General features: G+C 63.2%; 40 protein-coding genes and 1 pseudogene. 15 read left to right on the forward strand and 26 right to left on the reverse strand.

Annotated elements, in window-relative coordinates:
• The 6 genes from GSQ88_RS18780 to GSQ88_RS18805 form a co-directional block, all read left to right on the forward strand.
• Positions 1-1,351 (forward strand): class I adenylate-forming enzyme family protein (locus tag GSQ88_RS18780; RefSeq protein ID WP_246784865.1); only part of this gene is annotated, 1,351 nt, incomplete at its 5' end.
• Between the two features lie 67 nt (positions 1,352-1,418).
• Entirely contained in the window at positions 1,419-1,877 is a 459-nt protein-coding gene (locus tag GSQ88_RS18785) for a hypothetical protein (RefSeq protein WP_246784866.1), read from the forward strand.
• A gap of 304 nt (positions 1,878-2,181) precedes the next feature.
• Positions 2,182-2,835: a tetratricopeptide repeat protein gene (locus GSQ88_RS18790; protein ID WP_159009219.1), complete on the forward strand. Its 654-nt coding sequence runs from the start codon at positions 2,182-2,184 to the stop codon at positions 2,833-2,835.
• 32 nt (positions 2,836-2,867) lie between these two features.
• On the forward strand, positions 2,868-3,455 hold the full coding sequence (locus tag GSQ88_RS18795; protein WP_159009496.1) for a hypothetical protein: 588 nt from the start codon (positions 2,868-2,870) through the stop codon (positions 3,453-3,455).
• A 276-nt stretch (positions 3,456-3,731) separates the two neighbouring features.
• Complete coding sequence (gene der / locus GSQ88_RS18800) at positions 3,732-5,117, forward strand: ribosome biogenesis GTPase Der (protein ID WP_159009220.1); 1,386 nt, start codon at positions 3,732-3,734, stop codon at positions 5,115-5,117.
• The gene (locus tag GSQ88_RS18805) at positions 5,114-6,364 is read left to right on the forward strand and encodes a TCR/Tet family MFS transporter (RefSeq protein ID WP_246784867.1); all 1,251 of its coding nucleotides are present in this window, start codon (positions 5,114-5,116) and stop codon (positions 6,362-6,364) included. The genes der and GSQ88_RS18805 overlap by 4 nt, the downstream gene beginning before the upstream one ends.
• A 7-nt stretch (positions 6,365-6,371) precedes the next feature.
• Here the strand turns inward: GSQ88_RS18805 and GSQ88_RS35750 are convergent, their stop codons facing one another.
• The 9 genes from GSQ88_RS35750 to GSQ88_RS18850 form a co-directional block, all read right to left on the reverse strand.
• On the reverse strand, positions 6,372-7,346 hold the full coding sequence (locus GSQ88_RS35750) for an AraC family transcriptional regulator (protein WP_159009221.1): 975 nt from the start codon (positions 7,344-7,346) through the stop codon (positions 6,372-6,374).
• A 148-nt stretch (positions 7,347-7,494) separates the two neighbouring features.
• Entirely contained in the window at positions 7,495-8,343 is an 849-nt protein-coding gene (locus GSQ88_RS18815; RefSeq protein ID WP_159009222.1) for an outer membrane protein, read from the reverse strand.
• A 182-nt stretch (positions 8,344-8,525) separates the two neighbouring features.
• Positions 8,526-9,266: an SDR family NAD(P)-dependent oxidoreductase gene (locus tag GSQ88_RS18820; RefSeq protein ID WP_159009223.1), complete on the reverse strand. Its 741-nt coding sequence runs from the start codon at positions 9,264-9,266 to the stop codon at positions 8,526-8,528.
• Between the two features lie 117 nt (positions 9,267-9,383).
• Entirely contained in the window at positions 9,384-10,922 is a 1,539-nt protein-coding gene (purF, locus tag GSQ88_RS18825; RefSeq protein ID WP_159009224.1) for an amidophosphoribosyltransferase, read from the reverse strand.
• Between the two features lie 17 nt (positions 10,923-10,939).
• A complete protein-coding gene (locus tag GSQ88_RS18830; RefSeq protein WP_159009225.1) occupies positions 10,940-11,572 on the reverse strand; it encodes a CvpA family protein in 633 nt (210 codons plus the stop codon).
• Between the two features lie 158 nt (positions 11,573-11,730).
• A complete protein-coding gene (radA, locus tag GSQ88_RS18835; RefSeq protein WP_159009226.1) occupies positions 11,731-13,203 on the reverse strand; it encodes a DNA repair protein RadA in 1,473 nt (490 codons plus the stop codon).
• Between the two features lie 470 nt (positions 13,204-13,673).
• Positions 13,674-13,859, reverse strand: a complete 186-nt coding sequence (locus GSQ88_RS18840) for a hypothetical protein (protein WP_159009227.1) — start codon at positions 13,857-13,859, stop codon at positions 13,674-13,676.
• Positions 13,860-13,981: 122 nt separating this feature from the next.
• Positions 13,982-14,710, reverse strand: coding sequence for a sulfite exporter TauE/SafE family protein (locus GSQ88_RS18845; protein ID WP_159009228.1), 729 nt, complete (start codon positions 14,708-14,710; stop codon positions 13,982-13,984).
• A 161-nt stretch (positions 14,711-14,871) separates the two neighbouring features.
• Positions 14,872-15,405: a Rossmann-fold NAD(P)-binding domain-containing protein gene (locus GSQ88_RS18850; RefSeq protein WP_246784868.1), complete on the reverse strand. Its 534-nt coding sequence runs from the start codon at positions 15,403-15,405 to the stop codon at positions 14,872-14,874.
• Between the two features lie 292 nt (positions 15,406-15,697).
• Between GSQ88_RS18850 and GSQ88_RS18855 the strand changes: the two genes are divergently transcribed.
• Complete coding sequence (locus GSQ88_RS18855; protein ID WP_159009230.1) at positions 15,698-16,066, forward strand: GFA family protein; 369 nt, start codon at positions 15,698-15,700, stop codon at positions 16,064-16,066.
• A 48-nt stretch (positions 16,067-16,114) separates the two neighbouring features.
• Here the strand turns inward: GSQ88_RS18855 and GSQ88_RS18860 are convergent, their stop codons facing one another.
• From GSQ88_RS18860 to GSQ88_RS18875, 5 genes are all read right to left on the reverse strand, one after another.
• The gene (locus GSQ88_RS18860) at positions 16,115-16,885 is read right to left on the reverse strand and encodes an exodeoxyribonuclease III (RefSeq protein WP_159009231.1); all 771 of its coding nucleotides are present in this window, start codon (positions 16,883-16,885) and stop codon (positions 16,115-16,117) included.
• A gap of 34 nt (positions 16,886-16,919) precedes the next feature.
• Positions 16,920-18,209, reverse strand: a complete 1,290-nt coding sequence (gene alr / locus GSQ88_RS18865; protein WP_174248070.1) for an alanine racemase — start codon at positions 18,207-18,209, stop codon at positions 16,920-16,922.
• A gap of 205 nt (positions 18,210-18,414) precedes the next feature.
• On the reverse strand, positions 18,415-19,914 hold the full coding sequence (locus tag GSQ88_RS18870; RefSeq protein ID WP_159009233.1) for a replicative DNA helicase: 1,500 nt from the start codon (positions 19,912-19,914) through the stop codon (positions 18,415-18,417).
• A 290-nt stretch (positions 19,915-20,204) separates the two neighbouring features.
• On the reverse strand, positions 20,205-20,330 hold the full coding sequence (locus tag GSQ88_RS35995) for a hypothetical protein (RefSeq protein ID WP_283810694.1): 126 nt from the start codon (positions 20,328-20,330) through the stop codon (positions 20,205-20,207).
• Between the two features lie 431 nt (positions 20,331-20,761).
• On the reverse strand, positions 20,762-22,012 hold the full coding sequence (locus tag GSQ88_RS18875; protein ID WP_159009234.1) for a cyclopropane fatty acid synthase: 1,251 nt from the start codon (positions 22,010-22,012) through the stop codon (positions 20,762-20,764).
• Positions 22,013-22,272: 260 nt separating this feature from the next.
• Here GSQ88_RS18875 and GSQ88_RS18880 point away from each other — a divergent pair, with 260 nt between their 5' ends.
• A complete protein-coding gene (locus tag GSQ88_RS18880) occupies positions 22,273-23,343 on the forward strand; it encodes a hypothetical protein (protein WP_159009235.1) in 1,071 nt (356 codons plus the stop codon).
• A gap of 165 nt (positions 23,344-23,508) precedes the next feature.
• Here the strand turns inward: GSQ88_RS18880 and rplI are convergent, their stop codons facing one another.
• The 4 genes from rplI to rpsF all read right to left on the reverse strand — a co-directional run bounded on the left by rplI (position 23,509) and on the right by rpsF (position 26,034).
• A complete protein-coding gene (rplI, locus tag GSQ88_RS18885) occupies positions 23,509-24,105 on the reverse strand; it encodes a 50S ribosomal protein L9 (protein WP_159009236.1) in 597 nt (198 codons plus the stop codon).
• A gap of 60 nt (positions 24,106-24,165) precedes the next feature.
• Positions 24,166-25,137 (reverse strand): DUF2232 domain-containing protein, encoded by a 972-nt coding sequence (locus GSQ88_RS18890; RefSeq protein ID WP_159009237.1) that lies wholly within the window; start codon positions 25,135-25,137, stop codon positions 24,166-24,168.
• Positions 25,138-25,276: 139 nt separating this feature from the next.
• Positions 25,277-25,516 (reverse strand): 30S ribosomal protein S18, encoded by a 240-nt coding sequence (rpsR, locus tag GSQ88_RS18895; protein WP_002711478.1) that lies wholly within the window; start codon positions 25,514-25,516, stop codon positions 25,277-25,279.
• Positions 25,517-25,521: 5 nt separating this feature from the next.
• Positions 25,522-26,034, reverse strand: coding sequence for a 30S ribosomal protein S6 (rpsF, locus tag GSQ88_RS18900; RefSeq protein WP_159009238.1), 513 nt, complete (start codon positions 26,032-26,034; stop codon positions 25,522-25,524).
• A gap of 377 nt (positions 26,035-26,411) precedes the next feature.
• Between rpsF and fabD the strand changes: the two genes are divergently transcribed.
• From fabD to gmk, 7 genes are all read left to right on the forward strand, one after another.
• Positions 26,412-27,371 carry an ACP S-malonyltransferase gene (gene fabD / locus GSQ88_RS18905; RefSeq protein WP_159009239.1) on the forward strand — a complete coding sequence of 320 codons (960 nt, stop codon included), beginning with the start codon at positions 26,412-26,414 and terminating at the stop codon, positions 27,369-27,371.
• Between the two features lie 121 nt (positions 27,372-27,492).
• Positions 27,493-28,230, forward strand: a complete 738-nt coding sequence (fabG, locus tag GSQ88_RS18910) for a 3-oxoacyl-[acyl-carrier-protein] reductase (protein WP_159009240.1) — start codon at positions 27,493-27,495, stop codon at positions 28,228-28,230.
• Positions 28,231-28,523: 293 nt separating this feature from the next.
• Positions 28,524-28,763, forward strand: a complete 240-nt coding sequence (locus GSQ88_RS18915; protein WP_006610957.1) for an acyl carrier protein — start codon at positions 28,524-28,526, stop codon at positions 28,761-28,763.
• Positions 28,764-28,860: 97 nt separating this feature from the next.
• The gene (gene fabF / locus GSQ88_RS18920; RefSeq protein ID WP_159009241.1) at positions 28,861-30,126 is read left to right on the forward strand and encodes a beta-ketoacyl-ACP synthase II; all 1,266 of its coding nucleotides are present in this window, start codon (positions 28,861-28,863) and stop codon (positions 30,124-30,126) included.
• 135 nt (positions 30,127-30,261) lie between these two features.
• Positions 30,262-31,515 carry an endolytic transglycosylase MltG gene (gene mltG / locus GSQ88_RS18925; protein WP_159009242.1) on the forward strand — a complete coding sequence of 418 codons (1,254 nt, stop codon included), beginning with the start codon at positions 30,262-30,264 and terminating at the stop codon, positions 31,513-31,515.
• 111 nt (positions 31,516-31,626) lie between these two features.
• A complete protein-coding gene (locus GSQ88_RS18930) occupies positions 31,627-32,514 on the forward strand; it encodes a YicC/YloC family endoribonuclease (RefSeq protein WP_159009243.1) in 888 nt (295 codons plus the stop codon).
• A gap of 3 nt (positions 32,515-32,517) precedes the next feature.
• Complete coding sequence (gmk, locus tag GSQ88_RS18935) at positions 32,518-33,177, forward strand: guanylate kinase (RefSeq protein WP_159009244.1); 660 nt, start codon at positions 32,518-32,520, stop codon at positions 33,175-33,177.
• A 125-nt stretch (positions 33,178-33,302) separates the two neighbouring features.
• On the opposite strand, the gene GSQ88_RS18940 is transcribed toward gmk, so the two are convergent.
• The 8 genes and pseudogenes from GSQ88_RS18940 to GSQ88_RS35755 form a co-directional block, all read right to left on the reverse strand.
• Complete coding sequence (locus GSQ88_RS18940) at positions 33,303-34,268, reverse strand: RodZ family helix-turn-helix domain-containing protein (RefSeq protein WP_159009245.1); 966 nt, start codon at positions 34,266-34,268, stop codon at positions 33,303-33,305.
• 293 nt (positions 34,269-34,561) lie between these two features.
• Positions 34,562-35,620: an alcohol dehydrogenase gene (locus GSQ88_RS18945; RefSeq protein ID WP_159009246.1), complete on the reverse strand. Its 1,059-nt coding sequence runs from the start codon at positions 35,618-35,620 to the stop codon at positions 34,562-34,564.
• A gap of 11 nt (positions 35,621-35,631) precedes the next feature.
• Positions 35,632-36,498, reverse strand: coding sequence for a 16S rRNA (adenine(1518)-N(6)/adenine(1519)-N(6))-dimethyltransferase RsmA (rsmA, locus tag GSQ88_RS18950; protein ID WP_159009247.1), 867 nt, complete (start codon positions 36,496-36,498; stop codon positions 35,632-35,634).
• A complete protein-coding gene (gene pdxA, locus GSQ88_RS18955) occupies positions 36,495-37,499 on the reverse strand; it encodes a 4-hydroxythreonine-4-phosphate dehydrogenase PdxA (protein WP_502706744.1) in 1,005 nt (334 codons plus the stop codon). The genes rsmA and pdxA overlap by 4 nt, the downstream gene beginning before the upstream one ends.
• Positions 37,499-38,488, reverse strand: coding sequence for a SurA N-terminal domain-containing protein (locus tag GSQ88_RS18960; protein WP_174248052.1), 990 nt, complete (start codon positions 38,486-38,488; stop codon positions 37,499-37,501). Before GSQ88_RS18960 ends, pdxA begins: the two co-directional genes overlap by 1 nt.
• 87 nt (positions 38,489-38,575) lie before the next feature.
• The gene (locus GSQ88_RS18965; protein WP_174248053.1) at positions 38,576-41,080 is read right to left on the reverse strand and encodes an LPS-assembly protein LptD; all 2,505 of its coding nucleotides are present in this window, start codon (positions 41,078-41,080) and stop codon (positions 38,576-38,578) included.
• Positions 41,080-42,177, reverse strand: a complete 1,098-nt coding sequence (lptG, locus tag GSQ88_RS18970; RefSeq protein ID WP_159009250.1) for an LPS export ABC transporter permease LptG — start codon at positions 42,175-42,177, stop codon at positions 41,080-41,082. The genes GSQ88_RS18965 and lptG overlap by 1 nt, the downstream gene beginning before the upstream one ends.
• A pseudogene (locus tag GSQ88_RS35755) lies at positions 42,174-42,394 on the reverse strand (LPS export ABC transporter permease LptF); the annotation flags it as partial. The pseudogene GSQ88_RS35755 and the gene lptG, both read right to left, overlap by 4 nt.

Here is a 42,394-nt window from a genome sequence, read left to right on the forward strand (position 1 = left end):
CCGTATCGAGTTTGTGCTGACGATGTTCGCAGCAAGCCATGCCGGCCTGATTACGGTTCTGCTCGGCACCCGCCAGCAAAAGCCCGAGATTGCCTATGTGCTGACCGATTGCGGCGCTAGGCTCTTGATCCATGAAGCTGCGTTAGCCGACCGCGTACCCGAGGCTCGCGCCGTGCCGGACTTGCAGCATCGGATCGCCGTCGACGATGACGCGCGCCTGTCGCAATTCTCTAACCTCTGCGACAACGCCGCGCCGCCGCCGCCGGCCGAGGTCGCCGAGGAAGACACGGCGATGATCCTCTATACGTCCGGCACCACCGGACGGCCGAAAGGCGCGATGCTGGCGCATTGCAACGTCATCCATTCGTCGACGATCTTCGTTTCCTGCCTGCAACTGACTACGGCGGATCGCTCCATCGCCGCGGTGCCGCTCGCGCATGTCACGGGCGTCGTTGCCAATGTAATGACCATGGTTCGTTGCGCCGGCACCCTGATCATCATGTCCGAGTTCAAGGCGGCGGCCTATCTGCAGATCGCGATGCGCGAGCGTGTCACCTACACGGTCATGGTGCCCGCGATGTACAATCTCTGCCTGTTGCAGCCGGATTTCGACAGCTGCGATCTGTCGAGCTGGCGCATCGGCGGCTATGGCGGCGCGCCGATGCCGGTGGCGACGATCGAAAGGCTGGGTGCCAAGATCCCGGGCTTGAAGCTGATGAATTGCTACGGCTCGACCGAGACCACATCGCCTTCCACCATCATGCCCGGCGAATTGACCGCAGCCCATATCGACAGCGTCGGGCTGCCGTGTCCCGGCGCCGAGATCATCGTGCTCGATGCCGCGGGGCGCGAACTGCCGCGCGGCGAGATCGGCGAAATCTGGATTCGCAGCGGTTCGGTCATCAAGGGCTACTGGAATAATCCGGCGGCGACGGCGGAAAGTTTTACCGGCGGCTTCTGGCATTCGGGCGATCTCGGTTCGATCGATGCGCAGAATTTTATTCGCGTGTTCGATCGTCAGAAAGACATGATCAACCGGGGCGGGCTGAAGATCTATTCCGCCGAAGTCGAGTCGGTGCTCGCCGGTCACGCCGATGTGGTCGAGAGCGCGATCATCGCAAAGCCGTGCCCGGTGTTGGGCGAGCGCGTCCACGCCGTGATCGTGACGCGCAACAACGACGCCAGCATCGAGGCGCTGCGTGCCTGGTGTGCCGAGCGATTGTCGGACTACAAGGTGCCCGAAACGATCGCGCTGACCATGCAACCGCTGCCGCGCAACGCCAATGGCAAGGTGCTGAAGCGGCAATTACGCGACGCCCAATTACGCGAGGTTATGGCGCGCGCGCCGTAGCCATCGCGCGTCAGCACGCTTCCCGCGGAACGCCATCAACGCGTTGACGCCTCAATCGCACGATCTGATGATCTTAGCTGATTCGCGGCACGAACATTGCTTTGCAGAATGCGCTGGGAAAACTCAGGAGTGCGAAATGAAACGCATCGTCCTTGGCCTAGTGTTGAGTTCCGTGATGGGTGTGGTGAACGCTCGCGATCTCGGACAATGGGAAAATACCGATCCCGCCATCCGCGAGTGGTATCAAGCGTTGATGCAGCCTGATGTTCCGTCCGCCTCATGTTGCGGCGAGGCGGACGCTTATTGGGCAGACGAAGTTCATGTCAAAGGCGGCAAGACCTACGCGACCATCACCGACGACAGGCCGGATGAGCCACGACGGCGGCCGCATATCGATGTCGGAACCGAAATCGAAATCCCTGACAACAAACTCAAATGGGACAAATCGAATCCGACCGGACATGGCATCGTCTTTTTGAGCCGTGCCGGCTACGTCTTTTGCTACGTCCAGCCCGGCGGGGTCTGACACCCGTCAGGCTCCCTGGGCGAGGCTGCGAGACGGGGGCTGCCAGAGTGGACCATCCGGGCGAGGCCGCCAGACATGGTCGTCAGACTTGGCCGTCAGAAGCAACCGGCTCGACGCGGTCGTCCGCCGGCGGCTCGGCCCTCGCATCGCTTTGAATTAACGAAGAAAACATTGGAGTCACAAAGCCGGCGGCTTTGCCTTGCCGCCGCCATATCGCTAGGGTATCGCCGCCGCCACATGGGGGATAAAGAACATGCCGGATCGCGTAATCCGGCGTGATCTATCGGGGATTGGATAGCCTTAAGTGTCTGAATTATTTAATGAAGTCGACGAGGACGTCCGTCGCGACCAGCTCAAAAAGCTGTGGGATAAATATTCGATTTTGATCGTTGCGGCCGCGTTTCTGGTGGTCGCCGGCGTGGCCGGTTGGCGTGCCTACCAGTACTTCGAGACGAAAAAGGCCGCGGAGGCCAGCGTGGCCTTCGACAAGGCCGTGCAACTCTCGGAAGCGAGCAAGCATGCCGAGGCGGAAGCCGCCTTCAACAGCCTCGCGGCGACCGCGCCGTCCGGCTACCGGATGCTGGCGCGACTGCGGGCAGCCGGCGAAGCCGCGAGCCTTGATCCGAAAGCAGCGGTGAAGCTTTATGACGACATCGCGGCCGATCGCGGCATAGGCGTCCTGGAACAGGAACTCGCCAAGGTTCGTGCCGCTCAGTTGCTGGTTGAAACGTCGACCTATCCTGACCTGCTGACCCGCCTTGAACCCTTGACGGCGCCGGGCGCTACTTTTCGCCACACCGCGCGCGAGTTGCTGGCGTTGTCGGCCTGGCGCGCCAACGATGCGACGTCAGCACGAAAATGGCTGGATATGATTGCCAATGATGGCGAGACGCCGCCGGGGCTTCGCTCGCGCGCCGAAGCCCTGCAAGCGTTGCTGCCGCCGGTTGCAAAAAGCTGACGGTTGAAAAAAAGTTGAGTGAGAAATCGACCATGCGCCTGTCGCAACGTCTGATCGCCGCCACTGTTCTGATCGCGCTTTCCAGCGCGCTGGCCGGCTGCGGCGGTGGTGGCATCAGCAGTTGGGATCCCTCCGATATGCTGGATTGGCTCGACACCAAGAAAAAGCTCGAAGGCAATCGCAAGCCGGTTTTCCCCGAAGGCGTTCCCGGCCTCGAGCAGGGCGTGCCAAGGGATTTGTACAGGGGAGGATCTGCGCAAGATCAGCAGAACGCGCAGGCCGCCGCCGCTGCCGCGCCGCCCCCGGAAGCGCTCAAGCAGGCCGCTAAGAAGGGCAAAAAGAACAAGCCGCCGGCCGCCGCCAGCACGGCCGATCCCAATGCAGCCGATCCGAACGCGGCGCCTGATGCCAATGCGTCGGGTGAAGCAGCGGGCGACACCGCCGCGGCGCCGCCCGCGCCGAAGCCCAAGAAGATCGTCCGCAAGCGCACCACCGCGCCGCCGCCGGATCAGCAGGCGCAGCCGGCGCCATCGGCAGCGCAGCCGGCGGCCGCCACCGCGCAACAGCAATCCGCCGCGCCGTTCCCGGCGCCGATGCCGAGCAATACTTTCTCGCGCTAGAGCATGATCCGGAAAAGTGGAAGCCGGTTTTCCCTCGGGACAAATGCGAAGCGTTTGCCCGGAGATCATGCTCAAACTATAAGATGAACGATGGGCATGCTCAGCTTGGTTGCATGCTCTTCGTTCAATTTTTTAATCGCGTTGACCCCCGCGGCGATGCCATAGTCAGCGCATATTCGACCGCGGATGGATTGGGGCCGTCGGCGCCAACTTGATGGCGGGGCCAACCGCGGCACAATTTTACGGCATACGCGCTTGAGCGCGCAGGAATTCTTGATGTCTTTCATGATTGCCATTATCGGCCGGCCCAATGTCGGCAAATCGACGCTGTTCAATCGTCTGGTCGGGCAAAAGCTCGCGCTGGTCGACAACGAGCCCGGCGTCACGCGCGACCGCCGCGAGGGCGCGGCGCGGCTTGGTGATCTCGAATTCACCATCATCGACACCGCCGGCCTCGACGAGGGCGCCAAGGGCTCGCTGACCGCGCGGATGCAGGAGCAGACCGAGACGGCGATCGCGCTTGCCGATGCCTTGATGTTCGTGATCGACGCGCGTGCCGGCCTGACGCCGAACGATCGGGCGTTCGCCGACTTTGCGCGCCGTGCCAACAAGCCGGTGGTGCTGGTCGCCAACAAATCCGAAGGCAAGCATGGCGAAGTCGGCGCGATGGAATCCTATGCGCTGGGTCTCGGCGATCCGATCCAGATCTCCGCCGAGCATGGCGAGGGGTTGAGCGATCTGTACGACGCGCTGCGCCCGCTGATGCCGGAACCAGTGGAGGATTCCGAAGAGTTCGACGATGACGACATCATCGAAACCGACGAGGAGATTGCAAAACGGCCGATCCGCGTCGCCATTGTCGGCCGGCCCAATGCCGGTAAGTCGACGCTGATCAATCATCTGCTCGGCGAGGAGCGGCTATTGACCAGCGCCGAGGCCGGCACCACCCGGGATTCCATTTCGGTGGAAATCACCTGGCAGGGCCGCGAATTCCGGGTGTTCGATACCGCCGGGATAAGGCGGCGCTCGCGGATCGAGGAGAAACTGGAAAAACTGTCGGTGGCGGACGCGTTGCGCGCGGTGCGCTTCGCCGAGGTCGTGGTGCTGATGATGGACTCGCAGCAAAAGTTCGAGGAGCAGGATCTGCGGATCGCCGACCTGATCGAGCGCGAGGGCCGCGCCATCGTGATCGCGGCCAACAAATGGGATCTGATGGGACGCCAGTCCAGCCTGATTGCTGGCTTGCGCACCGATGTCGACCATCTGCTGCCGCAGATCAAGGGCGCGCCGGTGGTTGCGGTGTCCGGCTTGATGGGCGAGGGCATCGACCAGCTGATGAGCGCGATCGAACAGGCCTACGCGGTCTGGAACCGACGGGTGCCGACAGCCTCGCTTAATCGCTGGTTCGAGCAGGCGGTCGACAACAATCCGCCGCCGGCGGTGTCCGGCCGGCGTCTAAAACTGAATTATGTCACCCAGGCCAAGGCGCGGCCGCCGAGCTTTATCCTGTTCTGCTCGCGCGCCGATGCGGTGCCGCAGTCCTATCTGCGTTATCTCGTCAACTCCATGCGCGAGTTTTTCGAGCTGCCGGGCACGCCGGTGCGGATCATGCTGCGCGAAAAAGCCAATCCGTTCGCCCACAAGCGCAGACGGCCATCGTGAGCGAAGCGGCCGAACCTCACATCGGGTCCGGAGCCGCCGCCGCACGCGGTGGCGCAGTAGCGTTCATCTTCGTCACCATCCTGTTGGACATGTTCGCGCTCGGCCTGATCATGCCGATCCTGCCCAAGCTGGTCGAAAGTTTTGTCAGTAACGACACCGCTAGCGCGGCGCGGATCTTTGGTCTGTTCGGCACCGCATGGGCGCTGATGCAGTTCTTCTTCTCGCCGATCCTCGGCGGACTGTCGGATCGCTTCGGCCGGCGGCCGGTGGTGCTGTTATCGAATTTCGGACTGGCGCTCGACTACGTGCTGATGGCGCTGGCGCCGTCGCTGACCTGGCTGTTCGTCGGCAGGGTGATCTCCGGTATCACGTCGGCGAGCGTTTCGACGGCTTTCGCCTACATCGCCGATATCACGCCGCAGGAGCGTCGCGCGGCGGTGTTCGGCAAGGTCGGCGCGGCGTTCGGCGCCGGATTCATTATCGGGCCGGCGGTCGGCGGCCTGCTCGGGGGCTTCGATCCGCGGCTGCCGTTCTGGGTCGCCGCGGCCTTGAGCTTTGCCAACGCGCTTTACGGCCTGCTGATCCTGCCGGAGTCGCTGCCGCCGGATCGCCGCTCGCCGTTCCGATGGAAAAGCGCAAATCCGCTGGGGGCGCTGAATCTGTTACGCTCGAATCCAACGCTGGCGCGGCTATCGCTGGTGAATTTCATTGCCCAGCTCGCCCATGTGGTGCTGCCCTCGACCTTCGTGCTGTACGCGACCTACCGATATGGCTGGGACACCAGGACCGTCGGCCTGACCCTGGCGATCGTCGGCGTCTGCGCGATGGCGGTGCAGGGGGCGGGCATCGGCCCGATCGTCAAATGTGTCGGCGAGCGACGGGCGCTGTTGATCGGGCTTGGCTCCGGTGCCCTCGGCTTCCTGATTTTCGGGTTGGCCCCGAGTGGGCCATCGTTCTGGATCGGCATTCCGGTGATGGCGCTGTGGGGCGTTGCGGGAGCGGCGACGCAGGCGCTGACGACGCGCCTGGTCGCTGCGGACCAGCAGGGCCAATTGCAGGGAGCTACCTCCAGCGTGCAGAGCGTATCGCAACTGCTGGGGCCGTTTCTCTTCACGCTGACATTTGCCTATTTCATTGGCGCGCAGGCGCCGCTGCATTTGCCGGGAGCGCCGTTCCTGCTGGCGGCGGCATTGCTGTCGCTGGCGTTGCTCCTGGCGGCACGCACGATCGCGACGATGCGAAGCTGATCTTGTTTCAGAGAACTGTTTTCTGATGAATCGCGCCGTTCCGGACATCCGACGGCGTCGCGCCATAACGGCGGCGGAACGTACGGTTGAAATAAGAGAGGTCGCCGAAGCCGGCCTCATAGGCCACCGCGCTGATGCTGCGGTCGCCGAAACGGAGATCGACGAGCATGTGATGCGCGCGCGTCAATCTTCCGGCGAGCACCAGGTCGGTGAACGTCGTGCCGTTTTCCGCGAGCAACTGACGGATATAGCTCTCCGAGATCTGCTGGCTTCGCGCGACCTCGGCCAGCGTCAGGTCGTGATGTCCGAGCCGTTCGCGGATATGGTCCTTGATCGACCTGAAGCGGGCCGCGCGCAAGCCGCGTTCGTGCAGGCCTAGGCCGCCGTCGCCGCCGAGCAGCAGTGCCGCCAGGCTATGCATGTGGGTTGCTACCATGCGGCGCAGTTCCTCGGTCGCCAGTTCCTCCTGGTCATTGAGCATCGTGGCGTAGCCCACCATGAGCTTCAGGACACGGTTGTCTTTTGGAATCGGCCGCGCGATCAAGGCATCGATGTCGGCAACATGCGGCGCCAGCAGGTTTCGGCTAAGCCGCAAGTTGATCACGCGCGTCGAGGTCAGTCCGGTGAAGGTCGCTTCGGCGCCATTGGCCGTCAGCACGGCTTCACCTTCCTTGACCATGGCAACGCGGCCATATTGGCTGACCTCGCCAACGCCGCTCTGCATCACGACGAGGACGACGTCGTCATTGTCGAGCAGCGCGGGCGTGTGCCGATTGCGCATCGGCGACAACGTTCCGCTTGCCATCGCAAAGCCGGGCAGCGACCGCAGCGTCAAATCGATCGCGAGCGGGTGGCCGTCGAGTGGATCGATTTCGATGCCTAGGATTTCGCGGCCGAAAATCTCGCGAAACGCATCGAGGTCGTCATCATTGTGGAATGCCTCGGTAGAGACCCGGAGCGTCTTCATTTCGTCGTCCGTCATGCGTGCGGCTCAATTCCTTGTCACCTCCAGCGGCCTTTGGTCGCGTCATGGCGGGACCCGGTTCATGCCGAGCAGATATTTCGAAGACACAATAGATAGTTCGCGAGAGCGGAAAAAAGTTGCGTTCCGTCCTCGGTTCGTGCGGCGGTTATCTAAAGTTGTAGTTTACGCCGAACCGTAGCACGTTGTCGGTGACGTGCGAGCTGTAATTGCTGGCAAGCGTGCCGCCGCCGGAGGCAGGGATCGTCGTTGCGAACGACCCGGAGGTTCGGCCGAGGTCGACAAAAAGATATTCGAGCTTCGCGGTCCAGTTGCCGCCGATCGCGCCTTCGATGCCGCCACCGACCGTGTAACCGACGCGGGTCTCCGATGAAGAAAACGCAGAACCGCTGATGGTCTCACTGGAGTTGACCTGGCCATAGGCCAAGCCGCCGGTGGCGTAGAACAGGATCTGCGGGGTGACGAGCACGCCGCCCCGGGCGCGAACCGTTCCGAACCAGTCGATCTTCTGGGTGAGGGTGGCCGGGATCGCCAGACCGGGCGTGATCGTTGTCGTGGTGATGGTCGGCGGCGCGGCCGCGAAGAAACCAGGCGCCGTCCTTGTCGTGGTCGTGACCGTCGAGGGCGTGCAGACCCCGGTCGCGCAGTTGATATCGCGGCTGCCGCGCTCGCCGGTGCCCTGGATGTCGCCCTCAAGGCCCCACACCCAGCTCTGCATTTGCCAGTTGTAGCCGGCCTGGCCGCCGCCCACGATGCCGTCCAGGTTCGAACTGCCGATGCTCGTGGAGAGCGATGTGCCGGCGCCATTGGTAAACGAGGAGGTGTCGCTCGACCGGCCCCAGCTATAGCCGAGATTGCCGCCGAGGTAGAACCCGGTCCAGTTGTAGCCCGGATCCACATAGACCGGCGCCTTGGTATAGACCGGTGCGGGAAGATCGGCTGCCAAGGCCGAATTGGCGCCAAACAATCCAGCTAGAACCGCGACAATGAATTTCATCGGAACAACCCTCGTTGCAATCAGGGCTGTCGTTGTAATGGGTTAGCGAAAATCGGCTTGGACTGGCCGTCACTGGCCTTGGACTCGGCGCTACCCCCGGACGATTGAGCCGTCCTGTTGCCGATAGGAGACATTGGCGAGACCGCCGCCGCCATCGACCAAGCAACAATGACGAGAAATGGTCACGCCGGCGCGCGGAAACTCAGCAATGTGCGGGTCTTGTAATCGTAGAATTTGCCGGTCTCGGTCCAGGACGGCGCGCACATCGGAACGATGAATTCGGCAGCCTGTTCCGGGGTGTCGAGCGTCATCGGATCTTCGCCGGGAAATACCGCCGCGCGCATCCGGGTGCGGATCGGGCCGGGGCTGAACAAATTGACGCGAAGGGATGTCGTTGCGGTCTCATGCGCCCACACCCGCGCCAGCGCTTCGAGGGCCGCCTTCGAGGCCGAGTAGGGACCGAGATAGGCCTGCGCCTTGTTGGAGGCCGCGGACGTGACGAACACCGCGCGACCGGCGTCGGATTGTTTGAGCAGCGGCTCCATGCAGCGGATCAATTGAAAATTCGCGGTGACGTTGATCGCCATCACGTCGGTCCACGGCTTCACTTCGATATGGCCAAGCGGCGAGGAGGGGCCGGCGACGCCGGCATTGCCGACGAAAATGTCGAGCTTGCCATGACGTTCGTGCAGCGCCGCGCCCAAGCGGGCGATGCCCTCGAAATCGGTGAGATTGAGCGGCACCAGCGTGGCGCTGCCGCCGACTTTGCGGATCTCGTCGTCGAGTTCTTCGAGGCCGCCTTGCGTCCGCGCCACGGCAACGACATGCGCGCCGGCCTTTGCGAGCGCGATCGCCGTGGCATAGCCGATGCCGCGCGAGGCGCCGGTGACGAGAGCGATGCGGGAGGCGAGGGATTGGGGCATCTTGGGATTCCGGCTCAGAACACGAAACGTCATACGCGGGCTTGACCCGCGTATCCATCGAAAGAAGCTCTAAATGTCAGATGGATTGCCGGGTCAAGCCCGGCAATGACAAAGCTGCTAGCTTGCCTCCGCCAGCAGCGACAATTGCCGGGGCTGGGGTTCGACCTGGGTCTGGTCGGTGAGATGGGTCGGATAGGCGCCCGTAAAACAATGATCCGAGAATTTCGGATTGGCGGGATCGCGGCCGGGCTCGCCCATCGCGCGGTACATGCCGTCGATCGACAGGAACGCTAGCGAGTCGGCGCCGATGATCTCGCGCATCTCCTCGATCGAGTGGGTTGCGGCCAACAGCCCGTCGCGATCGGGCAGGTCGATGCCGTAATAATCGGGGTACAGGATCGGTGGCGAGGCGAGACGGAAGTGGACCTCACGGGCGCCGGCATCGCGCATCATGCGCACGATCTTTTTCGAGGTGGTGCCGCGCACCAGGGAATCGTCGATCAGGATGATGCGCTTGCCTTCGATCGCGGCACGGTTGGCCGAATGCTTCATGCGCACGCCGAGTTCGCGCACGCTCTGGGTCGGCTGGATGAAGGTGCGTCCGACATAGTGGTTGCGGATGATGCCGAGCTCGAACGGCACACCGGAATACTGGCTGTAGCCGATCGCGGCAGGCACGCCGGAATCCGGCACCGGCACCACCACGTCGACTTCGGGATGGCTTTCACGCGCGAGCTGCGCGCCGAAGGCCTTGCGGACTTCGTAGACCGAGCGGCCGCCGACGATCGAATCCGGCCGTGCGAAGTAGATGTATTCGAAGATGCAGGGCCGCGCCGGCTTCGGCGGGAAGGGATTGTGGCTGTGGGCGCCATGCTCGTCGAACACGATGATTTCGCCGGGGGCAATGTCGCGGACATATTTGGCGCCGATCATGTCGAGCGCGCAGGTTTCCGACGCCAGGATCGGGCAGCCGTCGAGTTCGCCCAGAACCAGCGGCCGGATGCCGAGCGGATCGCGGGCGCCGACCAGCTTCTTGTTGGTCATCGACACCAGCGAATAGGCGCCCTCGATCGCGCGCAGCGCCTCGATGAAGCGATCGATGAAGCGGCTGCGCTTGGACTGCGCAACCAGATGCAGGATCACTTCGGTATCGGTGGTGGATTGCATCATGGCGCCGTTGCGCACCAGTTCGCGGCGCAGGGTCAGGCCATTGGTCAGGTTGCCGTTGTGGCCGACCGCGAATCCGCCGGCATTGAGCTCGGCGAACAGCGGCTGCACGTTGCGCAGGATGGTGGCGCCGGTGGTGGAATAACGGACATGGCCGACCGCGGCGCTGCCGGGCAGGCGCTCGATCACTTCGCGGCGGGAAAACGTATCGCCGACCAGACCGAGCCGGCGTTCACTGTGGAATCTCGATCCATCGAACGAGACGATGCCGGCGGCTTCCTGGCCGCGATGCTGCAGGGCGTGCAACCCGAGCGCGGTAATGGCGGCGGCTTCCGGGTGGCCGAAGATACCGAACACGCCGCATTCCTCGCGTAGCGTGTCGCCTTCGAGATCGTCCTGCAATTCGATCCCAAAATCCTGCCCAGGATATGGCCCGGGGTTTTGGGCCAGTTGTTCGGCGTCGTCGGAAGGGCTCTGTATCTCGTCCATCGCGCCTCTCTATTGGCCTACTTTTGGCCTGCCGGTTTCTCGATCAGCTTTTTCAGGCTGTCGCGGGCAGGCTTGCTATAGCCATCACCGCTCGCCGGCGCTGCCGGGTCGGTGTCAGTTTGTTCGTCGTCGGGCTTATTCTTCTTGAATCTCTTTAAGATGGTGTTTTCGGGGTCATCCGGCAAGAGCGCCATCAGCCAATCCCCGGTTCCTTGCAGCACCACCCGGGATTTGGCCCCGGTCACCCAATCCGGCCGCTGCTTGTCCGGGACCAGCCAGCTGAAGAACATGAAGGCGACCACCACGATCAACAGGCCGCGCGCCAGTCCGAACAGGAATCCGAGGGTGCGGTCGAGCGCGCCGATCCGGGAATCCAGGATCATGTCGGAGATCCGCACCGTGATGATGGAGACCACGATCAGCGTGCCGATGAAGACGCCGGCGACCACGACCACGCTCGCCACCGTGTCGTTGTTGAAATAGGTCTTGGCGGTCGGCAGCAGCTTGCCGAAGGCGTACAGCGTGACCAGGGCGGCAGTGCCCCAGGCGGCGATCGACAGGATCTCCCGCATGAAGCCGCGCACCATCGCGAGCAGGCCGGAGATCAGCATCACTCCGAGCAGGACGAGATCGAGTATTGTTATGGGCATCGGCTGGTCAGGTCCGCTCGTGAATTCAAAACCGCGAATCGGCTTGTCGGTGCCGCCCTAAGTGACGGGCATATGGCACGTACCGCAAGGCTGGAAATCGGCCGTTCCACGCCTTGCGCGGGTTGTATAGCGGCGAGGCCCGGACAGGTCACGTCCGACTAGCGCCCATCACGCCGGAATCTGGCGGGTGTGGCATTTTTCTCCGGGGTATTTTCGCGATTTTCGTCCTGATTTCCCCGATTTGCTCTGGGGCTGCCCCTTGCGGCGATATCCGCTACCAGGCTGGTCAATCCGCCCACGGTGGTAAGGGCGAGGCCGGAATCGCCGCCGACGTCGCCGCGCGCCGATTCGGGCAGCACCGCGCGGCCAAATCCGAGCTTGGCTGCTTCCTTCAGCCGGGCCGAGGTCTGCGCCACCGGGCGGACCGCGCCGGACAGCGAAATCTCGCCGAAATACACCGCATCGGTCGGCAACGGCGCGTTGACCAGCGACGACACCAACGCCGCGGCGGCGGCCAGATCCGCCGCGGGCTCCTGGATCCGCAGGCCGCCGGCCACGTTCAGATAGACGTCGTAGCCGGAGAGCTTGACGCCGCAATGGGCCTCCAGCACCGCCAGCACCATCGAGAGCCGGCTGGGGTCCCAGCCCACCACCGCCCGGCGCGGCGTGCCCAGCGTGGTCGGCGCCACCAGCGCCTGCAATTCCACCAACACCGGCCGGGTGCCCTCGATACCCGCGAACACCGCCGTGCCGGGGCTGCCGAGGTCGCGCTCCGACAGGAACAGTTCGGACGGATTGGAGACCTCGCGCAGGCCAAGCCCCGTCATCTCGAACACGCCGATTTCGTCGGTCGGGCCGAACCGGTTCTTCATCGCGCGCAGGATGCGAAAATGCTGCGAGCCTTCGCCCTCGAATGACAGCACCGCATCGACCATGTGCTCGACCACGCGGGGACCTGCGATCTGGCCGTCTTTCGTCACGTGGCCGACCAGGATGATCGCAGCGCCGGATTTCTTGGCGAAACGTATCAGCGCCTGCGCCGAGGCGCGGACCTGCGTCACCGTGCCGGGCGCGGATTCAACCGTATCGGTCCACATGGTCTGGATCGAATCGATCACGATCAGCCGCGGCACCGCGCCTTCGGACAAAGTCGAGACGATGTCCTCGACCGAGGTTTCGGCGGCGAGCTGCACCGGCGCATCCGCAAGTCCAAGACGCTCGGCGCGCAGCCGCACCTGCGCCACGGCTTCTTCGCCTGATATGTAGACCACGCGGTGGCCGGCGCGCGCCATCAGGGAGGTCGCCTGCGTCAACAAGGTCGATTTGCCGATGCCGGGATCGCCGCCGACCAAAAGTACCGAGCCGCGGACAAAACCGCCGCCGGTGACCCGATCGAGCTCAGCCATTCCGGAGGACAGGCGAGGGGCGTCCTGGCTCTTGCCGGTCAGCGATTCCAGCGCGAACTGCCGCCCCTTGCGCTTGGAGCGGATCGAGACCGGCATCGTGGTGGCGCCGGTGGTGTCCTCCTCGGCCAGCGTGTTCCACTCGCCGCAGGATTCGCACTTGCCCTGCCAGCGATTATACGCCGCGCCGCAGTTCTGGCAGACAAAGGAGAGGGTGTTCTTGGCCATGGGAAGGTGCGGTCGCTGTTTGCGGATTCGGCGAGCTTCATAGCACGATAATCCGAAATGTTTTACCATTTGTTTCTGTTTTGTTCTTATTTCCTCGTTTGGTAACTGGCCCCTTTCCATCCGCCGCTCACGGAGTGGTCCCTTTTGATTTTAAGGGTGGTCCGTTTTGCTCGGAACCATTTGCAGGCCATGCGAGTTAGGTTTGCCCGCTTAACTTTGGAGTTCCGTAAAAATGGGTCAATTGAAGCATGCAGCTGTCGCCGAGGAAGAAAATCGCGAAATGCGATGGTCATATGTTGCGCGGCGAGAGGGATTTTTCTGCTCCCGATGCGGGGAAACGCCGATATTCGCAGAGCGGGATGGATACTTTCTGACCGGTCGATGCGGAGAGTGCGCCTATCGACATGCGAAACTTATGAGGGGCTAATTGCCCCTGGACGCGGCCTCTTTTAACCCGCTCGGGAGCACGCTTACTTGGTTTTGGTGATCTCGTAGCCGTGCTTTTTAAGAGCAATTAGAACAGCATTTGTTAGCAGGTCGCACTCTTCGTTGCTTTTATAAATCTGATCCCATCGGGTGCCGCTGTCACGATCAGGATAATCGACAAAAGCGCTGTGCATGGCAGCGGCCATGATCTTTTTGATTTCATCTAGCATCTTAAATCACCTCTAAGGCTGCCTCAGCTGGCGGCCTCTTTCATCGTCCAATGCCTTCAAAAACAAAAGAATTGAAGGGTGACGCCAGCTTTGCCCGAAACAACTATTGGCTCGTTCAACGTCTACGGCGAATGCACCGCATTCCACAACATCGTTAGCCCCGCCAAGATCATGATCCCATCCATCACCAGCCGAAACACATCGGCATTGAGCTTCACCAGAAACGGCTTGGCGATGAAGGCGCCGGCCATCAGCGAGGAGCCCGCGATCAGGCCTTTGATCGCGACATCGCCCGTCAGCGCGCCGAACTGCTGGAACGTCACCGATTTGCTGACGTAGAGGCCGAGCGAACTTGCCGCTTCGGTGGCGAGGAACGCGCCCTTGGAGAGGCCGTAGAACAGAAATAGCGGCACGCTCAACGGCCCGGTCGAGACCACGATGCCGGTGAGGTAGCCGATCACGGCGCCGCCGACGGCAAGGTGCCAGAGCGAGAATTTTAGCTGATGCCGCGCCAGCCAGTGCCGCGCCGGCACCATCGCGATCAGGAACAGGCCGATGGCGATATCGATCGCGTGCGACGGCAGCGCTAGCATGGTGCGGGCGCCGAGTGCGGCGGCCGGAATGCCGGGAACAGAATAGGCGGCGCAGGCGCGCCAATCGACCTCGCGCCACCAGGCCAGGATACGCGACAGATTGGCCATCACCGCCGCGATCGCCATGATCGGGACGGCCTGTTTCGGCCCGTATTGATAGACCAGCACCGGCATCAGCATGATCGAGGAGCCGGTGCCGACGATGCCGCTGATGGTGCCGGCGACGAGCCCCACGGTGAGGACGAACAGGAAATTCACGCGGGCTTGGTCTCCAGCGAATCGACGGCGGTCCGCATCCTGCGGCAGTGCGACGCGCCCGGCTAGCCGCGAGTCACGCAAGAGCCTTTTCTTGATGCGAACCGGTGCCCACGGAGCCTGTCATCGGGCGCGCATTCGCGCGACCCGTTGGCTCGAAAACGCTATAGCTGCGCCGCGAGCTTTTTCATGGCTGCATTTTCGCGGCTAACTTCACCCGCCTCTCGACTGTGCAACGCGATCTCCGCCGCGATGGAGCGGCCGAGAATTCGCTGATCGATATTGCCGAACGATCCAGGCACCAGGCTTCCCAACCAACCGAGCCAGACCGGGGTATGCGCGTTGCCGACAATGATGCCGGGCCGAAAGATCGCAAGGCGGGTGAAACCGATGTTGCGCACGGTGTCTTCCTTCATGCCCATGATTCGGACATAGCGAAACCGGCTGCGGGCGGTGCTTCCGACGGCGGAAAGCAGGCAAAACTGGGCGATGCCAGCGTCATGGCAGCCACGCGCAAAGGCTCCGACGACGCCGACTTCAAGCCGTTGCAATTGTTCTTCGCTCCAGCGCGACGATCCAGAACCGACACCGACACAGCTCACGGCGCTGACGGCACCCTGGTTGAGAGTTTCGCGGGCAAGCGCGGCGGTGCGTTCGGCGAAGTCGGCCGCGCCGGTATCAAGCACGACGTTGCGCACCCGCGATCGCGCCGCAATCGGCTTTCGGGTGACCATCACCACTTCGCGGCATTCCGGAATGGCCAACAACTCGGCGACCGCTGCACCACCGACTTGCCCGGTGCCACCGAGGATCATCGCAGCGAAATTCGGCTTCATGGACAGGACCTCTGCTTGGCTAACGATGCCGGCGCATGGTCGCCGCCTGGCGGCGTCAGGCCGGCAACAGCGGGGCGTTGGCTGCTGACATCACGCTGGCAGCAGGCCGACGTTACAGCTTCCGACGTCGTTGTCATTCGGAAAGGAGCCGATCGTGCCCATCAAAGGAAGCTGCCATTGCGGCAACACGCAGTTCGAGGTCAGCGAGCCGCCGGCCGAAGTGACGCGCTGCACTTGTTCGCTGTGCTCGAAGCGCGGTGCGCTGTGGGCCTACTATAAACCCGCGCAATTCCGCCTGACGTCATCGCTGGAAAACATTGCGACCTATCGATGGGGCAGCCGCACCGTCAAACATCATTATTGCGCAAATTGCGGCTGCGGCACCTATTCGGAATCGCCGGATTGGTCGACCGGCAAGCCGGACTTCGACAATCCCAAGGTCGGCGTCAATTCGCGGCTGTTCGATGATTTCGATCTCGACGCCGTGCCGGTGACCGTGATCGACGGCAAAAACCTGTGGTGATGGTGAAGAGCGAGCACTTTGCGCGCGGCGTATTGATCACGCCGCGGGCTATTTCAGCACGATCCACGCCGGCGCATGGTCGCTGGCGCCTTCTTCGCCGCGCAGTTTGCGGTCGACACCCGCCTTGATCAGGCGCGGAGCAAGGGCCGGGCTCAGCAAGAGATGATCCAGCCGCAACCCGGCATCGCGCGGCCAGCGGTTTCGCTTGTAGTCCCAGAACGTGAACATCGGCTTTGCCGGATGGACGGTGCGGATCGCATCGGTCCAGCCCCGCGCCAGCAGCGATTTGAACGCGGCACGGCTTTCCGGCTGGATCAGCGCATCCTTGTCCCAGGATCGCGTCGGATAGATGTCGGCTGCCGTCGGCGCGACGTTGTAGTCGCCGGCCAGCACGGCTGGGATCTCCTGCTTGAGAAATTGCTGCGAATGCCGTTGCAGCCGCTTGAACCATTTCAGCTTGGCGTCGAATTTCGGCCCGGGCTGCGGATTGCCGTTCGGCAGATAGAGGCAGGCGATCAGGATGCCGCTGACGGCGGCTTCGATGTAGCGCGCCTCGTGATCTTCGCGGTCGCCGGGCAGCGCGCTGCGGATCAGCACCGGCTCGGCTTTGCGTGCCAGGATGGCGACGCCGTTCCAGGTCTTTTGGCCGCGCCAGACCGCGCCGTAGCCGGCTCTATCGATCGCGCCGGCCGGAAAATCGGCGTCGGTCGATTTCAATTCTTGCAGGCAGACGATGTCGGGCTTCGCGGCGTGTAGCCAGCGCAGCAGATTGGGCAGGCGGCGATTGATATTGTTGATGTTGAACGTCGCGATTTTCATCTGCGGCAGCCGCATCGTTGCGCCCGGATCACGCCTAACCTGAAGCGGGCGCTGGTACAGGCGCAGGCGCCGGCGGATTTTCGGCAACGCCGCCCTTGTACACGCGCGCATAGCGGCGGCCGAGGCTGGTCAGCACTTCGTAGCCGATGGTGCCGAAATGATGCGCGAGTTCGTCGACCGTGATGCCTTCGCCGATCAGCGTCACCATGTGGCCGCGCCGCACGGCGTTGTTGGGCAGATCGGTGATATCGACCGCGATCAAATCCATCGAAATGCGGCCGGCGATCGGGCAGCGTTTTCCGGCGACCACGACTTCGGCGCCGCGGGTGCCGTCATTGGCGCTGGCGGCGCGGAAATAACCGTCGGCATAGCCGGCCGAAACGAGCGCGAGCCGGGTCGGCCGCCGCGCGGTCCAGGTGCCGCCATAGCCGACGCCTTCACCGCGTTCGACATTGCGGATCTGCACGATGCGGGCTTTCAATTCGGCCACCGGCTGCATCGGGTTGTCGGCTTCCGGGGTCGGGTTGACGCCGTAGAGTGCGGCCCCCGGACGCACCATGTCGAACTGGAATTGCGCGCCGAGAAAAATGCCCGACGAGTTCGACAGCGCCGCCGGCACGCCGGAATACAGGCTCGCGATTTCGCGGAAGGCCGTAAGCTGCTTGCCGTTGAGCGGATGGTTGAGGGTCTCGGCGCAGGCGAGGTGGCTCATCACCAGCGTGATGCCGTGATCGCCGGCATTGATCCTGGGCACGATGCCCTGGGCTTCCGTGATCGTCAGGCCGAGCCGGTTCATGCCGGTGTCGATGTGAATGGCGGCGCCGCCGGTCCAGCCGGAGCGCCGGCAGAACACGTCCCACTCGGCCAATTCATTGAGATCGCCGATCACCGGCCGGGCATCGATCCTGGCATAGGCGTCGCCGCTATTCTGGAAGAAACCGTCGAGCACATAGATCGCCGGCGCAGGCAGTTTCGCGCCTTCTGACGTCGAGGCTTGCGACGACAAGGCTTGCGACGACAAGCCTTCCGACGACAAGGCTTCGCGGACCGTGCGTGCTTCGTCCAGCGTGGCGACGAAGAATGTCTTGCAGCCGGCGCCTGCCAGCGCGCGCGCCACCGGCCCGGCGCCGCAGCCATAGGCGTCGGCCTTGATCACGCCGGCGCATTCGGCCGGCACGGCGGTTTTCTCGAGCTTGCGCCAGTTGGCGATGAGGGCGTCGAGATCGACCGTCAGCACGCCGGTCGCGGTGGCGAGCGCCGCGGCCTGATGGGCTTCAGGCGAAAGCAGGGTGCTTTGCGGGACCGCTGTCGGGTCGGATGCGATGTTCATGCCGGGCTTTTACGCGCAGCCAAGCGGCGGTTCAACCGTGCAGGCGGGCGGTACCCCGACGAGCAGGGTTGATCCCGGCCTAGAGCCTTTTCCGTTCCGATTGAATCGGAACGGGGCTCTAGTTTCGGAACGGGGCTCTAGTTCTTGTTATGACGCGTTTTCTTCACGCGAACCGGTGCCCACTTCGCTCGAAAACGCTCTAATAGGTCCGTTCCGGCAAATGGCCGTCCTGGGCCAGGTCGCTGAAGCGGGTGAACTGGCCCTCGAATTGGAGTTCGACCATGCCGGTCGGGCCGTGGCGCTGCTTGGCGATGATGACTTCGGCCTTGCCGTGGGCGAGGTCCATATCGAGCTGCCACTTCGCGTATTCCGGCGTCCCGGGGCGCGGCTCCTTGTTGGTGAGATAGTATTCCTCGCGGTACACGAACATCACGACGTCGGCGTCCTGTTCGATCGAACCGGATTCACGCAGGTCCGACAGTTGCGGCCGCTTGTCGTCGCGGCTTTCGACCTGACGCGAGAGCTGCGACAGCGCGATGATCGGAACGGCCAACTCCTTGGCCAGCGCCTTGAGGCTGGTGGTGATCTCGGTGACTTCCTGCACCCGGTTGTCGGAACGCTTGCCCGACCCCTGCAACAGCTGGATGTAGTCGACCACGATCAAATCGAGGCCTTTCTGCCGCTTCAGGCGTCGCGCGCGCGCGGTCAGTTGCGAGATCGACAGGCCGCCGGTTTCGTCGACATAGAGCGGCAGCGATTGCAGCTCGATCGAATGGTTGCGGATCTTGTCGAAATCCAGCTCGGTGATGCCGCCGCGGCGGATGTTGCTGGAGGCGATGCCGGTCTGCTCGGCGAGAATACGGGTGGCGAGCTGCTCGGCCGACATTTCGCAGGAGAAGAAGCCGACGATGCCGCCATTGACGGACTTCATGGTGCCGTCCGGCTGGACCTCGGCATGATGCGCCCTGGCGATGTTGTAGGCGATGTTGGTGGCGAGCGCGGTCTTGCCCATGCCGGGACGGCCGGCGAGCACGATCAGATCGGAGTGCTGCAAGCCGCCCATCTTGGTGTCGAGGTCGCGCAATCCGGTGGCGATGCCCGACAGCTTGCCGTCGCGTTTATAGGCGTTGGCGGCCATGTCGACCGCGACCGTCAGCGCTTGCGAGAAGCGCTGGAACCCGCCGTCATAGCGACCGGTCTCGGCCAGTTCGTAGAGCTTGCGCTCGGCATCCTCGATCTGCGCGCGCGGCGCGAAATCCACCGGCGCATCGAACGCGACGTTGACCATGTCTTCGCCGATATGAATCAGATCGCGGCGCAGCGCCAAATCATAGACGGTTCGCCCGTAATCCTGGGCATTGATGATGGTGGTCGCCTCGGAGGCGAGGCGGGCCAGATATTGCCCGATCGTCATGCCGCCGATGTCGGTTTCCGCCGGCAGGAATGTCTTCAGCGTGACCGGGGTCGCGACCTTGCCCATCCGGATCAGGCTGCCGGCGGTCTCATAGATGGTCAGATGGAGCGGCTCGAAGAAATGCTTCGGTTCGAGGAAGTCCGACACCCGATAGAATGCGTCATTGTTGACCAGGATCGCGCCCAGCAAACTCTGCTCCGCCTCGATATTGTGCGGCGCGCTGCGATAAGCCGGATTCGGCGCGTCGGGAGCGAGTTTGAGAACGTTCGAATCAGTCAGGGCCATGCGCTTGAGTGTTTCTCGGAATTTGTCGGATGCGGGGCGGCGATAAAGCGCTCCTCCGGCGCAAAGCGAAAGCGAAAGCTCGGCGCTATGCACCGCTGATCAAAAATGTGGATTAGTCGTTCTCGGGCACCGCGTCATGCTTGACGGGTTTCGTGAATGATTTCGCGTGAGCTGCCGCTGGCCGCATGCCAAGAGCGAAAATGTTGTGGTGCGGTGTGAACCTTTCGGCGAAGGCGGCGCACATACTGGCAGGGGCAACGAGCGGCTCAGGCCGCGATCTCCGGGCTGAATCAAATCAGCAGGAGATAGATCAGCGCGATCAAGGCGGCTCCGATGCCGGTGGCGATCAGGATGTAATCGGTCCCGAGGTCACGGCGCGGCGGATCGAGGGAGGGTCGGGGTGATTTCCGGGTCATTACGGAGGTTTAGGGCAGGCGGGCCCGGTCTTCTGTGAAGCGGATCACACCCGGCGGATAATCTTAAGGGTAGGTTTTCGGGAACAATTTTGCGGTCGGTGGAATTGTTGCCTACGGGCTGCAGTCAGGAACCAGGTTAATGGGTCAAGCGGTCAGGCCACAACGGTTAGGGTCAGGGCAAGGCTTAGGCATCGAGCGGACCGGTTCGGGCGAGCGCGCGTGGCTGTCCGTGCTGGTCGACACCATGGAGAAGATCTCGCGGGAGAAGGTTGCGCGCCCGAACGTGCGAACAGCGCCGTGTGACGCCGGGCTGCTGACGATGGTCCGCCAGCAACTGGGGCGTTCCGTGGTTCCGCACCGGCCGGTCAACAACGCGGCACGGTCAAGCCACCGAACCAGGGCCGCGATCTGAGGTGTTATCCACCTGCGATTTATCCGCCGGCGATCTGCAGCCGCCGGCGCTTGCCGGGCTCGATGCCGCGCAGTTTCGCTTCCTCGCGACCGATATAGTCCCGCGTCATCGGCACCACGCCTTGACGCTTGGTGAGCTGAATCTGGAAATTCATCAGGTTCTGCTTGCGGAACGACATTTCCGAGGATGCCAGATAGAATTCCCACATGCGCGCAAAACGCTCGTCGTAGAGCCGCACCGCTTCCTCGCGCCGCGCCATGAAACGCTCCCGCCATGCCTTGAGGGTTTCGGCATAGTGCAGCCGCAGGATTTCGATGTCGCACACCAACAGGCCGGCCCGTTCGATCACGGGGATCACTTCGGACAGCGCCGGGATATAGCCGCCCGGGAAGATATATTTCGCGATCCAGGGATTGGTGACGTCGGGTCCGTCCGAGCGGCCGATTGAATGCAGCATCATCACGCCGTCGTCGGCCAGAAGCTCGGCGCAACGCCGGAAATAGGTCTCGTAGAAATCGACGCCGACATGCTCGAACATGCCGACCGACACGATACGATTGAACGGCCCGGGAATATCGCGATAGTCCTCCAGCAGAAACTTCGCCGATCCCGTCAGGTTCTTCTCGGCGGCCCGAGCGTTCGACACCTGCAATTGTTCGGTCGAGAGCGTGACCCCGGTGACATCGGCGCCGGTTACCTCCGCCAGATACAGCCCAAGGCCTCCCCAGCCGGAGCCGATGTCGAGCACGCGATCGCCCGGCCGCACCAACAGCTTGGCGGCTAGATGCCGCTTCTTGGCCAGTTGCGCGTCGTCGAGGCTGGTGTCCGGCGTTTCAAAATAGGCGCAGCTGTACTGCTGGTCGACATCGAGGAACAGCGAATAGAGCCGCCCGTCGAGATCGTAATGCCGCGCGACATTTTCCCGCGCCCGGCCGCGCGGATTGAACTGCCGGGCGTGCCGGACGAGGTAGCGTACCCACCATTGCAGCTTGGCCCAGCGCGGCAATATCTCGGGTTGATCCAGCAGGATCGCCAGCGCATCCGCGATCGAGCCCTGCTCGACGACAAAAGTGCCGTCCGTGTAGAGCTCGCCGAGCGCAAGTTCCGGGTTGAGCAAGATCCGACGTTCGCCGTCGGTGGTCAGGAAGCGGACGCAGACCGGCTCACCGGTGCCGTCTCCGCACGTGAATTTGGCCCCGCTCGCGGTCGTGAACGTCATCGACCCGCGACGAATGAACTGCGTCAGGAAGTACCGCAACAAACGGTCCATCGAAACCACCCCGGAGGGCCAGCAGCGACCAATGCAATCGCTGCCCGCTTCCTCTCCGCCTCAAGCCAACATAATATCGACTTTCCCGCGCGCTACTGCGTTGTACACAAAGCGGATATTCCGAAATGTCATATTCACGCCCTCAACTTATCTGCGTGCTTCCATTCGCGGGATAATCGGCTAAAAGGTGACCCGTCGCTTCGGTGCTGCCATCTGGACACTGGAAGCGATTTCCTTCCGCATTTTGGAGAACTAAGAGAATGTTGAACCGAGCGCTCGTTTTAGCGACGGTGATGCTTCTGATCGGCTGTTTCGCGGCGGCCCCGGCGCATGCGCAGGCAACAAATCTCGAGGCCGGCAAAAGTCCTTCGCAGATTTTCGCCGGGACCTGCACCGTCTGCCACAAGAGCCCGCGGGGTCTTCTCAAGACCATGTCCGCCGCAGCGCTGCCGGGCTTCCTGCGCCAGCACTACACCACGAGCCCGGACATGGCCGGGCTGCTCAGCTCTTACCTTGTATCCAACGGGGCTGCCGACAAGCGGTATCAGGGCAAGGACGCCAAATCCGACGGCAAGCCGCAAGGCCAGCCTGGCGCTGCGCCGCAGCTCGATCGCCAGGGTCGTCCGGTGCATACGTCCGCGCCCGCGCGAGATCCGGCGAAGCCGCAGGCCGAGCAGCAGCCGGCCGCGAAGCCGGATAGCGCTGCAATTTCGCCGCAGGACGACGGCGCGCGCAAGGGCCGCAAGCGGCTGGCGCGTCCGGCGGAGGAGGGTGCGCAACCGGCCGAGGATGAGACCGCCGTCCGCCAGAGCGGCGAGCGTGGTCCCGACGGCCGCAAGCTCAGCGCCAAGCAGCGGTTGAGCAAGCGCGGCAAACCGGGCGAGGAACTGCCCAAAGGCGATGCCGCCAAAACCGATAGCGGCAACGAAGCACCCGCGGCGTCCACCGCGACAAAGGAAGACAGACCGGCGGGCGAAGCCACCAAGAACGATGGCGCCAAGGTATCGGACAAGCCGTCGGACGAAACCGCCAAGGTCGAATCCCCGAAAGAGACCGCACCGAAAGCGCCCGCTGGCCAGACCCCGGCGCAACGCGCCGATCCGCTGCCAGCGGTCACACCCGCGCCGGCGGCTTCGCCGCCCGCAGCGGCCGCCCCTGCCGGTGGCCCGGCGGAGCAGGCGGCTGGTTCATCGGCTCCGTCAGCAAAGCCTGCGGCTCCGGCAGCGGCGTCTCCGCCGGCCCAAGCTGCGGCGTCCGAGCCTGCGGCGGCGGCGTCTCCGGCACCATCTTCGACTCCGGCAGCGTCGCCCCAGCCTCCGATTTCGCGATAGCATCCCCGCGCTCTGACGGGGGAATATGAATTGAACTTGTTGTCGCCGGCAACGGCGAGCGGCTGATCTGCGGGGCGCACGCGATCAAGCCGGGACGGCAAAAATTTCAAGCCCGGCCTGATAGGCCGGGCTTGATTGGTTTCAATTCGAAGCAGGCCAGCAGGCTTACTCGGGGGCCGCTTCTTCCTGCGGTTCCTCGTCGCGGCGCGCTTCCGGATCGAAGAATTCGCCGGCAGCGGCGAGCGCCTCGGCGGCGGCGTCCTGATCTTCCTGGCGGGTCGAGATGTCCTCGCCGCGGTTGATGCGTTCGGCTTCGTCGGCGCTGCGCGCAACGGTCACGCTGACGCTGACTTCGACTTCCGGATGCACGGCGATCGAGATCTTGTGCTTGCCGATGGTCTTGATCGGCGCGTCCAGCATGACCTGGCTGCGGGCAATGGTAACGCCATCGGATTCGAACGAGCTAATGATGTCGCGAACGCTGACCGAACCGAACAGCTGACCGGTTTCGGAGGCCTGACGCAGCACGACGACGTTGCGGCCGTCGATCTTCTCGGCGACCTTGGTGGCCTCACCCTTGGCCTTCAGGTTGTTGGCTTCGAGTTCGACCTTCATGCCCTCGAACTTGGCGCGATTATCCGTGGTGGCGCGCAGCGCCTTGCCGCGCTTCAACAGGAAATTGCGGGCAAATCCGTCCTTGACGCGGACCACTTCGCCCATGTGGCCGAGCTTGGCGACGCGTTCCAGCAAAATGACTTCCATCTTCGTTCTCCTTTGATGTGCAATGAAGTGTGGGTTGAGAGTTAGGGTGAACCTTTGTGCTCATGCGGCGGGCAGCGGCGGCGGCTTGCTTCGCATATAGCGTTGTCTGAGGCCGAACACGGCGTCGGCCAGACCGAGTGCGGCCATCGCCAGCATCAGCCAGCTGAACAGCGCAACGATCACGTAGGTGAAGCTCAGCCAGATCGGACGATTCCTCAGCGCCAGCGTCAGGGTGTGCAGGACGGCAAAGCCGATCAGCGCGTAGGCCATCATCAAGGCGGCCGTGACGGTCTGCGCCAGTATCGCGGGCATCCCGCCAATAAAGCAGAACGCGATCGCGAGCGAAAAAGCCGCCAGCGTCATCGGCGGCAGCGCGACGCTTCGAAGATCAGGCCAGGGGCGATGCAACCGTCCCGACGTCGCGGTGACTTTCGCGGCGAGCCAGAGGTTGAGCGTCAGCGTCATCATGGCGACGACCGCGGCGGCCGCCGGTGCGATGCTCGCGAGCGCCTCGATCGTCCGTTTTGTTTCTTCGCTCGACACATCGTCCGGATGCCAGATCAGCATCAGGCCGCGCCCGATCACGCTGGTGATGGTCGCAGCGTCGGTCCCCAGCGTCAGCAGGACCGACATCGTGGTCAGTGCGGCAAAGCCGGCGATCCAGATCAGGATACGGCCGACCGGATACCATTCGAGCACCGGCGTCGCCGGCGCTGCGCCATCGCCCGAAGATGCCTGATGGGCCGTCGGCCGTCCAAGCAACGCCAGATGCCCGAGCCACCAGGCGGGCAGGGCAATCGCGACGACGAAAGCGATGCAATAGGGCAGACCGAACAGCGCGCCGAGCGCGATCGCGGCCGCGATACCGCCGATGGTGGCACAGAGCGGCCCCCATCCGAGCGCCGCCACCATCAGCGGCAGGGGCGCCAAATAAAGCAGCAGCACTGAGATCAGCTCGCCCGATACCATCGAGGCGAACATCAGCGCCGACGCGCAGCCGGCCGCAATGGCAATGAGAACGATCGCGATCATCAGCTGTCCCGCTCCTTTCGAGCGGTTAGAGGTTCTCGTGAACCCCAACCATCGGCGACCGGACGACCCGGAAGCCTTATGAATTAAAATCAAGATGTCACTCCGCCGCGTTGGCGCGGCGGAGTGAAAGATTACCGTGTTACCGGATCACGTAGGGCAGCAGGCCGAGGAAACGCGAGCGCTTGATGGCGCGCGCGAGTTCACGCTGCTTCTTGGCGGAGACGGCGGTGATGCGGCTCGGCACAATCTTGCCGCGCTCGGACACGTAACGCATCAACAGCTTGGAATCCTTGTAGTCGATCTTCGGCGCATTCGGGCCTGTGAACGGGCAGGTCTTGCGGCGGCGGAAAAACGGACGGCGTGCACCAGCTTCAGCCATGATTCTTACTCCTCAACCGTTGCTGCAGGGGGGGCGTCGTCATCACGGGGGCGCCGCGGACCACGATCGCCACGGAAGCCACCGCCTTCACGGTCGCCACCACGGAAACCACCACCTTCGCGATCGCCACCCCGGAAGCCGCCTTCGCGGTCGCCACGGAAGCCGCCGCCACGGTCGTCACGATCGCGGTCGCGATCGGCCTTGCGCATCATCGCCGACGGGCCTTCCTCGTGCTCCTCGACGCGGACGCTGATATAGCGAATCACGTCTTCGCTGATCCGCTCCTGCCGCTCGATCTCGGCGACCGCGGCCGACGGAGCATCGATGTTCAGCAGCACGAAGTGCGCCTTGCGGTTCTTGTTCATGCGATAGGTCAGGGAGCGCAGGCCCCAGTTTTCCATCTTCACGACCTTGCCGCCGAGTCCTTCGACGATGCCGGTCATCTGGGTGGTCAATTCCTCGACCTGCTGGGTGCTCGCATCCTGACGCGCGAGAAAAACATGCTCATAAAGAGGCATGGGTGTCCTTTCCAATGTTAGCGCGGTTCCCGGCGGCAAGCCCTTCGAACCCTTCGGAAAGGACTCGATATGCTCAGAAGGCGGAAGCACGGGACGACGGGCCGACTGGCCCTGCCACATCAACATCGCCAGAAAGGTGAAATTGCTGAGACCGTCCGTTCAGCTCCCGGCCGGGATCCACGGATGGCGCGGTTTATACGGATTTTGAGCGCGATGGCAAGGGAAACGGCCTGAAACAGCCAGGGAAACTGCCTCTCAAAGTGGCCCTAAATGGGTGCCGTGCCCGGGGATTGCGAAGCTGCGGCGGCTTGACACAACCGGCTCCCCCGGTGTCTTACGGCGCAACTTTCTTACATTTGCGACGTTCAGGGGTCTAGATGACGGCGGCATTCACCTTTCCGGGGCAGGGTTCCCAGGCGGTCGGCATGGGCAAGGCATTGGCCGATGCCTTTCCGGCGGCGCGCGCGGTATTCGACGAGGTCGATTCGGCGCTCGGCGAAAAGCTGACCGCGATCATCTGGGATGGGCCCGGCGAAACCCTGCAACTCACTGAAAATGCTCAACCGGCCCTGATGGCGGTCTCGCTCGCAGCCTTGCGCGTGCTGGAAACCGAGGCCGGCTTTGTGGTGGGACGGGACGCGGCCTTCGTCGCCGGCCATTCGCTGGGCGAATATTCCGCGCTCGCCGCCGCCGGCAGCCTCAGTATTGGCGATACCGCACGGCTGCTTCGCACCCGGGGCCTTGCGATGCAGAAGGCGGTCCCGGTCGGCGTCGGCGCGATGGCCGCCTTGCTTGGTCTCGATTACGAGGCTGCGGTCGCGGTCGCGGAAGAAGCAGCGCAAGGCCAGGTCTGCCAGGCCGCCAACGATAATGGCGGCGGTCAGGTCGTGGTATCCGGCGACAAGGCCGCGATCGAGCGCGCGCTCGACATCGCCAGGGCCAAAGGCGCCAAGCGGGCGATGCTGCTGCCGGTGTCGGCGCCGTTCCATTGCCGGTTGATGCAGCCTGCGGCCGATGCGATGGCCAAGGCGCTTGCCGATGTCACCATCAAGCCGCCGGCGTCGCGCCTGGTCTCGAACGTACTGGCCGCGCCGATCGGCGATCCCGACGAAATCCGCCGCCGCCTGATCGAGCAGGTCACGGGAACGGTGCGCTGGCGCGAGTCGGTGGCTTATATGGCAAGTCAGGGCGTGACGCGGTTTTTCGAAATCGGCGCCGGCAAGGTGTTGAGCGGGCTGGTCAAGCGGATCGCCGACGGCGCGATTGGCGTTTCCGTCGGTGGTCCCGGCGATATTCCTGCGGCAAAAGACGCGATGGCGGCAACACGTTCGGGCTAGAGCGTTTTCGAGCGAAGTGGGTACCGGTTCGCGTGAAGAAAACGCGTCAAAACAAAAGACTAGAGCCCCGTTCCGATTCATCGGAACGGAAAAGGCTCTAGACGGTCGGAAGGAGAATGAGATGTTCGATCTGACGGGCAGGACGGCGCTTGTCACGGGTGCAACGGGCGGCATCGGTGGTGCGATCGCGCAGGCGCTGCACGCCCAAGGCGCCACCGTGGCCATTTCCGGAACCCGGCGCGAGGTGCTGGACACGCTGGCCGGCAAGCTCGGCGAGAGGGTTCATGTACTGCCCTGCAATCTGTCCGATTCAGCCGAGGTCGAGGCCCTGGTGCCGTCGGCGGAAAAGGCCATGGGCCAGGTGGACATCCTGATTGCCAATGCCGGTATCACCAAGGACAATCTGTTTGTGCAGTTGCGGGATGAGGATTGGGACGAGGTCATCCGGGTCAATTTGACCTCGACCTTCCGGCTGACCCGGGCCGCTACCAAATTGATGATGCGCAAGCGTTTCGGCCGCATTATCGCGATCACCTCGGTGGTCGGCGTTACCGGTAATCCGGGCCAGGGCAATTACACCGCCTCGAAGGCCGGATTGATTGGCATGATCAAGACGCTAGGTGCCGAATACGCCAAACGCAACGTCACCGCGAACTGCATCGCGCCCGGATTTATTGCAACGCCGATGACGGATGTGCTGAACGAGAAGCAACGCGAAACCATCCTGTCGAAAGTTCCTGCGGGCCGGCTCGGGACGCCCGAAGACATCGCCGCGGCGGCGGTTTATCTCAGTTCGAACGAAGCAGCTTATGTCACCGGCCAGACGATTCACGTTAACGGCGGGATGGCCATGATCTGAGCCGGTTGGCGGACCCGTGAAACCGGGGCGCAGCCCGTTTTCCGAAGGCCGAACCGAGGCTTGTAGTCAAGGGTTGGGAAGTATGATAACCGAACTTCCGGATGGGCGAAGAAGGCCATTGCAGGATTTTGAAACCCTGTATATTGGCGGTGCGAAGCCTGCCGTCGTGCGCCGGTCTTTATGGCCGCGGCGGAGTCAAATCAAGTCAATGCGCGACTGAAGAAAACTTAACGATCACGGTGGCTCGTATCGTCTCAGGGACGGGTCCAATGGAACAAGCACGAGGTTGAACGATGAGTGAGATTGGCGAGCGGGTTAAAAAGATCGTGGTCGAACACCTCGGTGTCGAACCCGAAAAAGTAGTCGACAATGCGAGCTTCATTGACGACCTCGGCGCCGACAGCCTCGATACCGTCGAGCTGGTGATGGCGTTTGAAGAAGAATTCGGTTGTGAAATTCCTGACGATGCCGCGGAAACAATTCTGACCGTTGGAGACGCCACCAAATTTCTCGAAAAGAACGCGAAAAGCTGACGCCCCCGCGCGGTATTGAAGAAGCCGGACGGGCCGTGGTTGAGCGGTCCACCGGCTTCTTGTTGTGTGCCGCGCGTCCGGGACTGGAGTGATGGATATGAGGCGGGTTGTCGTTACGGGCCTCGGCATAGTGTCCCCACTCGGCTGCGGCATCGAGCCCACCTGGAAACGTATCCTCAACAGCGAGAGCGGCGCCAGGCGGATCGAAACGTTCGAGGTCGCGGATCTCACCTGCCGGATCGCCTGCGTGGTGCCGCGCGGCGACGGCTCCGACGGCAGCTTCAATCCCGATCAATGGATGGAGCCGAAGGATCAGCGCAAGGTCGACGACTTCATCATCTTTGCGATGTGCGCGGCGCGCCAGGCGCTTGACGACGCCGATTGGCACCCGTCCACCGAAGAGGATCGCTGCGCCACCGGGACCATGATCGGTTCCGGCATCGGCGGCCTGTCCGGCATCGCCGATACCGCGCTGTTGCTGAAGGAGCGGGGGCCGCGCAAGGTGTCGCCGTTCTTCATCCCCGGCCGCCTCATCAACCTGGCTTCGGGTTACGTCTCGATCGAGCACGGACTGAAGGGCCCCAACCACGCCGTCGTCACCGCTTGCTCGACCGGCGCGCATGCGATCGGCGATGCCAGCCGGTTGATCGCGCTTGGCGATGCCGACGTGATGGTGGCTGGCGGAACCGAATCCCCGATCTGCCGGCTGGCGATGGCGGGTTTTTGCGCGTCGCGCGCCTTGTCCACCGGCTTCAACGACACGCCGGAAAAAGCCTCGCGCCCCTATGACAGGGATCGCGACGGCTTCGTGATGGGAGAGGGCGCCGGCGTCGTGGTGCTCGAGGAATACGAACACGCCGTGAAGCGCGGCGCCAAGATCTATGCGGAAGTGACCGGCTATGGCCTGTCGGGGGATGCCTATCACATCACCTCGCCGACACCGGATGGCGACGGTGCTTTCCGCAGCATGAGCGCGGCGCTGAAGCGCGCAGGGATTGCCGCGGCAGATCTCGACTACATCAATGCGCACGGAACATCGACGCAGATCGGCGATGAGATCGAGCTCCGTGCGGTGGAGCGGCTGCTCGGCAACGCCGCGTCCAAGGTGTCGATGTCGTCGACCAAATCATCGACCGGACATCTGCTCGGCGCCGCCGGCGCGATCGAGGCTATTTTCGGCGTTCTGGCGATTCGCGATAACATCGTCCCGCCGACCATCAATCTCGACAACCCGTCGGTGGAGACGTCGATCGATCTGGTGCCGCGAACGCCGCGCAAACGCGAGGTCAATACCGTGCTGTCGAATTCGTTCGGTTTCGGCGGCACCAACGCGTCCGTGGTCATGCAGCGCATGGCCGGCTGACGGGGTCATACCGAGATTATGTCCACCGTTTCGCCGCATTCGGTGATAAATCCTAGGCCTCGGTGGGTGAGCACTGCGACCTCGGCGAATTTTCGCAAGGGTTGCGATTGAAGCGACAGGATTTAGGTTGCATCGATGAGTGAGAGGCCACCCATTTCGCCCCGGTCCCCGCGCGCCGCGCTGGAGCCCGAACAGGTCCCGCCGCCGCCCAAGCGGTCCGAGCGCGCCCGCAATCCATTCGTCGTGGTCGGCAACGCCATCATTACCATCGTGCTGGTACTGCTGATCGGATCGGCCGGCGGCTATTACTACGGGATGCAGAAGATCGAGGCGCCGGGTCCGCTGCAAGACGAAAAGGTCGTCAACATTCCTGCGCGCGCGGGTATGGCCGATATCGCCGACACGCTGCAGCGCGAAGGGGTGATCGAGAATAATCGCTGGGCCTTCATCGGCGCGGTGATCGTGCTGAAGGCGCGCTCCGAACTCAAGCCGGGTGAATATGCGTTCCAGAAGAACGCCAGCCTGCGCAGTGTCATCGCCACCATGGTCGACGGCAAGGTGGTCCAGCATTCCGTCACGATTCCCGAAGGCCTGACCTCCGAACAGATCGTGGCCCGCCTTTCGGACAACGACATCTTTGCGGGCTCCATCAATGAAATCCCGCGCGAGGGCACCCTGCTGCCGGAGACCTACAAATTTCCACGCGGCACCACCCGCGACCAGGTGATTGGTCGGATGCAGCAGGCGCAGAAACGCCTGGTCGCCGAAGTATGGGAACATCGCAACCCCGACCTTCCGGTCAAGACACCGGAGCAGCTCGTGACCCTGGCCTCGATCATCGAGAAGGAGACCGGCAAGGCCGATGAGCGTAGCCGGGTCGCGGCGGTCTATGTCAATCGGCTGCGGCAGAAGATGAAGCTGCAATCCGATCCGACCATCATCTATGGACTGGTCGGCGGCAAGGGAACGCTGGGACGCCCGATCAAGCGCAGCGAAATCACCCAGCCTTCGCCCTACAACACCTATGTGGTCGACGGCCTTCCGCCGGGACCGATCGCCAATCCCGGCCGCGCCTCGCTGGAAGCCGCCGCCAATCCGGCCCGCACCCGCGATCTGTTTTTTGTCGCCGATGGCACCGGCGGTCATAGCTTTACCGAGACCTACGACCAGCATCAGAAGAATGTCGCCAAGCTGCGGGCGATGGAAAAGCAGATCCAGAACGACACCGTCGAGCCGGCGGACGATCCGCAGCCGGCCGCGCCCGCGGCAGCAGCGCCAGCCGACGCGACCTCCGCGACGCCTGCGGCCAAGCCGGCCGCACCGAGAAAGCCGGCGCGCCGGCAGGGCGCGGCGCAATCCACCGCTGCACCCCCGGTGGTTCAGCAATAATGGGAACCGGCAAGGCGCCGGAGCGAATTCCCCTTTACACGAAAACGCTTTAAAGTCGTGTTCGCAGCGCGTGCGAATCTGGCGCGCGCATCATCAGGAGAAGTTCACGCAATGGCGCTTTCGAGCATGACCGGCTTTGCGCGAAGCCACGGCGCCAGCGGACCGTATGTGTTCGAGTGGGAACTGAAATCGGTCAACGCCAAGGGCTTTGACCTGCGGATGCGGCTGCCGCCCGGATGGGACGAGCTCGAAGCCTCGGCCAAGAAGCGGGCGGGCGAACTGCTGTCGCGCGGCACGGTCTATGCCAATTTGAGCGTCAAGCGCGCCAATGCGGTTTCGACGGTCCGGATCAACGAGGACGTGCTGTCCTCGATCGTGAAAGTTGCAGGCGAACTCGCGGGCCGGATCGACGCGGTGGCGCCGAGCATCGACGGACTGCTCGCGATCAAGGGCGTCATCGAAGTGGTCGAGCCCGAAAGCGACGAGGCGGAAGACAAGGCGGCGAAGGCCGCCGCTGCCGCCGCGTTCGAGCAGGCGCTCGGCGACCTCGTACGGATGCGTCAACGCGAAGGCGCGACGCTTGGCCAAATCCTTAGCCAGCGCATGGATGAGATCGAACGGCTGGCGAACAAGGCCGAGGCCGCGCCAGGCCGCAAGCCCGAGGCGATCCGCGCCCGTCTCGCCGAGCAGGTCGCCGCACTGCTGGAAGCCTCCGATCGCTTTGATTCCGACCGGCTCAATCAGGAAGCGCTGCTGATCGCGGCGAAAGCCGACATTCGCGAAGAGCTCGATCGCATCGCCTCGCACGTCTCGCAGGCCCGCGAGATGATCGGCAAGGGCGGACCGGTCGGCCGGCGGCTTGATTTCCTGGCGCAGGAATTCAACCGCGAGGTCAATACCTGCTGCTCCAAGGCCAACGACCTCGAACTGACCAACACCGGGCTTGAGATGAAGAACGTGGTCGAGCAATTCCGCGAGCAGGTTCAGAATCTGGAGTGATCGATGAGCGCTGGTGGCCACGGTCTTAGCGGAGTTGAACGGCGCGGACTGATGTTTGTGCTGTCGTCACCGTCGGGCGCGGGCAAGACCACGCTGTCGCGGCTCTTGATCGACAAGACGTCGGGCCTGAAAATGTCGGTGTCGGCGACCACGCGACCGATGCGGCCGGGTGAGGTCGATGGCCGCGACTATTTCTTTGTCGATAAATCCAGATTCGAAACGATGGCCAAAGAGGGCGAATTGCTCGAATGGGCCACCGTATTCGACAATCGCTACGGCACCCCGCGCGTGCCGGTCGAGGCCGCGCTGTCGGCCGGGCAGGACGTGTTGTTCGACATCGACTGGCAGGGCACCCAGCAATTGCGTGAGAAAGCGCGTGCCGATGTCGTTTCGGTGTTCATCCTGCCGCCATCGGCCGCGGATCTGGAAAAGCGCCTGCATTCCCGCGCCCAGGATTCAGACGAGGTGATCCGCGGACGTATGGACCGCGCCAGCCATGAAATGAGCCACTGGGCGGAGTATGATTACATCGTGATCAATCACGAGATCGATGAAGCCTTCGCCGAAGTGCAATCGATCCTGCAGGCCGAACGGCTCAAGCGCGAACGCCGCACCGGATTGACGACGTTCGTGCGCAAGCTGCAGCAGCAGTTGGAGAAGTGATCCATAGCGTTTTCGAGCCAACGGGTCGCGCGACTGCGCGCCCGATGACAGGCATCCGTGGATGCCGGTTCGCGTCAAGAAAACGCGTCAAAACAAGAATCTAGAGCCCGGTTCTGAACCGGGCTCTAGGCCTGCGCGCTTTTCGCCAGACGCGCCAGCATTTCCGCGATCTTGTGGTCGGGATCCTGGGCTTCACGCAATTCGCGGGGGATACCGATATTGGGCCGGATCGCGGCGGAGGCCGCGAACGGCGACGGCAACGGACGATCGGCGAGCGTCGTCTCCCAGATCGCGCGCCGTTCGCCTCTGTTTTCGGCTTCGACCTCGATATCGTCGAGACGAAGCTTCCGTCTGCCGCCATAGCCAACCGCGCTGGCCGCGAGGCCCGCAACCGAGAGCGCGCCGACGATGGCGATGATCAGCATCTGGGTCGAGCCGGACTGTTTTTCGCCGACTGCATCAGCTGCAGCAAGCGGGACCACGGTTGCGGCCGAAGGCGCGGTTGCTTTCGCGGACGATGGCGCCAAAGCACTGGACGTCACGGCACTCGAAGTGTCCGCATTCGCATCCGGAGCGGTCGACGAAGCCGCGGCCAGTTGCTCGGGCCAGCGAGACGCCACGACCGATCGCAGCATGTTCGCATCGGCACGGCTGGCGCCGGCGGTGGCGTCCGCACCCGCGGCCGGCGCGGGCGATTGTCCGCTAGCGGTGATGCTGCGCTGATCGCCGCCGGCTTGTGGGGAGGTCAGTTCGGCGTGCGCGTTGGCGATCGAACCCGGCATCGTCATCGAATTATTCGGCGGTGACGGATTTAGCGATGCGGGATCTGCGGACGGCGATGCGTCGACGGATGCGTTCGGCGCAATTGGCGTGGCGGCGTCGTGCTGTCCGCGCAAATACCAGCAATGGCGGTTGGAGGGGTGTTCGATGCGGTAATACCAATGACTGCCCTGGGGAGCCTGGTCCTTTGGGCTGGCAAGGCAGCTGTCGACCGCTTGGGCCGCGGCGGGTGATGCGGTGGCCAGACGGACGCCCGCCAGCAGCAGACTAGCGATGATGGCTGGGGCGAACTTTGCGGTTCGGTGTGGCATAGGCTGCTCCGGCGATGATACTGAACACGTCGCGAGCCCAATCTCGTTAAAGACTTGGGTCGCAATGCGCCGCAATTCCGGACAGCATGGGGCTTAATTCGGGCTCGGCCCGCGCCACGAATGTGGCGGAAATCGGCTTGATCGGCGTCCTCGCGAGAATTGCCCACAGGTCAAGGTTGAGGATGTTCGGGCACACGTGACTTTGTTTGACGCGTTTTCTTCACGCGAACCGGTGCCCACTTCGCTCGAAAACGCTATGGTATGCGCGCGAAGCCGCACTCAGCAGCGCTGCTTCAGTTTTTCAGAACGATACGTCCGACCACTTTTCCGGCTCGCAATTCGTCGATCCATTTCTGGACGTCGGCCATCGGTTCTTCCTTCATCGGGGTCGGCTTGATCTTGCCGGCGCGCGCCAGCGCCATCAATTCCTCGGCCTCGGCCAGCGTTCCCACCATGAAGCCCTCGATGGTCATGCGCTTGTAGATCCATTGCACCATCGGCAGGCTGAAATTACCGCCCATCAGTCCGGAGACCACGATCTTGCCGCCACGCGCCAGCACCGAGACCGCGAAGGCCATGGATTTTTCGTTGCCGGCAAAATCGACGATCTCGTCGAAGCCGCCTTCAGTCTCCTTGATGATGCGCTTGACCACATCCGCCTCGGCCGGATCGTAGGCGACCGCGGCGCCGCTGTTCAATGCGGCCTCGCGCGCCGCCGCGCTCAGATCGGCGACCGATATTTTTTGGCTGAACATGGTTTGCGCAAACGAAAGCCCCATCATGCCGACGCCGCCGAGGCCGATCAGCAGCAGATTGCGCTGCCGGGGCCGATCGACCAGGCGCTTCAGCGCACCATAGGCGGTGACACCCGAGCACATCAGGGTGGCGGCCTGGTTGACCGATAGCGGCGCATAATCCAGCAGGTATTTTGCATCGGGCACCAGCACATGGCTGGCAAAGCCGCCGTCGATCGCGACGCCGAGAAAGCGCTGCTTGACGCACAGATTCTCATCGCCATTGAGGCAGTCGCGGCACTGCCCGCAACCGATCCAGGGAAATACCGCCTTCTTGGCGCCGATCAGATCCTTTGCGACATCGGCGCCGACTTCCTCGACGACGCCGGCGATCTCGTGTCCCAAGGTGAACGGCAGCGTCATGCCTCGCGTCGTATCGAGCTTCTTGCCGCCGCCGAGGTCGGCATAGCCGTCCTGGATATGCAGGTCGGAATGGCACAATCCGCACCGCTCGATGCGGACCAGCACTTCTCGGCCTTGCGGCTTCGGGGCTTCGACGATGGTTTCGCATAAGGGAGCATCGAACTTGACCAGCGATTGGCGACGCATCAGCCCCATAGGTTTTCTCCTCAGACAGTATTGGTTTTTTCGTTTCGTATATCGATCAATTCCCGGGCCATGGCAACAAAGCCCGCGATCGGAACCGTCTCGGCGCGCCGCGTCACATCGACATTGGCGGCTGCGGCCAGGCGTTCCGGATCGACCCCCAGCGATTTCAGGCTCTGTCGCAGCATCTTGCGGCGCTGGCCGAACGCCGCGGCGGCGACCTGTTCGAGCGCCCGGCGGTCGCACGGCTCCGGCGCGTCGCGCGGCACCAATCGCACCACCGACGAGGTGACCTTGGGCTGCGGCACGAAGGCTGCGGGCGAAATGTCGAACAGGATCTTGGTCTCGGCGCGCCAGTTCGCGAGCACGCCGAGCCGGCCATAGGCCTCGGCATTTTCGCGGGCGACGATCCGATCGGCCACCTCGCGCTGAAACATCAGCACCATCATGTCATACCATGGTGGCCACGGCTCGATCGACAGCCAGTCGATCAGAAGCGCGGTCCCGATATTGTAGGGCAGGTTGGCCACGATCTTGGCCTTGACGTTGCCGAGCAGCGGTCGCGGATCGAAATGCTGGGCGTCGGCGCAGATCACCTCCAGCCGCCCGGGATAGCGTCGTGAGATCTGGTCGAGCGGGCCGAGCGCGCGCGGGTCGCGCTCGACGGCAATGACGCGCCGCGCACCCAGCGCCAGTAGCGCGCGGGTCAGCCCGCCGGGACCCGGGCCGATCTCGATCACGGTGGCGTCTTCGAGCGGGCCTGCCGCGCGCGCGATCCGCGCGGTGAGGTTGAGATCGAGCAGGAAGTTCTGGCCAAGCGATTTGCGCGCCGACAGAGCATGTTGGCGAATGACCTCGCGAAGCGGCGGAAGGTCATCGATCGCGCTCATGCCGATCGCGCCGCCATCCGGGCGGCCAGCCGCAGCGAGGCGATCAGGCTCGACGGATTGGCCCGGCCGGTTCCGGCAATATCGAACGCCGTGCCGTGATCCGGCGAGGTGCGAATGAACGGCAGCCCGAGCGTGACGTTGACGGCATCATCGAACGCCAGCGTCTTGATCGGGATCAAGGCCTGGTCGTGATACATGCAGATCGCGCAATCATAGGTTTGGCGCGCGGCTTCGTGGAACAGGGTATCCGCCGGCAGCGGCCCGCGAACGTCGAGGCCATCGGCGCGCAGCATCTCGACCGCGGGCGCCACGATGGTCTGTTCCTCGGTGCCGAGTGTGCCGTCTTCGCCGGCGTGAGGGTTGAGGCCGGACAATACCAGACGTGGCTCGGCAAGCCCGAGACGGCTCTTGAAGTCCGCCGCCACGATGCGCGCGGTCGAGACGATCAGATCACGCGACAGCTCGTTGATCGCCTCGCGCAGCGGAAGATGGATGGTGACGGGGACGACGGCGAGGGTGGGGGACCACAACAGCATCACCGGTTGCGGCGTGTGGCCACCGGCGGTGGCGAGCTCGGCCAGGAACTCGGTATGGCCGGGGTGACGAAATCCGGCGCGGGTGAGCACGCTCTTGGCAATCGGGTTGGTGACGACCGCGCCGGCCCGTCCCGCGACCACGTCGTCGACCGCCTGGCGGATGGAAGCAATGGCTGCGCCCGCGCTGCTGCCATCAGGCTGCCCGGGCCGCGCCGTCGCGACCGATCCGGTCGCGACCACCGGCAATGCGTTTGCGAATGTCGCGAGCGCGTCCTCGGCGCGAACCTCGGCCAGCCTGACATCCAGCCCAAGCGTCTTCGCGCGGTCACGCAGCAGGTCGAGGTCGCCGAGCAGGTAAAATGGCGGGAGCTTCAGTTCATTCCGGCGCAGCCACGCCTCGATGGTGATGTCGGGCCCGATACCTGCCGGTTCGCCTGAAGTCAGCGCGAGGGGCTTTGCCGGCATCAACGATATTCGATCATCGCGGCCTTGCGGACCTGCTGCAGATACGCCTTCGACTTCGCTTCGAATTTATCGGAGAACATCTTGTCCCGGATCGCCTTCTTCTGCGGGGTGTCGATCGTGGTCGGCTTTCTGCTGCACAGCGCGACCATCTCCACGCCCTGCTTGGTGGTCTCCGGCGGGGTCAGATGTCCGATCGGGGTCTTGTCGAGCAGGTCGCGCAATGCGGCCGGCAAGTCGGCCGAGGTTTTCGTCACCGGCTCGCGGATCGCGGCGTTCTGCATCGCCTTGAACAATGAATTCGCCTCGTCGCAGCTTTGCACGCGGCTGCGCAGGGTTTCGGCTTCCTTCTGGCGCAGCTCGACGGCGGCCGGCGCGGATCCGCGCGGGACGATCAGGACGATCGGCTGCATCTTGTACTCGAAGCTTTCGCTGCTCGTTTCCTTGTTGCCCTGCTCATTGGTGGCCTCGCCCGGCTTGGCTTCGGCGGGCTTGTCCTCAGCGGGCTTGTCCTCTCGCGCGGCAGCGGCAACTTCCCTCTCGCCGACCTGGAGGCTCTCCTTGAAGCGCCCGCGAACCAGACTGGTCCAGACCATGTCGGCCCTGATGCGGGCTTTCAGCGTGTCGGGCCGAACGCCCTGGCTTTCGAGCGACTTCGCTAGCTGATCGGGCGTGATCCGCATCCGCGAACTCATGTCCGCAAACGAGGCGTCGATATCGGAAACCGACGGGTCGACGCCAAATTGCTTGGCTTCCTTGATCTTCACCTTCTGGTCGATCAGTTCGTCGATCACTTCCTGCCGGGTCGGCTGCTTGTGCGTCGACATGAAATTGAGCTTGGAACGCTGCTCGATGTCGTAATTGGTGATCGGTTCGCCATTGACCATGACCGCGACTTGCGCGGAGGCCGGCGTTCCGGACGCCATCAACATCAGGGCTAGGGCGCAGCCCGAGACGAGAAGTGGAAGGCGTTGAAGCAATGTGATCGTCATGGTCATCGTCGCTATGTCAACCGATTGAAATGGGCTTCAGGACGCGCCCTGCAACTGGTCCGCCGCCGGTGGCGTGCCGAACCGCCTCTATTGAACAGTCCCGCCACCCGCCGATGTCGATGTCTGGGCGAGGGTCCGCAGACCGATCTGCAGCATGAACGAATGGCTGAGCGTCGGCGGGGTGTTACCTGCAACATACTCGTACGAGGTAACGTAATTCGCCGCCAGCACGAAGCAGTCATCCACGTAACCGGCGCCGATCACATATTGGTTGATCTCGTTGGCGACAAGGTCGTAGCGGGCGGAACCGCTCACCACCCAGTTGGAGGTGAGCTTGACCGAGGCGCTGGTGAGAATGCCTTCGCGGCGCGTCAGGTAACCCAGTTCCGCCTGAGGCGCGTAATCGCCGTACAGCACGCTGACCGAAAAGCGGTCGTAATTGGCGCGGGCCTCGGCCTCCAGCCGGTTGGCGCTTCCGGTGGCCTCGTCAAATCGGCCACGCACGGAAAACGTATAGGTCCTGTTCGGCGAATAGGCGACGCTCGCGACATAGTCCGATACCGGCTTGTCGAGACCCGAATCGATCGCGGTATTGTTGGCGTCGGCGACCGCGAAGGAGTTCAGGCCGAACAACTGGTAGGACTGTCCGAACACCGCGGTAACGGTGCCGCCATGGTCGAATTGCGTGGTCGACTGCACGCCGGCATTGGCGCGGCCGCCGCCCTCGACGCGGTCATAGCCGGAGAATTTATCGACACTGAACAGGTTCGAGGTGTCGAAGGTCATGCTCTGCGCGTCTTCGTTGGGCAGCTTGCCCGCATCGGGTTCGTTCGGACGAATGATGACCTGTGCAATCGGTTCGATCGTGGTGGTGCCCCACGGCTGAACGTTGATGAAGGGGTAGCGATATTCGAGGCCGACCGTGGGCATCACCCGCAGCGCCTGGCTCTGGCCGGTCGGCAGGAAGTTGGAAACGCCCGGCTGGTTGGAGATCGAGGTGTCGATCGCATCGGCACGCAGGCTCGCGAACGGCGTCCAGATCTCGCCCCATGAGTCGGTGAACGAGCGGCGCCATTCCACTTCACCCGTCGCGCGCGTATAGGTGCCGGGCATGCCCCGCAGCAAACAGTTGGCCGGAGTGATGTTCTTGGCGGCAGAATCGGCGGTGTTAGGCGTCGTGCAGGTGCCATTGGCCAGCGCCGTCGCATTGACCGCATCGAAGGCGGCTGTTTCACGCGTCAGGCTGGTGAAGTTGCCCTTGTAGCTGAGTTCGCCGCCCAGCACCGAATGGTTGATCACGTTCGAATAATCGATCACGGGTGCTACGACCGGCACCTGATTCTGCAGGCCCGAGAAGCTCAGATAGTAGATGGTGCGGGCGTCGAAGTAGCTGCGGTTGCCGACGCCGGTCAGATAAAGCTGCGAGATCGCTTCGGTCGGCAGGTTCAGGAAGGCGCCGAGCGGATCCTTGTACAGGCCGAGCCGGTAGTCCGACATGAAGTAGTAGTCGGAGAGCAGGGTGCCGTCCCAGCCCCACACCCATTTGTCGTTGAGCGCGAACTGGCCCAGGGTTTCGACGCCGCCGCGGAACTGGCGATCTCCGGGTTGGCCGACGAAGGCACCGGGGTCCTGCTGGTCGATGCCATAGGCGCGGATCTGATACGATCCGTCCATCAGCCGCTGGCGGAATTCGGCCTGCAGCAACACGCCCTGCTGGGTCGTGAAGCGGGGGTCGAAGGTCATGTCGTAGTTGGGAGCGATCGCCCAGTAATACGGAACGTCGACGCTGTAGCCGATATTCGTGGACTCGTTGGGCGTCGGCATCAAGAAGCCGCTCTTACGCTTCACGGTCGGATCGGGCGTCGAGAAATACGGCATGTAGGCCATCGGCACGCCGAAGAACTCGAGCTGGGCGTTCTCGAAATAGAGCATCTTCTCGAGCTGGTCGTGAATGATTCGCGCGCCCTTGACCTGCCACAGCGGCGGCTTCTTCGGATCGTCCTTGCAAGGCGCGCAGGCGGTGTAGACGCCATTCTGGAACACGGTGTAGTTGCCGCTGGAACGGTCGGCGCGGGTCGCAGCCATTCGCGTGTTGTCGGCGGTGTCGACCCGCAGCGAATCGACGAAACCGTCACGGTAGTCGTCGCTCAGATCCATGACGTTGGCGTAGGTGATCTTGCCGTCCGCATCGGTCATGCGGATGTTGCCTTCGGCGTGCAGCCGCTTGGTCTTCTGGTCGTAGATGACCTTGTCGGCCTCGACGCTGGTCCCGTTATAGAACATCTGCACGTTGCCGACCGCCGACACCCGCGAGTTGTTGTAGTCGTAATCGACCTGGGTGGCCTGGACCAGCATCTGCCCGTCGCTGGCGGTCTTCGGCGGTTTCGGCCGGACGGGCACCGGGTTGTAGGTAAAGCTTTGCGCCGAAGCCGGTGCGCTCCCGGCAATGCCGAGCGCGCCGGCGCCAAACAGCCCGACAATCAACGCGACGACAGGACCCCGGACGGCGGCCAAGAGGGTACGCTGACGGCGCGCGCCTGCGCACCGCCGGAATGCGGACAACCTGCCTTGGCGGGCGGCGACAACGGCCACTACCCGTCCTCCTGGTACAACAAGGCCAAAAAGCCGGTGAGGCCGCCCACGCACACGGGCAACCACGCCGCAGCGATCGGATGCATCAACTCAGCCTTGCTCAAATCCTCGGTTACTTTCGACAGAACGTAGAGCAGAAAGCCCGCACCCACGCCACTCAAAACCATCTTTTGCACGCCGCCGAAACGGAAGAACCGCAAGCTCACGGAAGCGGCCAACATCACCATCGCAGCCAGCAAAAACGGCTGTGCAATGAGCTTATGGTACTGCAACCGGTAGCCTGCGGTCGCGAAGCCCGAACTCTCGGAAGATCGGATATAGCCCGGGAGTTGCCAAAAGGACACAGTCTCCGGCGTGGAGAAGCTGTTGCGAACCTGCGCCGCCGTCAGGCTGGTGCGAAGCAGGAAAGTCTCCTGCTCGATCGGGGCGCTGTTGAGGGAGTACCGCCGCACGCCTTTGAATACCCAATGTCCATCATCGAGGGTGGCTTCCCGCGCCTCGATTCGCTCCTTGAACTGGAAGTCGTTGTCGAACGTAAATACCGTCAATCCGGTCAGCCGCACGCCTTGCTGCTCGCTGCGGGCGGCGTTGATGACGGCCTGGCCTTCCTCGGTCACCTGATTGATCCAGAAGCCCTGGGCATCCTGGATGCCGCCACCGGGGGCCGACCCGAACAGTTCGGCTTCCATCTGTTTGGAGATTTCACGCAAACTGGCGGACATCGGATTGTAAAGGGTGGTCGCCAGAACGCCGAGCACGATCGAGCTTGCCAGCGAGGGCGCGATGAACTGCCAGGCGGAAACGCCGGCGGCGCGCGCCACCACCAGTTCGAGCCGCCGCGACAGCGCCAAATAGCATGCCATCGCGCCGATCAGCATGCAGAACGGCATCATCTTTTCGAGCAGTTGCGGCACCCGGAAGAGCGACGTCTCCGCGACCATGACGGCGGACGCCGAAACCAGCCCCGAGGTCTTCCTGACCATCTCGATGTAATCGACCAGCACCAGCAGCATGAAGATGCCGGCAAAAACACCCAGCGCCGCGACCACGAAGCGGCCTGCGAAATAGCGCCCGAGTGTGTTTGTCATCATGCTCATGCGGTGGCCGCTCGTCCGAAAAGCCGAGCCACGCGCGCATTGGATCTATTGATGGCCTCGAGCAGCCCGGCCGGCGGTTCGATGACGACACCCGCTTTGATGAGCCACAGGCCGCCACCGATCGCGGCAAACAGCATCAGATATTGAATGAGCGGTGCGAACTCCGACTTCACCGCCATTACTGAACACGCGAATCCAATCATACGCATTCCGAATA

It is taken from the genome of Bradyrhizobium sp. S69, assembly GCF_009766005.1.
In the GTDB taxonomy this organism is placed as follows: Bacteria; Pseudomonadota; Alphaproteobacteria; order Rhizobiales; family Xanthobacteraceae; genus Bradyrhizobium.

What these genes read in the sequence shown, in the direction of transcription:
- GSQ88_RS18945 (WP_159009246.1), bottom strand. Translation starts at nt 35,620, where the DNA reads ATGGGGCTGATGCGTCGCCAATCGCTGGTCAAGTTCGATGCTCCCTTA.
- rpsR (WP_002711478.1), bottom strand. Translation starts at nt 25,516, where the DNA reads ATGGCTGAAGCTGGTGCACGCCGTCCGTTTTTCCGCCGCCGCAAGACC.
- GSQ88_RS18870 (WP_159009233.1), bottom strand. Translation starts at nt 19,914, where the DNA reads ATGGCCCTGACTGATTCGAACGTTCTCAAACTCGCTCCCGACGCGCCG.
- GSQ88_RS18915 (WP_006610957.1), top strand. Translation starts at nt 28,524, where the DNA reads ATGAGTGAGATTGGCGAGCGGGTTAAAAAGATCGTGGTCGAACACCTC.
- purF (WP_159009224.1), bottom strand. Translation starts at nt 10,922, where the DNA reads ATGGACGAGATACAGAGCCCTTCCGACGACGCCGAACAACTGGCCCAA.
- GSQ88_RS18815 (WP_159009222.1), bottom strand. Translation starts at nt 8,343, where the DNA reads ATGAAATTCATTGTCGCGGTTCTAGCTGGATTGTTTGGCGCCAATTCG.
- mltG (WP_159009242.1), top strand. Translation starts at nt 30,262, where the DNA reads ATGAGTGAGAGGCCACCCATTTCGCCCCGGTCCCCGCGCGCCGCGCTG.
- GSQ88_RS18840 (WP_159009227.1), bottom strand. Translation starts at nt 13,859, where the DNA reads ATGCTAGATGAAATCAAAAAGATCATGGCCGCTGCCATGCACAGCGCT.
- GSQ88_RS18785 (WP_246784866.1), top strand. Translation starts at nt 1,419, where the DNA reads ATGATCTTAGCTGATTCGCGGCACGAACATTGCTTTGCAGAATGCGCT.
- GSQ88_RS18820 (WP_159009223.1), bottom strand. Translation starts at nt 9,266, where the DNA reads ATGCCCCAATCCCTCGCCTCCCGCATCGCTCTCGTCACCGGCGCCTCG.
- GSQ88_RS18940 (WP_159009245.1), bottom strand. Translation starts at nt 34,268, where the DNA reads ATGCCACACCGAACCGCAAAGTTCGCCCCAGCCATCATCGCTAGTCTG.
- der (WP_159009220.1), top strand. Translation starts at nt 3,732, where the DNA reads ATGTCTTTCATGATTGCCATTATCGGCCGGCCCAATGTCGGCAAATCG.
- GSQ88_RS18880 (WP_159009235.1), top strand. Translation starts at nt 22,273, where the DNA reads ATGTTGAACCGAGCGCTCGTTTTAGCGACGGTGATGCTTCTGATCGGC.
- GSQ88_RS18830 (WP_159009225.1), bottom strand. Translation starts at nt 11,572, where the DNA reads ATGCCCATAACAATACTCGATCTCGTCCTGCTCGGAGTGATGCTGATC.
- rplI (WP_159009236.1), bottom strand. Translation starts at nt 24,105, where the DNA reads ATGGAAGTCATTTTGCTGGAACGCGTCGCCAAGCTCGGCCACATGGGC.
- gmk (WP_159009244.1), top strand. Translation starts at nt 32,518, where the DNA reads ATGAGCGCTGGTGGCCACGGTCTTAGCGGAGTTGAACGGCGCGGACTG.
- radA (WP_159009226.1), bottom strand. Translation starts at nt 13,203, where the DNA reads ATGGCCAAGAACACCCTCTCCTTTGTCTGCCAGAACTGCGGCGCGGCG.
- GSQ88_RS18860 (WP_159009231.1), bottom strand. Translation starts at nt 16,885, where the DNA reads ATGAAAATCGCGACGTTCAACATCAACAATATCAATCGCCGCCTGCCC.
- rsmA (WP_159009247.1), bottom strand. Translation starts at nt 36,498, where the DNA reads ATGAGCGCGATCGATGACCTTCCGCCGCTTCGCGAGGTCATTCGCCAA.
- fabD (WP_159009239.1), top strand. Translation starts at nt 26,412, where the DNA reads ATGACGGCGGCATTCACCTTTCCGGGGCAGGGTTCCCAGGCGGTCGGC.
- GSQ88_RS18930 (WP_159009243.1), top strand. Translation starts at nt 31,627, where the DNA reads ATGGCGCTTTCGAGCATGACCGGCTTTGCGCGAAGCCACGGCGCCAGC.
- GSQ88_RS35995 (WP_283810694.1), bottom strand. Translation starts at nt 20,330, where the DNA reads ATGACCCGGAAATCACCCCGACCCTCCCTCGATCCGCCGCGCCGTGAC.
- fabF (WP_159009241.1), top strand. Translation starts at nt 28,861, where the DNA reads ATGAGGCGGGTTGTCGTTACGGGCCTCGGCATAGTGTCCCCACTCGGC.
- GSQ88_RS35750 (WP_159009221.1), bottom strand. Translation starts at nt 7,346, where the DNA reads ATGACGGACGACGAAATGAAGACGCTCCGGGTCTCTACCGAGGCATTC.
- lptG (WP_159009250.1), bottom strand. Translation starts at nt 42,177, where the DNA reads ATGAGCATGATGACAAACACACTCGGGCGCTATTTCGCAGGCCGCTTC.
- GSQ88_RS18795 (WP_159009496.1), top strand. Translation starts at nt 2,868, where the DNA reads ATGCGCCTGTCGCAACGTCTGATCGCCGCCACTGTTCTGATCGCGCTT.
- pdxA (WP_502706744.1), bottom strand. Translation starts at nt 37,499, where the DNA reads ATGCCGGCAAAGCCCCTCGCGCTGACTTCAGGCGAACCGGCAGGTATC.
- fabG (WP_159009240.1), top strand. Translation starts at nt 27,493, where the DNA reads ATGTTCGATCTGACGGGCAGGACGGCGCTTGTCACGGGTGCAACGGGC.
- GSQ88_RS18875 (WP_159009234.1), bottom strand. Translation starts at nt 22,012, where the DNA reads ATGGACCGTTTGTTGCGGTACTTCCTGACGCAGTTCATTCGTCGCGGG.
- rpsF (WP_159009238.1), bottom strand. Translation starts at nt 26,034, where the DNA reads ATGCCTCTTTATGAGCATGTTTTTCTCGCGCGTCAGGATGCGAGCACC.
- GSQ88_RS18890 (WP_159009237.1), bottom strand. Translation starts at nt 25,137, where the DNA reads ATGATCGCGATCGTTCTCATTGCCATTGCGGCCGGCTGCGCGTCGGCG.
- GSQ88_RS18960 (WP_174248052.1), bottom strand. Translation starts at nt 38,488, where the DNA reads ATGACGATCACATTGCTTCAACGCCTTCCACTTCTCGTCTCGGGCTGC.